This is a genomic window from Xylanibacter ruminicola, from assembly GCF_900142525.1.
GTDB classification, from domain to species: domain Bacteria; phylum Bacteroidota; class Bacteroidia; order Bacteroidales; family Bacteroidaceae; genus Prevotella; species Prevotella ruminicola_A.
On record NZ_FRBD01000018.1, the window covers coordinates 1 to 57,671 of the forward strand.

General features: G+C 47.8%; 50 protein-coding genes, 3 tRNA genes and 2 pseudogenes (1 of these 55 running past the window's edge). 32 read left to right on the top strand and 23 right to left on the bottom strand.

Features of this window, described 5'->3' with window-relative positions; genetic code table 11:
• A pseudogene (locus tag BUB86_RS17685) lies at positions 1-201 on the bottom strand (addiction module toxin RelE); the annotation flags it as partial.
• Positions 202-481: 280 nt separating this feature from the next.
• On the opposite strand from BUB86_RS17685, the gene BUB86_RS11850 reads away from it, so the two are divergent.
• The gene (locus tag BUB86_RS11850) at positions 482-766 is read left to right on the top strand and encodes a helix-turn-helix domain-containing protein (RefSeq protein WP_073209787.1); all 285 of its coding nucleotides are present in this window, start codon (positions 482-484) and stop codon (positions 764-766) included.
• 313 nt (positions 767-1,079) lie between these two features.
• Here BUB86_RS11850 and BUB86_RS11855 read toward each other — a convergent pair whose 3' ends face one another.
• From BUB86_RS11855 to BUB86_RS17270, 3 genes are all read right to left on the bottom strand, one after another.
• Positions 1,080-1,307, bottom strand: coding sequence for a hypothetical protein (locus BUB86_RS11855; protein WP_073209789.1), 228 nt, complete (start codon positions 1,305-1,307; stop codon positions 1,080-1,082).
• A gap of 81 nt (positions 1,308-1,388) precedes the next feature.
• Positions 1,389-1,601, bottom strand: coding sequence for a hypothetical protein (locus BUB86_RS11860; protein ID WP_073209791.1), 213 nt, complete (start codon positions 1,599-1,601; stop codon positions 1,389-1,391).
• Positions 1,602-1,662: 61 nt separating this feature from the next.
• A complete protein-coding gene (locus BUB86_RS17270; RefSeq protein WP_139261585.1) occupies positions 1,663-1,773 on the bottom strand; it encodes a bacteriocin in 111 nt (36 codons plus the stop codon).
• A gap of 158 nt (positions 1,774-1,931) precedes the next feature.
• Between BUB86_RS17270 and BUB86_RS17690 the strand changes: the two genes are divergently transcribed.
• Positions 1,932-2,078: a hypothetical protein gene (locus tag BUB86_RS17690; RefSeq protein WP_175549496.1), complete on the top strand. Its 147-nt coding sequence runs from the start codon at positions 1,932-1,934 to the stop codon at positions 2,076-2,078.
• Positions 2,079-2,100: 22 nt separating this feature from the next.
• The gene (locus BUB86_RS11865; protein ID WP_073209792.1) at positions 2,101-2,727 is read left to right on the top strand and encodes a hypothetical protein; all 627 of its coding nucleotides are present in this window, start codon (positions 2,101-2,103) and stop codon (positions 2,725-2,727) included.
• 112 nt (positions 2,728-2,839) lie between these two features.
• Here BUB86_RS11865 and BUB86_RS11870 read toward each other — a convergent pair whose 3' ends face one another.
• Positions 2,840-3,925 carry a hypothetical protein gene (locus BUB86_RS11870; protein WP_073209794.1) on the bottom strand — a complete coding sequence of 362 codons (1,086 nt, stop codon included), beginning with the start codon at positions 3,923-3,925 and terminating at the stop codon, positions 2,840-2,842.
• 18 nt (positions 3,926-3,943) lie between these two features.
• Positions 3,944-4,225, bottom strand: a complete 282-nt coding sequence (locus BUB86_RS11875) for a hypothetical protein (protein ID WP_139261587.1) — start codon at positions 4,223-4,225, stop codon at positions 3,944-3,946.
• A gap of 119 nt (positions 4,226-4,344) precedes the next feature.
• Here BUB86_RS11875 and BUB86_RS11880 point away from each other — a divergent pair, with 119 nt between their 5' ends.
• From BUB86_RS11880 to BUB86_RS11930, 10 genes and pseudogenes are all read left to right on the top strand, one after another.
• Complete coding sequence (locus tag BUB86_RS11880; RefSeq protein ID WP_073209797.1) at positions 4,345-5,724, top strand: alanine/glycine:cation symporter family protein; 1,380 nt, start codon at positions 4,345-4,347, stop codon at positions 5,722-5,724.
• 32 nt (positions 5,725-5,756) lie between these two features.
• The gene (locus BUB86_RS11885; RefSeq protein ID WP_073209799.1) at positions 5,757-6,926 is read left to right on the top strand and encodes a glycoside hydrolase family 5 protein; all 1,170 of its coding nucleotides are present in this window, start codon (positions 5,757-5,759) and stop codon (positions 6,924-6,926) included.
• A gap of 3 nt (positions 6,927-6,929) precedes the next feature.
• Positions 6,930-7,286 carry a hypothetical protein gene (locus tag BUB86_RS11890; RefSeq protein WP_073209801.1) on the top strand — a complete coding sequence of 119 codons (357 nt, stop codon included), beginning with the start codon at positions 6,930-6,932 and terminating at the stop codon, positions 7,284-7,286.
• A 125-nt stretch (positions 7,287-7,411) separates the two neighbouring features.
• The gene (locus BUB86_RS11895; protein WP_073209802.1) at positions 7,412-7,960 is read left to right on the top strand and encodes a DUF1599 domain-containing protein; all 549 of its coding nucleotides are present in this window, start codon (positions 7,412-7,414) and stop codon (positions 7,958-7,960) included.
• Between the two features lie 17 nt (positions 7,961-7,977).
• Positions 7,978-9,959: pseudogene (gene tpiA, locus BUB86_RS18035) on the top strand (triose-phosphate isomerase).
• A gap of 4 nt (positions 9,960-9,963) precedes the next feature.
• Positions 9,964-10,587 carry an SPOR domain-containing protein gene (locus tag BUB86_RS11910; RefSeq protein ID WP_073209806.1) on the top strand — a complete coding sequence of 208 codons (624 nt, stop codon included), beginning with the start codon at positions 9,964-9,966 and terminating at the stop codon, positions 10,585-10,587.
• Positions 10,584-11,189, top strand: a complete 606-nt coding sequence (gene folE / locus BUB86_RS11915) for a GTP cyclohydrolase I FolE (protein WP_073209808.1) — start codon at positions 10,584-10,586, stop codon at positions 11,187-11,189. The genes BUB86_RS11910 and folE overlap by 4 nt, the downstream gene beginning before the upstream one ends.
• Positions 11,190-11,201: 12 nt before the next feature.
• Entirely contained in the window at positions 11,202-11,777 is a 576-nt protein-coding gene (locus BUB86_RS11920) for a hypothetical protein (RefSeq protein ID WP_073209810.1), read from the top strand.
• Positions 11,778-11,792: 15 nt separating this feature from the next.
• Complete coding sequence (locus BUB86_RS11925) at positions 11,793-13,427, top strand: glycoside hydrolase 43 family protein (protein ID WP_073209812.1); 1,635 nt, start codon at positions 11,793-11,795, stop codon at positions 13,425-13,427.
• 2 nt (positions 13,428-13,429) lie between these two features.
• The gene (locus BUB86_RS11930) at positions 13,430-15,796 is read left to right on the top strand and encodes a TIM-barrel domain-containing protein (RefSeq protein ID WP_073209814.1); all 2,367 of its coding nucleotides are present in this window, start codon (positions 13,430-13,432) and stop codon (positions 15,794-15,796) included.
• Positions 15,797-15,865: 69 nt separating this feature from the next.
• Here the strand turns inward: BUB86_RS11930 and BUB86_RS11935 are convergent.
• From BUB86_RS11935 to BUB86_RS11945, 3 genes are all read right to left on the bottom strand, one after another.
• Positions 15,866-15,938: transfer RNA gene (locus tag BUB86_RS11935), tRNA-Lys, on the bottom strand.
• A 67-nt stretch (positions 15,939-16,005) separates the two neighbouring features.
• Positions 16,006-17,106 (bottom strand): AI-2E family transporter, encoded by a 1,101-nt coding sequence (locus BUB86_RS11940; protein WP_073209816.1) that lies wholly within the window; start codon positions 17,104-17,106, stop codon positions 16,006-16,008.
• Positions 17,081-17,683 carry a thymidine kinase gene (locus BUB86_RS11945; protein WP_073209818.1) on the bottom strand — a complete coding sequence of 201 codons (603 nt, stop codon included), beginning with the start codon at positions 17,681-17,683 and terminating at the stop codon, positions 17,081-17,083. Before BUB86_RS11945 ends, BUB86_RS11940 begins: the two co-directional genes overlap by 26 nt.
• Positions 17,684-17,779: 96 nt before the next feature.
• Here BUB86_RS11945 and rsmI point away from each other — a divergent pair, with 96 nt between their 5' ends.
• The 7 genes from rsmI (at position 17,780) to BUB86_RS11980 (ending at position 30,401) form a co-directional block, all read left to right on the top strand.
• Positions 17,780-18,478 (top strand): 16S rRNA (cytidine(1402)-2'-O)-methyltransferase, encoded by a 699-nt coding sequence (gene rsmI, locus BUB86_RS11950; RefSeq protein WP_073209820.1) that lies wholly within the window; start codon positions 17,780-17,782, stop codon positions 18,476-18,478.
• A 2-nt stretch (positions 18,479-18,480) separates the two neighbouring features.
• Positions 18,481-19,347 (top strand): hypothetical protein, encoded by an 867-nt coding sequence (locus BUB86_RS11955; protein ID WP_073209822.1) that lies wholly within the window; start codon positions 18,481-18,483, stop codon positions 19,345-19,347.
• A 367-nt stretch (positions 19,348-19,714) separates the two neighbouring features.
• Entirely contained in the window at positions 19,715-22,861 is a 3,147-nt protein-coding gene (locus BUB86_RS11960) for a SusC/RagA family TonB-linked outer membrane protein (protein WP_081373231.1), read from the top strand.
• Positions 22,862-22,884: 23 nt separating this feature from the next.
• A complete protein-coding gene (locus BUB86_RS11965; RefSeq protein ID WP_073209824.1) occupies positions 22,885-24,423 on the top strand; it encodes a RagB/SusD family nutrient uptake outer membrane protein in 1,539 nt (512 codons plus the stop codon).
• 26 nt (positions 24,424-24,449) lie between these two features.
• On the top strand, positions 24,450-25,244 hold the full coding sequence (locus BUB86_RS11970) for a hypothetical protein (protein ID WP_139261589.1): 795 nt from the start codon (positions 24,450-24,452) through the stop codon (positions 25,242-25,244).
• A 361-nt stretch (positions 25,245-25,605) separates the two neighbouring features.
• Positions 25,606-28,788, top strand: a complete 3,183-nt coding sequence (locus tag BUB86_RS11975; protein WP_073209829.1) for a SusC/RagA family TonB-linked outer membrane protein — start codon at positions 25,606-25,608, stop codon at positions 28,786-28,788.
• A 20-nt stretch (positions 28,789-28,808) separates the two neighbouring features.
• Positions 28,809-30,401 (top strand): SusD/RagB family nutrient-binding outer membrane lipoprotein, encoded by a 1,593-nt coding sequence (locus BUB86_RS11980; protein ID WP_073209832.1) that lies wholly within the window; start codon positions 28,809-28,811, stop codon positions 30,399-30,401.
• A 58-nt stretch (positions 30,402-30,459) separates the two neighbouring features.
• Here the strand turns inward: BUB86_RS11980 and BUB86_RS11985 are convergent, their stop codons facing one another.
• Positions 30,460-30,912 carry a nucleoside deaminase gene (locus BUB86_RS11985; RefSeq protein ID WP_073209834.1) on the bottom strand — a complete coding sequence of 151 codons (453 nt, stop codon included), beginning with the start codon at positions 30,910-30,912 and terminating at the stop codon, positions 30,460-30,462.
• Between the two features lie 40 nt (positions 30,913-30,952).
• On the opposite strand from BUB86_RS11985, the gene BUB86_RS11990 reads away from it, so the two are divergent.
• Positions 30,953-31,666, top strand: coding sequence for a biotin--[acetyl-CoA-carboxylase] ligase (locus tag BUB86_RS11990; protein ID WP_073209836.1), 714 nt, complete (start codon positions 30,953-30,955; stop codon positions 31,664-31,666).
• A gap of 28 nt (positions 31,667-31,694) precedes the next feature.
• On the top strand, positions 31,695-32,405 hold the full coding sequence (gene pyrH, locus BUB86_RS11995) for a UMP kinase (RefSeq protein ID WP_028903820.1): 711 nt from the start codon (positions 31,695-31,697) through the stop codon (positions 32,403-32,405).
• Between the two features lie 18 nt (positions 32,406-32,423).
• Here the strand turns inward: pyrH and BUB86_RS12000 are convergent, their stop codons facing one another.
• Genes BUB86_RS12000 through BUB86_RS12010 form a run of 3 tightly spaced genes read right to left on the bottom strand, consistent with a single transcriptional unit; the run spans position 32,424 to position 34,218 of the window.
• Entirely contained in the window at positions 32,424-32,801 is a 378-nt protein-coding gene (locus BUB86_RS12000) for a DUF4834 family protein (RefSeq protein ID WP_073209838.1), read from the bottom strand.
• Positions 32,802-32,814: 13 nt separating this feature from the next.
• Positions 32,815-33,501, bottom strand: a complete 687-nt coding sequence (locus tag BUB86_RS12005; RefSeq protein ID WP_073209840.1) for a CDP-alcohol phosphatidyltransferase family protein — start codon at positions 33,499-33,501, stop codon at positions 32,815-32,817.
• Between the two features lie 27 nt (positions 33,502-33,528).
• Positions 33,529-34,218 carry a phosphatidylserine decarboxylase family protein gene (locus BUB86_RS12010; protein ID WP_073209842.1) on the bottom strand — a complete coding sequence of 230 codons (690 nt, stop codon included), beginning with the start codon at positions 34,216-34,218 and terminating at the stop codon, positions 33,529-33,531.
• Positions 34,219-34,362: 144 nt separating this feature from the next.
• On the opposite strand from BUB86_RS12010, the gene dnaE reads away from it, so the two are divergent.
• Both dnaE and trxA read left to right on the top strand, forming a co-directional pair.
• Entirely contained in the window at positions 34,363-38,100 is a 3,738-nt protein-coding gene (gene dnaE, locus BUB86_RS12015; RefSeq protein ID WP_073209843.1) for a DNA polymerase III subunit alpha, read from the top strand.
• A gap of 64 nt (positions 38,101-38,164) precedes the next feature.
• Positions 38,165-38,479 carry a thioredoxin gene (trxA, locus tag BUB86_RS12020; protein ID WP_073209845.1) on the top strand — a complete coding sequence of 105 codons (315 nt, stop codon included), beginning with the start codon at positions 38,165-38,167 and terminating at the stop codon, positions 38,477-38,479.
• 174 nt (positions 38,480-38,653) lie between these two features.
• Here trxA and tsaE read toward each other — a convergent pair whose 3' ends face one another.
• From tsaE to BUB86_RS12045, 5 genes are read right to left on the bottom strand one after another with little or no spacing between them, the layout of a single operon-like run.
• Positions 38,654-39,073, bottom strand: coding sequence for a tRNA (adenosine(37)-N6)-threonylcarbamoyltransferase complex ATPase subunit type 1 TsaE (tsaE, locus tag BUB86_RS12025; RefSeq protein ID WP_073209847.1), 420 nt, complete (start codon positions 39,071-39,073; stop codon positions 38,654-38,656).
• A 7-nt stretch (positions 39,074-39,080) separates the two neighbouring features.
• On the bottom strand, positions 39,081-40,676 hold the full coding sequence (locus BUB86_RS12030) for a bifunctional response regulator/alkaline phosphatase family protein (RefSeq protein WP_073209849.1): 1,596 nt from the start codon (positions 40,674-40,676) through the stop codon (positions 39,081-39,083).
• Positions 40,677-40,693: 17 nt separating this feature from the next.
• On the bottom strand, positions 40,694-43,552 hold the full coding sequence (locus BUB86_RS12035; RefSeq protein WP_139261591.1) for a tetratricopeptide repeat protein: 2,859 nt from the start codon (positions 43,550-43,552) through the stop codon (positions 40,694-40,696).
• Positions 43,549-43,800, bottom strand: a complete 252-nt coding sequence (locus BUB86_RS12040) for a hypothetical protein (RefSeq protein WP_139261593.1) — start codon at positions 43,798-43,800, stop codon at positions 43,549-43,551. Before BUB86_RS12040 ends, BUB86_RS12035 begins: the two co-directional genes overlap by 4 nt.
• Positions 43,801-43,833: 33 nt before the next feature.
• A complete protein-coding gene (locus BUB86_RS12045) occupies positions 43,834-45,087 on the bottom strand; it encodes a 3-phosphoshikimate 1-carboxyvinyltransferase (RefSeq protein WP_073209853.1) in 1,254 nt (417 codons plus the stop codon).
• Between the two features lie 164 nt (positions 45,088-45,251).
• Between BUB86_RS12045 and pelA the strand changes: the two genes are divergently transcribed.
• Positions 45,252-46,331, top strand: a complete 1,080-nt coding sequence (gene pelA / locus BUB86_RS12050; protein WP_254795160.1) for a pectate lyase — start codon at positions 45,252-45,254, stop codon at positions 46,329-46,331.
• Positions 46,332-46,424: 93 nt separating this feature from the next.
• A tRNA-Pro gene (locus BUB86_RS12055) sits at positions 46,425-46,497 on the top strand.
• 69 nt (positions 46,498-46,566) lie between these two features.
• On the opposite strand, the gene BUB86_RS12060 is transcribed toward BUB86_RS12055, so the two are convergent.
• The 3 genes from BUB86_RS12060 to BUB86_RS12065 all read right to left on the bottom strand — a co-directional run bounded on the left by BUB86_RS12060 (position 46,567) and on the right by BUB86_RS12065 (position 48,154).
• Positions 46,567-47,292 (bottom strand): hypothetical protein, encoded by a 726-nt coding sequence (locus BUB86_RS12060; protein ID WP_073209854.1) that lies wholly within the window; start codon positions 47,290-47,292, stop codon positions 46,567-46,569.
• 132 nt (positions 47,293-47,424) lie between these two features.
• Positions 47,425-47,586, bottom strand: a complete 162-nt coding sequence (locus BUB86_RS17695) for a hypothetical protein (protein WP_175549497.1) — start codon at positions 47,584-47,586, stop codon at positions 47,425-47,427.
• Positions 47,567-48,154, bottom strand: a complete 588-nt coding sequence (locus tag BUB86_RS12065; protein WP_073209856.1) for a zeta toxin family protein — start codon at positions 48,152-48,154, stop codon at positions 47,567-47,569. Before BUB86_RS12065 ends, BUB86_RS17695 begins: the two co-directional genes overlap by 20 nt.
• 623 nt (positions 48,155-48,777) lie before the next feature.
• Here BUB86_RS12065 and BUB86_RS12070 point away from each other — a divergent pair.
• The 4 genes from BUB86_RS12070 to BUB86_RS12085 all read left to right on the top strand — a co-directional run bounded on the left by BUB86_RS12070 (position 48,778) and on the right by BUB86_RS12085 (position 53,760).
• Positions 48,778-49,440, top strand: coding sequence for a hypothetical protein (locus tag BUB86_RS12070; RefSeq protein ID WP_073209858.1), 663 nt, complete (start codon positions 48,778-48,780; stop codon positions 49,438-49,440).
• A gap of 22 nt (positions 49,441-49,462) precedes the next feature.
• On the top strand, positions 49,463-50,035 hold the full coding sequence (locus BUB86_RS12075) for a hypothetical protein (RefSeq protein WP_073209860.1): 573 nt from the start codon (positions 49,463-49,465) through the stop codon (positions 50,033-50,035).
• Positions 50,036-50,230: 195 nt separating this feature from the next.
• A complete protein-coding gene (locus BUB86_RS12080) occupies positions 50,231-52,570 on the top strand; it encodes a hypothetical protein (RefSeq protein ID WP_073209861.1) in 2,340 nt (779 codons plus the stop codon).
• Positions 52,571-52,749: 179 nt separating this feature from the next.
• A complete protein-coding gene (locus tag BUB86_RS12085; RefSeq protein WP_073209863.1) occupies positions 52,750-53,760 on the top strand; it encodes an SEL1-like repeat protein in 1,011 nt (336 codons plus the stop codon).
• Here BUB86_RS12085 and BUB86_RS12090 read toward each other — a convergent pair whose 3' ends face one another.
• Positions 53,761-55,305: a sugar-binding domain-containing protein gene (locus tag BUB86_RS12090; protein WP_073209865.1), complete on the bottom strand. Its 1,545-nt coding sequence runs from the start codon at positions 55,303-55,305 to the stop codon at positions 53,761-53,763.
• Positions 55,306-55,447: 142 nt separating this feature from the next.
• Positions 55,448-55,521: transfer RNA gene (locus tag BUB86_RS12095), tRNA-Met, on the bottom strand.
• A 145-nt stretch (positions 55,522-55,666) separates the two neighbouring features.
• Here BUB86_RS12095 and BUB86_RS12100 point away from each other — a divergent pair.
• The gene (locus BUB86_RS12100) at positions 55,667-56,071 is read left to right on the top strand and encodes an START-like domain-containing protein (protein ID WP_073209868.1); all 405 of its coding nucleotides are present in this window, start codon (positions 55,667-55,669) and stop codon (positions 56,069-56,071) included.
• Positions 56,072-56,214: 143 nt separating this feature from the next.
• Positions 56,215-57,671, top strand: the 5' portion of a protein-coding gene (locus BUB86_RS12105) for an LptF/LptG family permease (RefSeq protein WP_073209870.1). The gene runs 532 nt beyond the window's last position; 1,457 of the gene's 1,989 nt are visible here — the first part of the coding sequence; it begins with the start codon at positions 56,215-56,217; its stop codon lies off the right edge, out of view.

Consider the following 57,671-nt stretch of genomic DNA (forward strand, 5'->3'; position numbering starts at 1 on the left):
CGCTTCGTAAAACTCAGTCCCTTCCAGCTTCTTTACGAACTTCAAGTTAACCACTTGTTGAGTTTTGATAATCAACTCTACGTAGTCATACTTTTCTTTAATCTTTTCGTCCAAAGTGGCGTAATACTCATCGTATTCCTCCGAATGGAACGTTTCTCTTACATCCTGATTCATGCCGCAAAAGTAATAAATAACTTCCATATCTCCAAGAAAAATGGAAGAAAATTGTTAATAATTAATTAAATTCTACATTTCTCATCCCCCTCTCTACTTATATAGTATAGAAAACGCAAAATTGTTACACCCCAAAAGTGTTAAATAGAACAAATTAGCGCCTACAAACTTAATTTTTAAGTTAATTTCTTGTTTGTTCCAAAATAACATTGTATATTTGCAGCCAGATAACTTAAAAGTTAAGTAACAAGATGTACGTTGGTTCTGGTAGATAAAGAAATTGTTGGCAATTTGCACTTTACCCGAAATGAGGAGAAGTAGTATTTTAGAAAATCGTCGCAAGCAGGTGAATCCAGAGATTCGCGAGGCTGTCGACTTGTCGTTTCAGATTGTTGACCGAATCCACGAGATTCTGACAGAGAAAGGTCTGAAACAAAAAGATTTGGCTATGCTTTTAGGAAAGAAAGAAGCCGAGATTAGTAAATGGATGCGAGGCACCCATAACTTCACTATTGATACACTTGTAGCTATAGAACATGCGCTTCAGGCCCCTATTCTTCAAGTGATTCATCAAGAAGAAGTCGTTGCATAATCACCCTGTGTCAAAACTGAGACATCAAAATTGGGGCGGAATATCACAGATTTGAGCGACAAGAGAATAAAACAGTAAGTTTAACAATTAAAAATTCTTAGATTATGGTAAAGAAGAATGAAAAAGAGAGTAAACGCGCTCTGAACGAGGAAGAGTTGGAGTCTGTAAACGGCGGTAGTGGTGGTGGTGGCAACCGTAAAAGAAAAAAGCATGAAAGCTAATCAACGCACAGAACTTCAGTCTTTTTCAAATAGAAACTCACGGGAGTTTTCCCGTGAGTTCATACTAGAGGGTGTGTCCCTTGGCAGCTTAATCAGTATAAACTCAAGTTACCAGTATCCGTGGTTTCTTTGGCAGCTTTTTTCGCTCGTTCCTTTACCTTGTCCCAGTAAGATCCACCATTGATTTCATTGAGTTGCTCATCGGAGAGCTCAATGGCGCCAACGGCTACGAGTTCGTCGTAGATAGCCTTCATCTCTCTAGTTTTCTCTATGAGCAATTGCTTCTTCTGCTCAATTTGCGCCGCTGTAAGTGTTGCCATAATTGTAATGCTTAAAAATTAATGATCGAACTTATTTCTGCTGCAAAAGCGAATGCCAGGAACCAGACACTTGGCAGGTCATTAACCACCTGCACCAGAGAAGTCATCAGGCCAGTCCATAAAAAGACTAAAAAACACTCCTCCCGCTCCTCCCGACACATTGTCGAGTTCACCGTCGCTTAGTGGCCATGCACCGGCTTCCACGAGTTCGTCCCTCAACTTTTTTGCTTCTGCATCCAGTTTCTTCAACTGCTGCTTCTTCTGCTTAATCTGTTCTGCTGTAAGCGTTGCCATAATTATAATGTTTAAAAATTAAAGTATGCCACGAACCAGACACTTGGCAGGCGTAGTTCCTTCACCTCGGGCGATCAGATTCATCGTATTTTGTAAACTCTCCACCTCCCGACACGTTGTCAAGCTGCTCGTCGGTGAGCTCCTGTTGCTTCTTATTCTCTTCTGTTTTCATAATCGTAATGTTTAAAAATAATTCTACATCTACTTTATAACTTTTTTGCTTACTTTGCCTGCTTTGCCTCCACCTGCTACGTTGTCAAGCTGCTCGTCGGTGAGCTCCTGTTGCTTCTTATTCTCTTCTGTTTTCATAATCGTAATGTTTAAAAATTAATGATTGAATTGATTTCTGCTGCAAAAGTAGGAAAAAAAATCGAAATAGATGTATCACTGCTGGAAAAAGTTGTATCAAATCAGGAAAAAATAATTAAAAATCTTGCAATTATCATATATTCTTTTTATCTTTGCCCTCAAAATTAATCATTATCAACAAACTATCATTATGAAACAAAAAGAATTTATGAATGTGAAGCAGCACGTTGCTACGCTGGCTATAGCCATCTGCTGCGTAATGACTTCAACAGTGTTTACGGCTTGTTCAAACGATGACGATCCTGTGACGTATCAACTTCAGACGGATCTAGTACTCCATTTTGGCGATATCACTGTTCAGCCATACCTCGCTTTCGGCACGTCGCTTGCTCAAGCAGAGAACTATTTTAAGGCCGAGTTCAGCGATTATTCACAGTGGGAAACTGACGGCGTGGAGCGTCATGATATTAGTGATGGATTTTACTACTCTAAAGATTTTTACAACGACGAATGCGCAATAAGTTTCGACTTCAGCGATGCCGACTGTAAATACTTATGCCTAGTGGGGTATAACTTCTACTCACCTATGTCGCCAGAGACTGTAATGGACGAGCTAGAGCGCAATGGATTCAAGAATATGGGCTTAATAAGTTTTCCCGAAGACGATGAAGGCGACATTACCTATCTCTATCTTTCGGCCGACGGCACGCTAGAGGTGCAGATCGTATTCTGGAAGTCAGACGAGAGTAATGAAGACTGCTGGGCTATCAGTTTCCAACCGCTAGACGAGAACGACTTTAAATACCTTGTAAAATAGTAATATGAGATGCCAGATGTCAGTCCACATGGCAGGTACCAAGAAAAAGGCCAGCAGTGAATGCTAGCCTCTTTTCTTATTGTATGCCAGGACCCTGTCCCTTGGCAGCCTTTTATTGAAACAGCCTCTTCATGGCATCTGTAGCCTCGGAGTCGCTAAGTTTAAAAGAATCAACCAACAATATGTGGGCGAACTCACGCCAGGCAAAATTCTTGATGCCTAAACGAGCGGCTATCTGACGAGCTGTAGAAACAAGTTCATTGATACTTACGGAATTCCTACCATCTTCTATGCAAAGATCAAGTAAATAGCCAATAGCCTCGTGACTAACCTTGTGGTATCTCTCCCAAAACTCAATATCGAAAAGGGTGGCGATGCCCATCTTCATAAAGGTAGTACTTATAATTAAACTATAATTCAAGCCATTTTCTTGACGAAATGTATCGAGACCCAAAGCATGCATCTTGTCCATCTTGTCGTTAAAAGCCTGAATAGGATTGGCACAACACGCCAACTTGCGTTGTACTATTTCTTCGGGTTCATACTCCATCACTTCGCGCAAATTACGAACGCGCTCAGTCCGGGCTGTTTGAGCCTTAGACAGTTGAGCATCCGTGAGGATGGTGCGGACTTCATAGACGTTTTTATCGCCCGAGCGACGAATGCCATGACCGGTCCAATCATTTGACGTACGGACTACTATCTTTTCCAGTCCGTTATCATCGGTATCCAAAGGACTGATGGTATACGAACAGGATGAGGTGACAAACTTAAGCAGAAGTTGCATCTTGTCGCCCTCAATACCCATTCGTTCAGCATAACGCTGAAAGAAATGCGGGGTAATAATCAACACACAATTCATTTCGCTCTGAGCATTAAAGCCAGGCATAAATATGCCCAAAGAACTGGCTGTTTCGTAGAAGCAGAAACAGGTAGGCATAGAGTTGGATGCGAAAGTATCTGGATAAAAAGTGACATTTTCGAAACATATCCAGCGATTACCTGAGCGAGAGGTGTAATAAACGACATCGGAGGTCAAAGAACACTGTTTATAAACACAACGACTCAACAATTTGTCGCGCATAGCCTCGTAACGTTTTTCGCCACCAAACTGTTTTATCATCCAATACTTTGCCTTTTCGTGTTCCTCGGAGAGTGTATTCCACAACTCGTCGGATGGTGTATTCAAATTGATCATATCTATTATCCTGTTATTTTAATGAGCACGCAAATTATGCGTTTGCGAGTAGTTGTAGATATTTGATTCGATCTCGGGATAGAGCGGATCGAGTTTTGCGCGGGGATTGAGCATGGTGTAGCCCAGAAAATCGACAATGAAACGACTGGCACTATCGGCAGGCATGGCTCCAAGACCTACTGACTCCTGATAGTACGTTTGCATCTGTGAACTTGAGGGTTGCTCTAGCAGGGGCTTCCAACCGTAGAAAGCCAGACACGTCAACAAGACGGCGGAAATAGTCAGAATAGTTTTCTTCATCTTTTTATTGGTTACGTTTATGATCACCGGTGCAAAGATAAGACATTTTTTGGAAAAACATCATGTTTTTGAAACTTTTTTTGTAATTTTGCACGCAAAGTGTCAAATTTAAGGCGAAAATGGAACCAATTAACGACTTTTTCTCACTTCTAAGTTCCTTTTTGTGGGGATGGCCCATGATCATACTACTGCTGGGTACACACGTGTTTCTGACATTCAGACTGCGCATACCACAGCGAAAGCTGATTACGGGCATACGACTATCCATTAAAAAGGATGCTAAGGCCGATGGTGACGTGAGTCAGTTTGGAGCACTGGCCACCGCACTGGCTGCCACCATAGGTACAGGAAACATAGTGGGCGTGGCAACGGCTGTGGCCCTGGGTGGTCCAGGCGCCGTGCTGTGGTGCTGGCTGACGGGACTATTCGGCATGTCGACCAAGTATGCCGAGGGACTGCTGGCGGTGAAATATCGCGTAAAATCGGATGATGGCAAGTGGTACGGAGGCCCCATGTACGCCCTGGAGCGCGGACTGAACATGCGATGGCTGGGCATACTGTTTGCCGTGTTTACCGCCCTGGCATCGTTCGGCATAGGATGCACCGTGCAGGCCAACTCGATAGCTCTGCTGGCCAAAGAGACCTTTGGCATACCCACATGGATAATAGGTGTGATGATATGTGTGCTGACAGCGCTGGTGATACTGGGCGGCGTGAAGGCCATAGCCAAGGTGTGCACCGTGCTGGTGCCCTTTATGGCGGCACTCTACGTGGTGGGATGCGTGGTGATACTGTGCTTCAACAGCAGCTACGTGTGGCCTGCCATAGAGCTGATAGCAGACTCGGCATTCAACCCCTCGGCAGCTGGAGGCGGATTTGTGGGGGCCACGGTGATGATGGCAGCCAGATATGGTATCGCCCGCGGACTGTTTAGCAACGAGAGTGGTATGGGTAGCGCCCCGATAGTGGCAGCTGCGGCCCAGACGCGCAACCCCGTGCGACAGGCTCTGGTATCGAGCACCGGCACATTCTGGGATACGGTAATTATCTGCGCGCTGACAGGACTGGTGCTGGTGAGCAGTATCCTGGCCTACCCCGACATTACCTATGCCGACGGGGCTGCACTGACCAAGGTGGCCTTCTCGAAGATACCATACGTAGGTGCGCCACTGCTTACATTCGGCATTCTGACGTTTGCATTCAGCACGATTATAGGCTGGAGCTACTATGGCGAGAGTGCCGTGAACTACTTAGAGGGCCGACGCGCTAACAGATTCTACAGGATCATGTACATCGTGCTGCTGTTCTTCGGATCGATCATCAACCTTGACATCATCTGGAACATAGCCGACTGTATGAATGCGCTGATGGCGATACCAAACCTGATAGCGCTACTGTTGTTAAGCGGCGTAGCGGCGAGGGAGACAAAGAAGTATCTGTGGAGCAATCGTCTTGACGACGATATGGAAAGGAATGGAAAGGAATGGAAAGCCCTTTAACTTCATAATATATAACCAATAATAAAAAAGGTATGAGAAAAAACATTTTGGCAATGGCCGTGATGATGGCGGCATTGGTGGTAGGAACAACATCGTGTGGCAACAAAGCCCAGAAACAGGAGCAAGAGCAGGCTCAAAGCGGAGTGAACGACTTCCGCATTAAGCGTGGCACCAACGTAAGCCACTGGCTCTCGCAGAGCGAGCAGAGGGGTGAGGCCAGACGCCTGCACATTCAGGAGGACGACTTTGCACGCCTGGAGGAACTGGGATTCGACTTTGTACGCATTCCCATCGATGAGGTACAGTTCTGGGACGAGCAGGGCAAGCAACTGCCAGAGGCGTGGCGACTGCTGAACAACGCTCTGGACTGGGCACGCAAGCACAACCTGCGCGCCATAGTTGACCTGCACATCATTCGCAGCCACTACTTTAATGCAGTAAACGAGAATGAGAAAAATGCCAACACACTGTTTACATCGGAAGAAGCACAAGAGGGATTGCTGAACCTGTGGCGCCAGCTGTCGGACACACTAAAAAACCGCAGCAACGACTGGGTGGCCTACGAGTTTATGAACGAACCTGTGGCTCCTGAGCATGAGCAGTGGAACCAGCTAGTGGCAAAGGTGCACAAGGCACTGCGCGAACTGGAACCACAGCGCACACTGGTCATCGGATCGAACATGTGGCAGGGACACGAAACCATCAAGTATCTGAAGGTGCCCGAGGGCGACAAGAACATCATTCTGAGTTTCCACTATTACAACCCAATGATTTTGACACACTACGGTGCATGGTGGACACCTCTGGGCAAGTATAAGGGCAAGGTGAACTATCCTGGCGTGCTGGTATCGAAGGAGGACTACGAAGCTGCTCCTGCCGAGATTAAAGACCAGCTGAAGCAGTATACCGAAGAGGTGTGGGACATCAACAAGATTCGCGAGCAGTTTAAGGATGCCATCGAGGCTGCCAAGAAGTACGACCTGCAGCTGTTCTGCGGCGAGTGGGGCGTGTATGAGCCAGTTGACCGTGAGCTGGCCTACAACTGGACACGCGACATGCTGACCGTGTTCGACGAGTTTAACATCGCCTGGACCACCTGGTGCTACGATGCCGACTTCGGATTCTGGGATCAGCAGCGCCATACATATAAGGACCGACCACTGGTAGAACTGCTGATGAGTGGTAAAAAATTAGGAGAATAGAGCATGAAGAAAATGACACTGGCCACAATGATGATGGCCTTACTGATAACGGCTTGCGGCGAGACTAAGACCCAAAAGGAGATTAGCAGCCGCAAGGCCGCTCTTGCGGAGCATCAGAAAACAGAGCTGAAAAAGGCTCAGGATGAGTTGTGGAAAACCGACAGTATGCTACAGCTAGCCAACAAGCAGCTGGAAGCCATGACGCAGGAGGTAGAAGCGCACAAAAAGGAGCTGAAAGCCACCCCCGAAGAGTTGACGGCACTAACCAAACTCCGCGTAAAACGCGATTCGATACGTACACAGTACGAAGCCTTAGGGCTTAAGATACGTTATATCCACAAGAAACAGAGTGAAGAGTAATATGCTCTTCGTGTTCAATTACATCAATCGAACAACACCACATTGTTAATAAATGTAGAAGAAAGGGTAACTTTTCACTATTCACTATTCGTTATTCACTAAAAATTAGTACCTTTGCACCCGATATGACGCAATTTGAAAAGACAAACGCTCAGTTTGAGCAGGCTCTGGCCGAATGCAGGGCACTGTTTGAGAAGAAGCTTCACGATTATAAAGCCTCTTGGCGCATTCTGCGACCAACAGCACTTACCGACCAGTTGTTTATTAAAGCCAAGCGCATTCGCAGCCTGGAAATCAAGAAGGAATCGCTGGTGGGCGAAGGCATACGTCCGGAGTTTGTGGCACTGATCAACTACGGCATCGTAGGACTGATTCAGCTCAGCAAGGGATTTGCCGACACCGTTGACATCAGCAACGAGGAGGCCATGGCGCTCTATGATGAGCATGCCAAAGAGGCACTGGAGCTGATGAAGCGTAAGAACCACGACTACGACGAAGCGTGGAGAGGAATGAGGGTGAGTAGCTATACCGACCTGATTCTGACAAAAATAGAACGTATCAAGGAAATCGAGAACCTGCAGGGCGAGACACTCGTATCAGAGGGGATCGATGCCAACTATATGGATATCATCAACTACGCGATCTTTGGAGTGATTAAGTTATCCGAGGAGTGAGGAGTGAGAAGTGAGGAGTGAGGAAGGTTGCTGTAAACATCTGTAGACTGCTGCTGGCACTGACATTTATCTTTTCAGGATTTGTCAAGGCCGTTGACCCACTGGGGACGCAGTATAAGATACACGACTACCTGACGGCTTGGGGCATAGGAAAGATGGTGCCCGACTTCACAACACTGGCCTCATCGGTACTGCTGGCTGCCACAGAGTTCTTTCTGGGCATCTGTCTGCTGTTTGCCATCAGGCGACGCATTGTATCGAAGCTGGTACTGGCCATCATGATGGTGATGACACCACTCACACTGTGGCTGGCCTTGAGCGACCCCATCAGCGACTGCGGATGCTTTGGCGACGCACTGGTGCTGAGCAACTGGCAGACCTTCTGGAAAAACATGATCCTACTGGGTGCTGCCATCGTGGTGTGGAAGTGGGCGCTGGACATGCCCAGACTGATAAGCAGGGCCAACCAATGGATAGTGATGAACTACTCGCTGGTGTTTATACTGCTGTTCATCTCGGTGAAGAGTCTGTACACCCTACCCCAGTTCGACTTCCGTCCCTACCACATCGGGGCCGACATTCGCACCGGATGGCAGAAGATGATGGAAGGTGAGGAATCGCCCTACCAAGAGCTGTTTATAGAGCAGCTGGAGGATGGGGAGGATCTGACCGAACAGATACTGACAGACAAGGGATACACCTTCTTGCTGATAGCCCCACATCTGGAACAGGCCGACGACTCACGACTGGACGAGATTAACCAGATGTATGAGTACAGTTTGGACAACGGATACCCCTTCTACTGTCTGACAGCCAGCGGCGAGAAAGCCATTGCCAAATGGCGCGACCTGACGGGAGCTGAATATCCCTTCTGCCAGACAGACGACATCACACTGAAGACCATCATACGGTCGAACCCAGGACTGGTGCTGATGAAAGACGGAAAGGTGATACGCAAGTGGAGCCACAACAACCTGCCCGAAGAGGAAGAGCTGAACACCAAACTGGAAGACAGTGAGCTGGGACAGCTGCCCACCGAGACAGTGACCACCAAGATACTATGGGTGCTGACGTGGTTTGTGCTGCCACTGGTGCTGCTTACCATCGCCGACAGGCTCTGGGCTTGGACGAAGTGGGTGAGGAAACATTGAACATTGAACATTGAACATTGAACATTGAACATTGAACATTGAACATTGAACATTGAACATTTTACAATATATAAATTATTTTTAGAATTATGAGAAAGAAAATTGTAGCAGGAAACTGGAAGATGAACATGAATCTCCAGGACGGTATTGCTCTTGCAAAGGAGCTGAACGAGACTTTGAAGGCTGAAAAGCCAAACTGTGGTGTAGTTATCTGCACTCCATTCATCCACCTTGCATCTATCGCACAGTTCCTCGACCAGGACATCATCGGTCTGGGTGCTGAGAACTGCGCCGACAAGGAGAAGGGTGCCTTCACTGGTGAGGTATCTGCCGAGATGGTAAAGAGCACTGGTGCTCAGTACGTAATCCTGGGTCACTCAGAGCGTCGTGAGTACTACAAGGAGACTCCAGAGATCCTGAAGGAGAAGGTGCTGCTGGCTCAGAAGAACGATCTGAAGGTTATCTTCTGTATCGGTGAGAGCCTGGAGGAGCGTGAGGCTGGCAAGCAGAACGAGGTAGTAAAGGCCGAGCTCGAGGGTTCAGTATTCAACCTCGCCGAGGAGGACTTCCGCAAGATCGTTATCGCCTATGAGCCAATCTGGGCTATCGGTACTGGTAAGACTGCAACTGCAGAGCAGGCTGAGGAGATTCACGCTTACATCCGTTCAATCATTGCTGAGAAGTACGGTCAGGCAGTAGCCGACGACACTACTATCCTCTACGGTGGTAGCTGCAAGGCTAGCAACGCTCCTGAGCTGTTTGCTAAGCCCGACATCGACGGTGGTCTGATTGGTGGTGCATCACTGAAGGCTGCTGACTTCAAGGGTATTATCGACGCATTCAAATAAGAACGTGAAACGATTTATCATCATAATGACGCTTTGCATCGGCTGCATTACGGCAGCTGATGCTCAGTCGTCGTTTACACAAAGGCTCCAACAGAGCAAAAACGGTGAAGGAAAGATTACCGTAACACAAGACAAGGCCATAGAAGAGCTGGTGAACGGACCAGCCGTAACAGCCCCCACACGACAGAAAACAACCGCAACACAGCAGAAACCTGCTGAAAAGAAAAAAGAAAAAGAAAACAATACTGCTACAAATACAAATCAAGAAAAACATCAGGAGCCCAAGACTGTTGTTGTAGAACATCAGGATACTACCACCATCGATAGCCCAGAGGAAATTCAGAAGAAGATCATGAAGGGCGTAAAGGTGCCTGGATACAGAGTACAGGTGTTTGCCGGAGGCAATACCCGCAACGACCGATTGAAGGCTGAGCGCATAGGCAGCGAAATAAAGAGTCTGTTCCCTGGAGTACCTGTCTACGTGCATTTCTACTCACCACGATGGATATGTCGCATTGGTAACTACCGTACTTACGAAGAAGCACACGCCGTGCTGGAACGCGTAAAAAACAACGGATACCAAAGCGCCATCATCGTAAAAGGAAAAGTTACCGTGCAATATCAATGAACATAGAAATCAAGGAATACGACAACGAGCGATATCGCGAAGGAATAGAAGAACTGGCGGATCACTACAAGGAGGTACTCAAGCTGCTGGGTGAAGACCCTGAGCGCGAGGGACTGCAGAAGACACCTATGCGAGTGGCCAAGGCCATGCAGACGCTGACCAAGGGCTACCAGATGGATGCCCACAAGATTCTGACAGACGCCCTGTTCAAGGAAGACTACAACCAGATGGTTATCGTCAAGGATATCGACTTCTTCTCGTTGTGCGAACATCATATGCTGCCATTCTACGGCAAGGCACATGTGGCTTACATACCCAACGGCTACATCACTGGTCTGTCGAAGATTGCCCGTGTAGTCGACATCTTCTCTCACCGCCTGCAGGTACAGGAGCGAATGACACAGCAAATCAAGGACTGTATCGAGGAGACACTGCATCCACTCGGCGTGATGGTGGTAATAGAGGCCAAGCACATGTGCATGCAGATGAGAGGCGTAGAGAAACAAAACAGCGTAACTACTACCAGCGACTTCAGTGGCGCCTTTAATCAGGCCAAAACCCGTCAGGAGTTTATGAACCTCATACACAATAATCAAATCTAAAACTACTTTAATATGTATCAAGCAGACAACACTAATTACAGAACCAATGAGTCGTTCATTCAGGAGTTTACACGCAGCTGTCTGGGACGAATCATCATTGCAACCGTTATCATCCTGGCAGCATTGCTGATGGCTTACTTCACGGCTCCAAAAGAGAGTGATATGGACGCAGAGATGAACGACAACCTCATGCAGTGCCTGGAGGTGAACGATGGCGTTAAAGGCGATGTGGTGGACGACTATGTACACAATCTCACCTTTATCTTCACGACTGCTGATACAACCGTGATTGATAGAGACAAACTGGAGACATACGAAAAGCATAACCGACTGGAGTCGTATCGCCATACGTTCTATTCGACTTCGTATATCTACAACAATATGCATCCAGAGGGAACACGAGTGGGTGTTGGCATCTTCGGTATTATCATACCAACAGTGTTCTATGAGGATATTCTGCTGGATGTAGGCCCTGTGCACAAAGGCTACGAGCAGAAGCTGAACCAGGCACCCATAATGGATGATACTGACCTGGGTGAGACTCCGAACATCACGGAGTTCCACTACAAGGGCGACCTAGAGAACTAATTGTCTATCAACTATATGAAAGCAAAAACAATTCTAAGCATCGCACTGATGCTTTGTGTCTCAGCAGGTGTGCAGGCACAGAACAAAAACGAGAACATGATTGACAACCCCATGTTGTGGGCTGATGTACCCGACCCCGACATCATTCGCGTGGGCGACACTTTCTATCTGGTATCTACCACCATGCACCTGATGCCTGGAGCACCTGTCATGGCGTCGAAGGACCTGAAGAACTGGGAAACGGTGGGATACATCTTCGACAAACTGACCGACTCGCCCAAGTACGACCTCTCAGCTACTGAAGGTACGGTATACGGACGCGGACAGTGGGCTACATCGCTCAAGTATCATAAAGGAAAATTCTATGCGCTGCTGGCCCCCAACGAGCAGGGAGCCATGGGCGACACCTATATCTTTACGGCCGACAAGGCTGAAGGCCCCTGGAAGATTGTATCGCGCATGCAACACTTCCACGACTGCTCACTGTTCTTCGACGACGACGATCGTGTGTACGTGATCTATGGTACAGGCGAGATGATGGAACTGAAGAAGGACCTGAGCGACGTGATTGAGGGTACACACCAGAAGATTTTTGAGCGTGAGGCCGACGAGACAGGATTGCTGGAGGGTTCACGCGTGATTAAGCATAACGGCAAGTACTATCTGCTGATGATTTCGCAGGCTTATGGTCCTGGCCGTCATCGTCGTGAGGTATGCTACCGTGCCGACGACATACACGGACCTTACGAGAAGAACGTGATTCTGGAAAGCGACTTTGGCGGATTCCCCTACGTGGGACAAGGTACCATCGTGGATACTGAGGATGGCGACTGGTACGGCATCATCTTCCAGGATCGTGGCGGTGTAGGTCGCGTGCTTACCATCTCGCCATGCCGCTGGATTGACGGATGGCCACAGATAGGCGATGAGGAAGGCAAAGTGCCTACCCGCGTACGTGCGCTGAAGAGCGGACAGCCAGAGACAGCCATCGTGAAGGCTGATGATTTCGGCAGCGAGAAACTGGGTCTGCACTGGCAGTGGAACCACAATCCCGTTGACAAGGCTTGGAGCCTGACCGAACGCCCAGGTTATCTGCGCCTTAAGACCAGTCGTGTAGTACCCAACCTGTATCTGGCGCCTAACACACTGACTCAGCGTATGGAGGGTCCTGGCTGCAGTGGCTACATCGTGATGGATCTATCGAAGATGAAAGATGGCGACTGCGCAGGATTGGCTGCATTCAACAGCGACTCAGGTGTGCTGACCATCAAGAAGAAGGGCAAGAAGCTGACCCTCGAGATGAGTGAGCAGAAGATTGCACTGACCGATAAGGACAAGGTGGCACAGAACTACGAAGAGAAGGTGATTGAAAGCATCGAACTGAAGCAGAACAAGATATGGCTGCGACTGGACGGTGACTTCCGTGCAGCAGAAGGCAACAAGAAGGGCTTTATGCCTGGAAAAGATATGGCCACCTTCTACTACAGTCTTGATGGAAAGGACTGGAAGAAGATTGGTAGCGACTATCGCATGGGATTCGACTGGCGTCGTTTCTTCATGGGACAGAAATTCGGTATCTTTAACTATGCCACCAAGAAGGTTGGCGGATATGTAGATGTTGATGAGTTTGCATACAACAAAATAAAATAATTATGAACAGAACGTCAATAGCCATTCTTGCCTTGCTGGCACCAATAGCTATATGGGCACAAGGTGTTAAGATTGAGTTCTTTACACCTTCTGTAGTCCATGTGGTGAAGTATCAGGGACAAGCAGTAAACCCAGAGAGCAAGGTAATCATTGCCAAACCACAGGAGGTGGCACTTACCACAAAAGGTAACACCACATCGAGCGAAGAACTGAGTGTGAAACTCGACCAAAAGACTGGTTGCATCACCTTTATGGATGCTAAGGGTAAGGTACTGCTGCGTGAGAAGAAGCACAGTTTCTCGCCACTGAACCAGACCTTTACGCTCGATAAGGGCGAAGCTATCTACGGACTGGGCACCATCCAGAACGGCAAGATGAATCGCCGCGGTGAGCACAAGCGCATGGAGCAGTCGAATCTGGAAGACTTTCAGAGTGTGATTCAGAGCATCAAAGGCTGGGGCATCTACTGGGACAACTACGCCCCCACCCAGTTCGACGATGACCAGAACGGCATGTCGCTCACATCAGAGGCTGGCGACTATATCGACTACTACTTTATGTATGGCAAGAGTGCCGACGGCGTGATTGCTCTGATGCGACATCTGAGTGGCGATGTGCCTATGTTCCCACTATGGACATACGGTTTCTGGCAGTCGAAAGAACGTTATAAGACAGCTGCTGAGACTGAGAGTATCGTCGACAAGCATCGTGAACTGCAGGTGCCTCTGGATGGTATCATCCAAGACTGGCAGTACTGGGGGTCAAACTACCTGTGGAATGCCATGGACTTCCTCTCGGAAGACTTCCAGAATGGTGCACAGTTGATTAAGAACGTACACCAGAAGCATGCTCACTTCATGATCAGCATCTGGGCCAGCTTTGGTCCACAGACACAGCAGTTCCGTGAGTTGAACGAGAAGGGACTACTGCTGCCCATCGAGACCTGGCCACAGAGCGGTATCTCGCACATCTGGCCTCCTGTGATGGAGTATCCTTCGGGCGTAAAAGTGTACGATGCCTTCAGCCCTGTGGCACGTGACATCTATTGGAAATATCTGAAGAAGCTATACGACTATGGCACAGATGCCTGGTGGATGGACTCAACCGACCCCGACTTCTTCAATCCCAAGGAGAGCGACTATGAGCACAAGGTTACTGGTGGCACCTGGCGTTCATTGCGTAATGCCTTCCCCCTGGAAACAGTTCGCGGCATATATGAGAAGCAACGTGCACTTCAATCGTCAAATAGTGAAAGGGGCAAATCGTCAGATAAACGCGTCTTCATCATGACGCGCAGCAGCTTTGCCGGTCAGCAGCACTACGGATCGAACATGTGGAGCGGCGACGTTAACTCGTCGTGGGACATGTTGCGCAAGCAGGTGCCTGCAGGATTGAGTTTCTCGCTCACAGGTAATCCTAACTTCAATACCGATATAGGCGGTTTCTTCTGTGGTTCTTACAATACCAAGGGCAGTGGTTCAGCCCCCAAGAATCCACAGTTCCAGGAGCTCTACGTGCGCTGGATGCAGTACGGACTGTTCTGTCCTGTTTTCCGCAGTCATGGTGCTGATGCCCCACGTGAGATATGGCAATTTGGTAAGAAAGGTGAACCCGTTTATGATGCTATCGAAAAGCAGATTCGCCTGCGCTATCGCCTGATACCTTATTTATATAGTACTGCTTGGCAGGTTACCAGCAACAACCAGAGCTACATTCGCCCACTGTTCAGCGACTTTGCAGCTGATAAGAAGGTGTGGGATATGACCGATGAGTTTATGTTCGGACAGAGCATCCTGGCTGCACCTATCGTTGATCCACAGTACACCGAGGAGAAGATCATCCGCACTGATGCCATGACAGGATGGAACAAGCAAGAAGTGAATAGTGAAAAGGGAATAGTGAATAGTGATTGGACGGAGCCCAAAAAAGCCACTAAGTACCTGCCTAAGGGGGCTAACTGGTACGACTTCTGGACTGGTAAGCTGTACAAGGGCGGACAGAACGTGGTGCTCACCACATCGTTTGACAAGGTGCCTATGTTTGTTCGCGCTGGTAGCATCGTGCCACTGGGCCCAGAGATGCAGTACGTTGGCGAGAAGAAGTGGGACAATCTGGAAATCCGCATCTATCCTGGTGCCAATGGTGAGTTTACCCTTTATGAAGATGAGGGCGACAACTACAACTATGAGAAGGGCGTCTACTCTACTATCAAGTTTGAGTGGAACGATCGCACCCGCACCCTCACCATCAACAATCGCCAAGGCCAATACCCAGGTATGTTGCTGAATCGCAAGTTTACCATCGCCCTCCCCGATGGCACATCAAGAACCATCGATTACAACGGCAATCAAATAGAAGTAAAACTCTAACCCCCACGTACTCCCCTCCTCTGGAGGAGGGGAACAAAAAAAAAGAGGCTAAATTAGCCTCTTTTTTCGTGATCCGTTTGGGGCTCGAACCCAAGACCCCAACATTAAAAGTGTTGTGCTCTACCGACTGAGCTAACGGATCAACCTTAATTCGCATTCTATTCTGAAAGCGGCTGCAAAGGTACGCACTTTTTTTGAAACTGCCAAATTTATTCGGAAGAATTTTCTTCTAACCCCTCAATTTCCTTCTCTTTTGTCACATATTGCTGGTAATATGCTATCAAAAGGGTGGTTAAAGGCAGTGCAATGATCAGTCCGATGAACCCAAGCAGTGCACCCCAAACAGACAGTGATAACAGCAGGATGGCAGGGTTCAGACCCATGGCCTTACCCATCACCTTAGGCGTCACTATCATGTCACAAATCAACTGTACTATGATAAACACGGCCATGGCCATCGCCAATATCACCCAGAAGTTCTGTCCTGTATCAGCCGACTTGAGCAGAGCCAGCAGCACAGTTGGTATCAGGGCAAAGGTATGCAGATAAGGCACCAGGTCCATAATACCAATCATGATACCCAGACCAATGGCCATGGGGAAATCGATAATAGTAAATCCTATGCAGAACAGGATACCCATAATCAGCGCCACCAATCCCTGTCCACGCACATAATTGTTCAAGGCATTCTCTACATCCTTGGCCAACGAATGCCAGAACGGACGACTCTTCTTGGGGAAGACGCGGATCCAGTTGTCAGTAAGATACTCGTAATCCAGCAGAATGAAGAACATATATAATAAGGTGATAAACGATGCAATGACACTGATAATAACCTTGGTAGTCTCGTTAAGTACATTAAACAGGCCTGGCATCACCGTCTTCAGACTCTCGGTAAAGGTGTCGCTCTTAAAGAACTTCTCTATCTCCCTATTGTTGCTCTCAATCCATAGCTGTATGGCACCAGGAATATCCCTGATGTGGGCCGACTTCTGGATATAATCGGTGGCCAGGCTGCCCAGTTTTTCAAACTGTTCGAGCATAGGCGGGATAATAAGATAGATGATGCCAGCCAAGATGCTCACCACCACAATCAAGGTAATCAGAATGCTCAATGCCCTACTCTTAACATGCAGCTTATACTGCACAAACTTCACCATGGGGTAAAGCAGATAGGCAAAGAACCATGCAATGACGAATGGCAGCAGCACACTGCTCAGGTAATTAATCAGGCCCAGAATGGCAATCACCAGCAGGCCTGCGCCAACCCAACGAACCAGTTGGTCAAGTGTTATTGTCTTTTCTTTCATTTTCTTCCTTTATTGCTTTTTGATAACACTCACGGCATAACGGTTCATACTCAGTAGTCTCGCCCAGCAGCACACGCTGATCTGATGCCACCTTACGATGACTCACATAAGCCAGATTACCACACTTTACACAGATGGCATGAACTTTAGTCACATCGTCGGCAATAGCACACAAGGCAGGCATGGGGCCAAAGGGTATCCCCTTAAAGTCCATATCCAGACCTGCTACTATCACCCGCACACCACGGTTGGCCAGCTGGTTACACACGTCGACAATCCCAGCATCAAAGAACTGGGCCTCATCGATACCCACCACATCAATGTCGCTCGCCAACAGCAGGATGCTTGCCGACGAGTCGATGGGGGTAGACTGGATGTGCTTCTGGTCGTGACTCACCACATCCTCCTCAGAGTATCGCACGTCGATGGCTGGCTTGAATATCTCCACCTTCTGGCGCGCAAACTGAGCACGGCGCATTCGTCTGATCAGCTCCTCAGTCTTGCCCGAAAACATCGAACCGCACACTACTTCTATTCTTCCAGGTCTGTGTGCCTCACCTGTTAAATTCTCTGTCATATCTAGGTGCAAAGGTACGAATACTTTTAATAATTGCAAAGATTTTGCCGATTTTTTTGTCTATTCTGATAATTTGCTTTATATTTGCCACTTGTAATGGGTATATTATATATAGTACCGACTCCAGTTGGGAATATGGAAGACATGACATTCCGTGCCATCCGCATTCTGAAAGAAGTGGATCTGGTGCTGGCAGAAGACACTCGAACATCGAGCAAACTGCTAAAGCACTACGACATCCACAATCAACTCATGTCGCACCACAAGTTCAACGAACACGGAACATCGGCATCCGTAGTAAACCGAATACTGGCAGGCGAAAACGTAGCATTGATCAGCGATGCAGGAACACCAGGCATCAGCGACCCAGGATTCTTTCTGGTTCGCGAAGCCGTTCGTGCAGGTATCGAAGTGCAGTGCCTGCCAGGCGCCACAGCATTTGTACCAGCACTCGTATCGAGCGCATTGCCCTGCGACCGCTTTGCTTTCGAGGGTTTTCTGCCTCAGAAGAAGGGGCGCCAGACCAAACTCGAATCGCTGCGCGACGAACAACGTACCATGATATTCTATGAGTCGCCCTATCGCGTAGTAAAGACACTACAGCAGTTTGCCGATACCTACGGCCCCGAGCGCCAGGTAAGCGTATGTCGCGAAATCAGCAAGATTCATGAAGAGAGCGTTCGTGGTACACTGGCCGAGGTTATAGCCCACTTCAAGGAACATGAGCCCAAGGGTGAAATAGTAATCATCCTGGCTGGGAACGACAATAAAGAACAAATTAATAAACAAAAGTAATTATGAAAAAGTTATTTATCTTTGCAATGTGTGCCATAGCTATGGCAAGTTGTAATGAGGGTGCCAAGAAGGCCGAGAATCAGGCACGTGCAGAACGTGACTCACTGAACCAGGTAATCGCCCAGAAAGATGACGAGATTAATGACATGATGACTACTCTGATTGACATCGAGGATGGATTCCGCGAGATTACAGAGGCACAGAATCGTGTAACCTTAGCCAAAGCAGGTGAAGGCACCAACACCAAGCAGCGCATCGAAGAGAACTTCCAGTTCATCCAGTCGATGATGCAGCAGAACAAAGACCTGATTAACAAACTGAAGCAGCAGGTTCGCGAGAGTTCAATCAAGGGCGACAAGCTGAAGAAGATAATTGCCAGCCTCCAGGAGACCATGGAGAAGAAGGATCAGCAGATTGCCGACCTCACCGAGCAGCTGGAGCTTAAGAATATCCATATCGGCGAACTGAAGTATGCCGTTAACAGTCTGAGAGAAGATGCACGCTCACTTCAGGACGAGAACGAAGCACAGTCTAAGCGCATCAAGGCTCAAGAGAAGGAGCTTAACAGTGCCTGGTTTGCCTATGGCACCAAAGACGAGTTGAAGAAGCAGCAGATTATGACCAAGGATGGCATGTTCAGCAAGAACAAGATTCTGCAGGGCGACTTCAACAAGGAGTACTTCACCAAGATCGACATCCGTGTTGACAAGGAGATCAAGCTCTACAGCAAGTCGGCCAAGCTGCTCACCACCCACCCTGCCAACTCTTACACTCTGCAGCAGGATGCCAACAAGCAGTATGTGCTCCGCATTACCGACCCACAGACATTCTGGTCAACCAGCAAATATCTGGTAGTTCTGGTAAAGTAAAAACACAGAAAAATATACTAAACCTCATCAATAAGGTGCTCAGTTTTGAGCACCTTTTTTGTTGTATTGTCAAGTTTCAATTTTTCACCAAAAGTGTAGGTTTAACATCAAACTGTAAGTTAATCAAATCATCTGCTTTCACATTGATTTTTATCAATTATAAAGGTCAATTTGTTAAAAAATGACGCCGAATTGTGTTTTTTTTATAATTTTATTCGTTTTTTAGAATAATATACGCTATTTTTGCAACCTGAAAGTGACAAAAGGGCGCAATATGTGATATATCAGCCCTTATTATATATATAAATATGTACGCGAACAATACAGTTTTAAACATTTAATAATTTACAAAAAGAGAGAGAATTTTATGAAAAAAAGACTAACGTTGTTTTTTGTCAGCCTTTTCCTTTGTGTAGGAACAGCGCTGGCTCAGACGAAAGTTTCCGGTACAGTACTCTCACAAGAAGACGGCCAGCCCATTATTGGTGCTGCTGTTAAGGTGGTAGGTACAAGCACTGGTATGTTAACTGACGTAAATGGCCGTTTCTCTGTAGCCCTTCCTGCTGGCAAGGATCAGCTGGAGATTACTTATCTGGGCTTTGAGGGCAAGACTGTTAAGGCCAAGAATGGTATGAGAATTTTCCTGAAGGCTGACGCACAGTTGGTTGACGAGGTTGTAGTTGTAGCTTATGGTACAGCCAAGAAGTCGTCATTCACAGGTTCGGCCCAGAGCGTAAACAGTGAGGCACTGGAGTTGCGCCCTGTATCTTCAGCTACAAAGGCTCTTGAGGGTCATGTATCTGGTATTCAGATGACTTCTTCATCTGGTCAGCCTGGTTCATCACCTTCTATCCGCATTCGTGGTTTCGGATCTATCAATGCATCTAACGACCCTCTTTACGTAGTTGACGGTATTCCTTACGCTGGTTCGCTGGCTTCTATCAACCCTGCAGATATCGAGTCGATGACTATCCTGAAGGATGCATCAGCTGGTGCCCTGTATGGTGCACGTGGAGCTAACGGTGTAGTAATGATTACTACCAAGAAGGGTAAGGAAGGTAAGGCAAACGTATCTTGGCGTTCAAACATTGGTTGGTCTAACCGTGCTACCAAGCGCTACAGCCACGTAAGTCAGAAGGAGTACGTACAGCTGGTATATGAGGCTTTGCGTAACGAGGCATATGTTAAGGACGGTATGTCGTGGACTGATGCAGAGGCTGCAGGTAGAGCTGGTTTGAGCAGCAACCTGGGTGGTGAGCTGTACAACCCATTCAAGAACTATACTTGGGACACTATCATCGATCCTACTACTGGTCAGGTACAGGCTGATGCAGAGGCTGCATGGAATGAGGACTGGCTGGATGCTGTTACTCGCAAGAATGCCATCCGTCATGAGCACCAGTTCTCTGTAAACGGTGGTACCGAGAAGACAAAGTATGCCCTTTCACTGGGTTACCTGAACGAGGATGGTACACTGAAGACTACTGCTTATCAGCGTTACAATGCACGTGTAAATGTTGACACTAAGATTAACGAGTGGTTCAAGGCAAACGTTGGTTTGAACGTAGCACACTCTATCTCTAACTTCAGTAACTATAGCGGAAGTTCTACTTCAAACGTATGGTACACTGCACAGTTCATCAACCCTCTGTTCCCTGTTTACCTGAAGGATGAGAACGGACAGAGCATCTACAAGAACGGACAGATTGAGTACGACTGGGGTGAGCAGCGTGAAAACGGCGACAAGCGTCCTGGTTCTATGAGCGACCACAGCTCACTGGGTATGCTGATGCTCGATAAGGCTGAGACACTGCGCGACGTAGCTGGTATGCGCTCTGGATTGGTATTCGGTAGCGACAATGACAACATGGGTTGGGCCAAGGGTATTAAGCTGGCTATCAACTTCGGTTTCGACTACGATAACGCTAACCAGATGAACTACATGAATATGGAGCACGGTAACCAGGCTGCTCAGGGTGGTTATCTCACCAAGGACAACTACCGCACTCAGAGCTACACCTTCAACCAGCTGCTTACATGGAACCGCGGCTTTGGCAAGCACGAGTTTGACGTACTGGCTGGTCATGAGTTCTATGCTTACAAGTACAACTATCTGGAGGCCGGTCGCTCTGGTTTGATGAGTGGTCTGCTTGAGCTCCGTCCAGGTGCAACTCTGAAAGATGCCGACTCTTACAGCATCGACTATCGTATCAATTCATGGTTGAGCCGATTCAACTATACATTCGATAACAAGTACTATCTTTCTGCTTCACTCCGTGCTGATGCTTCTTCACGTTTCAAGAAGGGCAACCGCACAGGTACATTCTGGTCGCTGGGTGCCAACTGGCGAATCAGCAACGAAAAGTTCATGAAGGATATTAAGTGGATTGACAACCTGTCGTTCAAGGCCAGCTATGGTGAGCAGGGTAACGATAACGTTGGTTCTTACTATGCTTGGCAGGGACTTTCGAGCGTTGCTTATCCAAATGCTAACACTGTAGGTGCAGTACTTTCAACTCTTGAGAATGCCGACCTGTCGTGGGAGAAGAACGGCAACCTGAACATTGGTCTCGAGGGTTCTGCACTTAACCGTCGCATCCGCTTCAGCGCAGAGTACTACCATCGTAAGACTACCGACATGTTGCTTGATTACCCAATGGCTGTTTCTACTGGTTTCAGCGGCTACTCTGCAAACGTTGGTAACATGAAGAACTACGGTTTCGAATTCGAAGTATCAGGTACTCCTGTTCGCACTAAGGACTTTGAGTGGAATCTGACTTGGATGGGATCTACCGTTAAGAACGAGGTAACCAAGCTGACCAACGAGTCGCCTGAAATCCTCTCAGGTAACTACATCATCAAGGAAGGTCTGCCTATCAATACATTCTATCTGCGCAAGAGCGCTGGTGTTGATCCTGCTACAGGTTCACAGCTCTACTGGATCTATGATACCGATGAAAACGGCAACAAGATCAATGAGCGCATCACAGACAGCTATAACGAAGCTGCATCAAGCCGCTACGAGATGGGTTCACGTATACCCGACCTCTATGGTAGCATCAGTACCGACCTGAGCTACAAAGGATTCAGTCTCTCAGTGCTGACAACCTACTCTATCGGTGGTAAGATTCTCGACGGTAACTACTACAGCGATATGAATCTGACTTATCTGAACGGAACATGGAACACTAACGTACTGCGTCGTTGGCAGAAGCCTGGTGACGTGACCGACGTTCCACGTATGGGAATCAAGGAGGATGTTTATATTACAGACCGTTATCTGATTGACGCTTCTTACTTCGCAATTAAGAACATCACTCTGTCGTACACTCTGCCTAAGAACCTGGTTAACAAGTGTGGTCTGAATGGCGTTAAGGTTTACGGTTCATATGATAACGTAGCTTTGTTCAGCCATCTCGATGGTATGGATCCTCAGTACAGCTTCAGTGGTGGTACCTCTACCTCTTATGCTCCAAACAAGACTCTTACTGTAGGTCTTGAAGTTAATTTCTAATCATAAAGAAAGAACAATAAAATATGAAAGCAATTTTTAAATATACACTCATAAGTCTTCTTGGAGCAGCAACATTCACTTCTTGCTCAGAAGATCTCCTTGAGACAAGCCCTTCAACCGCTGTTGCTACTGGCGAGATGACTGCTTCTGCTAGCAGTGCTATTGCAGCCGTCGATGGTATCTACCGTATGATGTATACCACTGGTTGTACCACAGCATGGCAACATGAGGAGTTTGGTCTTCAGGCATTTACCTTGGCAGCCGACCTGATGGGTGAGGATCATATCCAGGCTAAGTCAGGTAGTGGTTGGTTCTACTACGATTATCTGTATCAGGTAAAAGGTGACTATACAAATACAGCAGGTCGCCCTTACGGTGTATGGAACTTCTTCTATACAAACATTGCCAATGCTAACTATGTAATTGCTGCCGAGAGCACCATGGAAGGTGATCCTTCGGATGTAAAATACGTAGTTGGTCAGGCTTATGCTCTCCGTGCATTCAGCTACTTCATGCTGGCTCAGTGGTATGCCCGTACTTATGTAGGCCACGAGGATGAGCCTTGTGTTCCTCTCTATACAGAGCCTACAACTAAGGAGACTCAGGGTAAGCCACGTGAGACTGTAGCCGCAGTTTACAAGCTGATTGACAGTGATATTGCTAAGGCAGAGGAACTGCTCGATGCTACTGAGCACAGCCGCAACAGCATTTCTCATATCGACGCCTCTGTTGCATACGGTATCCATGCTCGTATTGCATCGGTTGAGGAGAACTGGACTCTGGCTAAGGAGTGTGCTGATAAGGCAATCAAGCTCTCTACAGCTAAGATTGCAGAAGTTAATCAGTTTGCAGGCGTTAACAACGTTAATGCTGCAAACGTAATGTGGGGTGCAAAGATTATTGCCGACCAGGTTACTTCGTATGCCAGCTTCTTCTGTCACATGGATGCCGACATGGGTAAATATGGTCAGAGTGCACCTCAGCAGATTACTCGCGACCTCTATGCCAAGATGGGAGCTAATGACGCACGTCGCGCATGGTGGAACCCAAGCGATAAAGCCAATGGTTCTAATGGTTATCAGCAGGAAAAGTTCAAGTTCTTGAACTATGCTACTTGGGAAGGTGATTACATCTACATGCGAATTGAGGAGATGTACCTTACAAAGGCCGAGGCTGAATGCATGCTGGGCGACGATGCTGCTGCACAGCAGACACTAGCCACACTCATGAAGTATCGTGACTCTGACTACACCTGCGCTAAGACAGGTAAGGAGTTGGGTACAACCTCTGAGGCTATTAACGAAACAGGATCACTGCGTGAGGAAATTATCCTTCAGCGTCGTATCGAGTTGTGGGGTGAGTTCGGACGCATCTACGACTTGCGCCGTCTGCATCAGGGCTTTACACGTTCTACCGACCAGGGACATCCTTCGGCTGCTACACGTACAAACAAAGCTACTGTTAATCCAGAAAGCTACAAGTGGGTGATGGTTATCCCTCAGTCTGAGTTTGATGGAAATGCTAGCATGGATGCTGAGAAAGATCAGAATTCATTTGAGTAATATTAATATAAAAAATGATATTGAATATGAAGAAATATATTTTAGGTCTGGCCGTACTTGCAGGAATGATGTTTACTGCCTGTGATACAGACAACGTGGGTACCATCTACACCACGACAGCCCAGAACATCTCGTTCGAGAATGCTAAGCCAGCTAAGATTGTGACAAAGGCTTCAAGCATAACAGTTCCAGTCAGTATCGTTCGCACAAATACCAATGGCGAATATACAGTTCATTATACACTGTCTTCTGAAGAGGATGGCATATTTTCTGATAGCAACAATGGAGCTGTTACATTCGCAGCTGGCGAATGGTCAAAGACTTTCAACATTGATGTAACTAACATGAAGGGTGGTACACTATATACCGCCACACTGACTCTCAGTGAAGAAGACGCTCAGTCTGCAGACGCTGTTCTGAACACACAAACAAACACTACGACAACCATCAGCGTAATGTGTGACTATAACTGGGTGGCAGTAGGTACTGGATTCTATAGTTCACCTGACTGGTGGGAAGCTGAGTATGAGGTTGATATTGAAAAGGCAGAGGGAACCAACCTCTACCGTATCAAGAACCTCTTCGCAGATGGCTATGACATCGAGTTCACTATTGGCGACGACAATGTTGTAACCGTTCTGCCTCAGGAGTCTTGGATTTACACAGGTTATGGTGCGGTAGTACTGGAAGGAGCTTACGAAAACTATGTGGCTGGTACATATGATCCAGCAACTAAGCAGATTTCACTAGCTCTTAATCAAACACTTCCTGCTATTAGCTATGTCTTCGGTGTCTTCGTCGATACACTGACCATGCCCTAATAGGAATATTTCGTAAGAATAGACTAATAACATCAAAAAAGATAGGGTGCTCAATGGTGAGCACCCTATCTTTTTGTTTAGTAGTATGCTCATCTGCCGCTATGAAAATAACACGCCAACAAGAAATACAAAATAAACAAAAGAAAGCAAAACAGAAGTTTAAGTATCAAAGTGAAAGCAAAGGTTAATATTTACTATCTAATTGATACATATCAAGGCCATATGAGTAAAAATGCAAAAAATGCAGCAAAAACACCATTTTCTTTTAAAAATATTTTTTAAATAGGAAAATATACACTAATTTTGCAGTGATTAAAATCTTTAATAACACAACTATAATTAAACAAAAGAGAGTGAATTTATGAAAAAAGGACTAACGTTGTTTATGATGAGTCTCTTCCTTTGTGTAGGAAGTGCTCTTGCACAAACGAAAGTTTCTGGTACTGTACTCTCACAAGAAGACGGCCAGCCAATTATTGGAGCAGCCGTTAAGGTAGTGGGAACCAGTACTGGTATGTTGACAAACGTAAATGGTCGATTCGACCTGACTATTCCAGCAGGCAAAACCGATCTAGAGATTAGTTATTTGGGATACGAAAGCAAGACTGTTAAGGCCAAGAACGGCATGAAGGTTTTCCTGAAGGCTGATGCCCAAGCCCTCGACGAGGTGGTAGTTACTGCCATGGGTATCTCGCGTGAGAAGAAGGCGCTGGGATATGCCGTATCTGAGGTGAATGGCGATGAGCTTATTAAGAGCCGTGGTGGACTGAGCAACCCTGTTAATGCTCTACAGGGAAAGGTTGCAGGTCTGCAAATCAGTTCTGGTGCCGGTTCTATGGGTGGATCATCAAAGGTACTTATCCGTGGTAACAACTCACTGAGCGGATCAAACCAGCCTCTGTTTGTGGTTGACGGTGTACCCTTGGAAGGTAAGGACTTCAACTCTACCGACACCCAGCGTGGTGGTGGTGGTTACGACTATGGTAACCTGATTCAGGACCTGAACCCCGACGATATTGAGAGCGTTTCAGTACTTAAAGGTGCTGCTGCATCGGCTCTGTATGGTAGTCGTGCCTCAAATGGTGTGATTATGATTACAACCAAGAAGGCTAAGAAGCAGCAGGGGCTGGGTGTTGAGTTCAGCTCTACTCTAGGCATTGAGCGCGTTAGCAAGCTGCCTAAGCTGCAGAAGGAATACGGCGGTGGCTATGGCTACATGGCTCTTGACGGATATGATGACTTTGCAGAGGTAGAAATCAATGGTATCACCTATACTGTACCTGATTACGGTATGGACGAGAGTTGGGGTCCAAAGCTTGACGGACGTCAGGTTCTGTCATGGTACGACCTGGCTAAGTGGGAGGCTAACGGAAAAGTAGGCAACCCAACCACATCGGCATGGAGCGCTCCAAAGCACGATTACGACGACTTCTTTGAGACGGGCGTATCTTACACCAACAACGTTGCCATCTCGCAGGTTTACGACAATAGCGCTTTCCGTATCAGCTATACAAACACCAGCCTTGACGGATATCTGCCCAACAGTTCGATGTATAAGAACATCTTCAATGTAAATGGCAACATTATGAGCCCCGACAAGAAGCTGAACGTGTTTACAAGCGTCAACTTCTTCAACAGCCGTGCCAAGGGACGTCAGGATACTGGTTATGGCGACAACAACATCATGGTGAAGTTTGTACAGTGGGGTCAGCGCCAGCTGGATATGAACGAACTGAAGGATATGTATAAATATCCCGATGGAACACAGGCAACTTGGAACCGTAACGCTGTTGACGATCCAACACCTGCATACCACAACAACCAGTACTGGAGCCGCTATATGAACTACGAGAATGATACTCGTAACCGTATCTATGGTAACGCAGGCTTCAGCTATCAAATTCTGCCTCAGTTGAAGGCTCAGTACAAGGTAAACCTCGACTTCTTTGTTGACAAGCAGTACGAGCGCAATGCAGTAGGTTCGCAGGAGGAGTCACGCTATAAGGAGATTTCACGTCAGCAGTACGAAATCAACCATGAGTTTATGCTGATGTACAACCAGACATTCAACGACTTTACACTGAATGCAAACTTCGGTGCAAACATCATGATGAACCACTATGAGTATGTGTATGGTGAGACACAGGGCGGACTGGCTATCCCTGAGTTCTACGACCTGTCAAACTCACTGACACAGGCTGCTGGTTACAACTACCGTCGCGAAAAGTCGATCAACTCACTCTTTGGCGACGTAACCCTGGGCTGGAAGAACATGCTCTATCTGGAAGGAACCATCCGTGGTGATAGATCATCTACCCTGCCAAAGGGTAACAACACCTACGTATATCCTTCAATCACTGGTAGCTGGATTTTCTCTGAGCTGCTGAAGGAGAAGACACCTTGGCTGAGTTTCGGTAAGGTTCGTCTCGGCTTTGCAAAGGTAGGTAACGACACTGACCCATATCAACTGTACAACACCTTCTCGCAGTACACCAATATCGACTCAACTACTCCTGGTTACCGTCTGCCTAACACCATGCAGAACCCTGACCTGAAGCCTGAGTCAACATCATCGTTCGAGGCTGGTTTGGAGATGAGCTTCTTCAACAACCGTCTGGGATTCGACGTCACATACTATCGTACCAATACCAAGGACGAGATTCTGCCTCTGTCGGTATCTGGAACAACAGGTTATATATATAAATATGTGAACTCTGGTGAGATTGAGAACAAGGGTATCGAGGTAGGTATCCACGCTACTCCTGTTAAGACTCACGACTTTGAGTGGACTACCAACCTGACTCTGGCTTCGAACAAGAACAAGGTTAAGTCGCTGGCCGACGGTGTAGACTACTATCGTATCTCAAGCGCTCCATTCCTTGTTGAAATCGGAGCTATGGTAGGTGAGGAATACGGCGTTATCATGGGTACCGACTTTGTTTACGACGAGAATGGCAACAAGCTTGTTGACGAAGATGGTCTCTATATGGCTACCGATGGCAACAAGGTTATCGGACATATCTTCCCAGACTTTACCGGTGGTTGGACCAACTCATTCCGTTACAAGAATCTCGACCTGAGCTTCCAGCTCGACTTCTCAAAGGGTGGTCAGTACTTCTCTACCACATATCTGTGGGGTATGTACTGCGGTATGTTCGAGGAGACAGCTGCCAACAATGTACGTGAAACAGGTATCATCTCTGAGGGATATACTATAGACGGCAAGCCTAACACTACTGTTGTTGCCGCTCGCGACTACTATGAGAACTTCTACTCTGGCCCTGCTGCTCAGAGCCTGTTGAAGAGCGATTACATCAAACTGCGTGAGGTGAGCGTTGGCTACACATTCAAACTGAATCCAGCTTGGTTTGTAAAGAGTCTGCGACTCTCTGCCTATGGCCGTAACCTGGGTGTATGGGGTCCTGACACTAAACACTTCGACCCAGAAATGATTGTAACCGGTTCTGGTAACATTCAGGGTGTTGAAGGTGGTGCTACTCCAATGGTTTCTACCTATGGTTTCACAGTTAATATGAAATTCTAAAACGAAGGAGGAAACAAAATATGAAAAATATAATCAAATATACACTGGTAGGTTCACTTTGCTTCACAGCCGCAGCTTGCTCTGACCAAGAGGCATTGAACGTTAATCCCAATGTTGCTTCGAACGTTCCATCAAACATGATCATGAACGCTGCTGAGAAGTGGACAGTGGACAATATCTACGACAACTGGTTCAGCGGACGTCAGTGTCTGGTTTACTCACAGCAGTGGAGCCAGCGCAACTATACTGAAGAAGACCGATACCAGATTCGTGAGTCGGTAAACAACAGCTACTTCAAGTACATGTACATGGGTCTGAACAACTTCCAGAAAGTGATCAGCATGAATACCGACGAGGCAACCAAGAACGCCAGTTCGGCCTATGGCGCAAACGCCAACCAGATAGCAGCAGCAATGATCATGAAGGTATGGCTGGCTGACTTGATGACCGACACATGGGGAAGCATCCCATATTCTGAGGCTCTGAAACTGGAGAGCGACAACGTGCTCTATGCAAAGTATGACGACCAGAAGGATCTGTATGCCCAGCTGATGAAGGAACTGACAGAAGCTGTTGAAATGATCGACGAGTCGGAGGTTGCCTTCACCAGTGGTGATGTAATCTACGATGGCGACGCCTCAAAGTGGAAGAAATTCGGCAACTCACTAAAGTGCCGTCTGGCAGTACACATGTCGAAGGTAGACAGCAACTGGAAGAGCTACATCCAGCAGGCTCTGCAGAGCGGTGTGTTCGAGAGCAACGACGATGCAGCCAAGTTCCAGTACAGCGCATCTGGTACTGAGTACTGTAAGTTCTACGAAGGTTTCTTTGTTGACCGTCGTAACGACTTTGCTATCAACAAGACACTTGCCGACCTGCTGAAGGGTCAGCGTGATACGCTGAATGCAAAGAGTCATCCTTGGGAGGGTGTTATCGACCCACGTATCCATGTCTACACTGTTGACGATGGTAAGTGGAACGGTATGGCTGTAGCTACTCAGACAGGTATCCAGGCGCGTCTGTTCACACAGGATGGTGTAAAGAGTTGGTATGCTGATCAGCCACCAGTACTGAGCAAGACTTATGCAGTGCCCCTGATGACATACGCTGAGTTGAAGTTCATTATCGGTGAGTATAATGATTTCAGCGTTGACGACTACAAAGAAGGCGTTGAGGCAAGTATCGATTACTGGTATAACGTAATGGGTGCTACACCTGATGCTGATGAGGTAGCTGCATACGTTGAGGCAGTTTGCAAGAACGTGAATGCTGAGGCCTATGCCATCCAAAAGTATATCGACCTCTACACCAACGGTACTGAGGCTTGGACAGAGATTCGTCGTACTGGTTATCCTGAGCAGATAGTACGTCCTGGAGAAATCTGTGCAGTATACAAAACAGACAGTGGTCAGGTTCCTTATGAATTTACGCCACTATCTGAAGTTAAGGGCGACATCATTTCACGTGTAAAATATCCTACTGACGAGAGTACACTGAACAGCGAGAGTTGGAAAGCTGCTGTAGCCAAGCTGCAGGACGGTACCAACAACTACTATTCAAAGATGTTCTGGGATGTACGTACATCAACATACGATCACCCTGCAAATAAGTAAATTTGCAATCATCTATTATAATAATAGGAGAACTCAAAAGGGTTCTCCTATTTTTATTTCAGCGCTTGGATTTGAAGAAGTCCTGCATCAGTTGACGACATTCTTCTTCAAGTACACCTGTGGTAACAGTGGCTTTTGGGTGGAAGGCACGAGGAGCCAGTAGATGGTAACCACGTTTATCGTCAGGGGTACCATAGACAATACGTGGAATCTGAGCCCACCCTATCGCTCCTGCACACATAGTACAGGGTTCTACCGTTACGTAGAGGGTACAGTCAGTGAGGTACTTGCCGCCAAGGGTGTTGGCAGCAGCAGTAATGGCTTGCATCTCGGCATGAGCAGTTACATCGCAGAGAGTCTCAGTAAGGTTGTGAGCGCGGGATATAACACGGTCTTTACAAACCACAACTGCCCCTATGGGAATCTCACCCGCCTTCATCGCTTCATGGGCCTCTTCAAGGGCCATTTGCATAAAGCGCTCATCTTTTTTTTGTTGTTCTTCGCTAATCATGTTGCAAAGTTAAGAAAAAAATCGTAACTTTGCACTCAGAATGATGAAATTTGAGGTTGTACATATCGAAGAAACGGATTCTACCAACCTTTGGATGAAGGAAAACGGGGTAGGCGACCAAGTGGTAGTGGCTGATTACCAGACTGCTGGCAAGGGTTGCGGTTCGAACTCATGGGAGGCCGAACGTGGACAGAATCTGTTGTTCTCGGTAATGATACATCCTAAGAGTCTTCAGGCTAAAAATCAGTTTATCATTACGCAGGTGGTATCTGTGGCTTTATGCAAGACACTAGATAGTTATTTGCAAAAACCAATATCAATCAAGTGGCCTAATGATATTTATGTGGGTGATAAGAAAATATGTGGAGTGCTGATAGAGAACCGACTGCAAGGTCGCATGATAAAAGACACAATCATAGGCATTGGACTGAATGTCAACCAGACTGTGTTTAAAAGTGATGCGCCAAACCCAGTATCCATCAAACAACTGACAGGAAAGGATACTGATCGCGAGGAGTTGCTTACAGCATTTCTGAAACAACTGAACAAGACGGCCAAAAGTGCCACCATCATAGCCGACTACAAAGCAAGGCTGTACAGACGCGAAGGCAAGCATCTGTTCATGACAAACAATACCACCTTCGAAGCCAGTATCGTGGACGTGAAGGATGATGGACGGCTGATGCTGGAAGACGAAAAGGGCGTAGCGCACTTGTTTAGATTTAAGGAGGTGCAATTTGTAATTCACAATTGACAATTCATAATTGATAATTTACAATTATATGGCAAGATTTAAGAGAATTCTGTTGAAACTCTCGGGTGAGAGTTTGATGGGTAAGCAGGGCTACGGCATCGACCCTGAGAGACTGAGCGACTATGCTAACCAGATTAAGGAGATAGCAGGAATGGGCGTTCAGATTGGTATCGTAATTGGTGGTGGAAACATTTTCCGTGGTCTGTCGGGCTCACAGAAAGGTTTCGATCGTGTAAAGGGCGACCAGATGGGTATGTGCGCCACAGTCATCAACTCGCTGGCACTGAGCTCAGCTCTTGGTGCAGTTGGTGTAAAGAACAAGGTACTGACTGCCATCCGCATGGAGCCTATTGGCGAGTTCTACACCAAGTGGAAGGCTATCGAGGCTATGGAGGCAGGATATGTGTGCATCTTCTCAGCAGGTACAGGTTCACCCTACTTCACTACTGATACAGGTTCAAGTCTGCGTGGCATAGAGATTGAGGCCGACGTAATGCTGAAGGGCACTCGCGTTGACGGCATCTATACCGCTGACCCAGAAAAGGATCCAACAGCCACCAAGTTTGATGACATTACTTATAAAGAGGTATTGGCACGTGGATTGAAGGTAATGGACCTGACGGCTATCTGCATGTGTCAGGACAACAATCTGCCTATCTACGTATTCAATATGGACGTAGTGGGAAATCTGAAGAAAGTAATGGACGGCGAACAGATAGGAACGCTAGTGCACAATTGAACATTGAAGATTGAAGATTCAAACCTCTTCAAACTCAACGTATTCATCGTCGCCCTTCTCGAAGATTTTCTTCTCTTCTTCCTGGCGTTGATCGATGATAGTTACACCACCGCTTGTAGTTGTTCTACGAGCGGTTTTTCGTTCTGCAGACTCAGATGAAGTGCGCGAACCACTAGACTTAGTACCTTGAGCACCAGGTTTGCGACTACTCTTGAAGTAATCCTCACCAAAGGGATTACGATCTTTCTGTTCACGGCGTTTTCCCTGGCGATAAAGAAATTCCTCGGCGTCTTCACGTAAGCGCTTTACATTGTGATACATGAAATTAATCACTATCATCACGATAATAGCAATGGCTATAACCCCAAACACAATAATGCCCAAAATAACCTGCATAGGCTACAGATTTTTACTTATTAGATTTGTTAGTAATTACAGACAGTAATACATACCATGCAATGATGGCCGCAAAGCCACTTACCCCCAAAAGGAGTAACAATGGGATGCACGACAAGACGAAGATATACTTCACCTCGTTACCCTTCCACCCCCAATGCTTAAATTTGAGTGCAAACATGGGTATCTCAGCTATCAGCAGATAACAGCTGATGAAAACGCCAGTAATAATAACCAGCGAAAGGTTAGAACCGATGAATGGCGCCGTCTTCATCCAATCGCCAGCACCAGCAATCAACGCCCCCCAGAACAGCGCATTAGCAGGAGTTGGGAGACCTATGAAACCCAAAGCCTGACGCTCGTCGAGGTTAAACTTTGCCAAGCGCAAAGCAGAAAAAGCCGCCATCACAAAAACAAGGAAAGGCAGCAGTTCTGTCTCTGGTCTGAGATATTCGAATACAATAGCCGATGGTGCGAAGCCAAAGGTAACATCATCAGCCAACGAGTCAAGCTCCTTGCCTATGGGCGATGAAACGCCCAGCAGACGAGCGCTCATGCCATCGAAGAAGTCGAACACGGCTCCGATGATGATAAAGAGCAATGCCATCTCGAAATCGCCCAAGAAGGCGAAGTAAGTAGCGATACAACCAGAAACAAGGTTGCAGCATGTTATCGTATTGGGAATATGCTTTTTAAACATTGACCATTGAACATTGAACATTGAACATTACGCCAGCTTGGCGATGACCGTCTGGTCGCCTGTGGTAGGCTGATTCATAGTAACACAAGCCTTAGCGCTAAGAGGAAGGAATACGTCTACGCGCGAACCTAACTTAATAAAGCCCAGGTGCTCATCGATATAGCACTCCTCTCCATCCTTGGCGTAGGTAACGATGCGACGAGCCAATGCACCAGCTATCTGACGAACCAGGATATCTTCACCTTCTGGAGTGGTAATCATAATGTCTGCATGCTCGTTCTCTTCGCTGGCCTTAGGCAACCAAGCCTTGTGGTAGTTTCCGTTAAAGTGCTTCACAAACTTAACTTTACCATCAACGGGATACCAGTTGGCATGCACGTTGAGCGGACTCATAAAGATGGATATCATCAATCGCTTGTCGTGGAAATAGGTATTTTCCTCGGTCTCTTCTACCACAACAATTTTACCATCAGCTGGTGCTACCACCAACTTATCGGTATCGCCATTAAAATAGCGAATAGGGCAACGATAGAAGTTGAGTGCGATGAACCATGCAGTAACGAAAATGGCCACAAATATCCAGAAAGGGATAGTTGTTTCAAGTCCGTACCACAATAATGAGCCTATACCAACGATAGCCATGGCACTGAGTGTCAACTCGTTAGTACCTTCACGATGAATTCTGATTTTCTTGAGTTTCTTTATTCTTTCTCCCATTAGTTACATTCCGATTGTTTCATTCTGGGTGCAAAGGTACATCTTTTTTTTGAGTATTACAAACTTTTCACTTTTTTCTTTTGGTTATCTCGAAAAATCAGCGTATCTTTGACGCTCCAAAATTAGCATTTTATACAATAAAAGATGGAAGATTTCGTACATCTGCACGTACATACATATTACTCGATACTCGATGGACAGTCGAGTATCAAAAAGCTTGTGGATAAGGCGCTGGCCGACGGCATGAAGGGCATGGCGATTACCGACCACGGCGACATGTTCGGTATTAAGGAATTTCACGACATCTGCAACGGTGTGAACAAACAACGTAAGAAAGACGGACTTGAACCATTCAAGCCAATCTTTGGTTGCGAGATGTATGTGGCACGTCGTGGCGACATGAGGTTGAAGGACACAAAAGAGGACCTTGGAGGATACCACCTGATAGTGTTGGCCAAGAATGCCCACGGCTACAAGAACCTGATTAAACTGGTTAGTAACTCGTGGGTGGATGGTTTCTACAACCGTCCACGTACCGACCACAAGGAGTTGGAGAAATATCATGAGGATCTGATAGTCTGCTCGGCCTGTATTGCAGGTGAGGTGCCAGCCAAGATTCTGAAAGGCGACATCGAGGGAGCACGCAAAGCCATCGAGTGGCACAAGAACCTGTGGGGCGACGACTACTATCTGGAACTGCAGCGCCACGAGGTTAAGAATCCCGACCCTAGCTACAGGGCCAATCGCGAGACCTTCCCCCTACAGCAGCAAGCCAACAAGGTACTAATAGAGCTGGCCAAGGAATACGGTGTAAAACTGGTTTGTACTAACGACTCGCACTTTGTTGACGAAGATAATGCCGAGGCGCACGACCACTTGTTGTGTTTGGCCACAGGTAAGGATCTGGACGACCCCACCCGCATGCTCTACTCAAAGCAGGAGTGGTTTAAGACTCAGCAGGAGATGAACGATATCTTCAGTGATGTGCCTGAGGCTATGGCCAACACCGTAGAGATATTAAATAAGGTGGAGACCTACAGTCTGGATGCCGACCCCATCATGCCCTTCTTCCCCATCCCAGAGAGTTTTGGTACTGAGGAGGAATGGCGACAGAAGTTCACAGAGCAGCAACTCTACGACGAGTTTACCAGCGATGAGAACGGCGAAAACCAACTGCCACCCGAAGATGGCGAAAAGAAAATCAAGAAACTGGGCGGATACGACAAGATATACCGTATTAAGTTCGAGGCCGACTATCTGGCCAAGCTGGCATACGAAGGAGCTACAAAACGCTATGGCGACCCACTATCGAAAGAGGTTGACGACCGCATACGATTTGAGCTACACATCATGAAGACGATGGGTTTCCCTGGTTACTTCTTGATTGTGCAGGACTTTATCAACTCGGCTCGCGATGAGCTAGGTGTGATGGTTGGTCCTGGTCGTGGATCGGCTGCTGGTAGTGTAGTAGCCTATTGCTTAGGTATTACTAAAATCGACCCATTGAAGTACGACCTGCTGTTTGAGCGTTTCCTTAATCCAGACCGTATCTCGCTGCCTGATATCGATACCGACTTTGATGATGACGGACGAGGCAAGGTGCTGAAATGGGTTATGGATAAGTATGGCCACGAGAATTGTGCACATATCATTACCTACGCATCGATGGCCACTAAGAACTCCATCAAGGACGTAGCACGAGTAGAGAATGTGCCCCTAGCTATATCGAACGCTCTGTGTAAGGCTATCCCTGACCGCCTGCCTGATGTAGATGGCAAGACACCAAAGATGAATCTGGTGAACGCCATCAAGGCTGTACCTGAACTACAGGAGGCCGAGACATCAACAGATATACATCTGGCAAACACCATTAAATATGCCAAGATGCTTGAGGGTACCGTTCGCGGAACGGGTATCCACGCTTGCGGATTTATTATCTGCCGCGACCCAATTAGCGACCACGTGCCTGTGTCGACAGCCGATGACCCTGACTTTAAGGGCACCAAGACCAACTGTACACAGTACGACGGACACGTGATTGAGTCGACAGGACTTATCAAGATGGACTTCCTGGGTCTGAAAACCCTGTCAGAGTTGAAGGAGGCCTGTGCCAACATCAAGCGTACACGCGGTATTGATGTTGACCTGGACACCATTCCTATCGACGATCCCAAGACCTACGAACTATACCAGCAGGGACGCACCATCGGTACGTTCCAGTTCGAGTCGGCCGGTATGCAGAAATACCTGCGCGAGCTGCACCCAACAGTGTTCGAAGACCTGATTGCGATGAATGCCCTTTATCGTCCAGGCCCTATGGACTACATCCCCGACTTTATTAAGCGTAAGAACGGACTGGAGCCCATTACCTACCCCATCGACTGCATGGAGAAGTACCTGAAGGACACCTACGGCATTACGGTTTATCAGGAGCAGGTGATGCTACTGAGCCGACAGCTGGCCGACTTCACCCGTGGTGAGAGTGACGCCCTGCGTAAAGCCATGGGTAAGAAGAAAAAAGATATTGTTGACGCCATGAAGCCTAAGTTCATCGAAGGCGGAAAGAAGAATGGTCACAATCCTGATATTCTTGAGAAGATATGGGCCGACTGGGAGAAGTTTGCATCGTATGCGTTCAACAAGTCGCATGCAGCCTGCTACTCATGGGTAGCATATCAGACAGCCTATCTGAAGGCGAACTACCCTGCTGAATACATGGCTGCCATCATGAGCCGACGTCGCGACCAGATAACAGAAATCACCAAGCTGATGGACGAGTGCAAGCAGATGGGCATTGCCACACTGGGCCCAGATGTTAACGAGTCGTACGAGAAGTTTGGTGTGAACCATCATGGTGAAATCCGATTCGGTCTGGGTGCCATCAAGGGTATGGGCGACTCAGCAGCACTATCGATTATCGAAGAGCGCGAGAAGAACGGACCCTATAAGGATATCTACGATTTTGCACAGCGTGTGAACTTCTCGTCAGTAAACCGTAAGGCTTTCGAATCGCTGGCGCTGAGTGGTGGTTTCGACTCGTTTGGCATCCGTCGCGAAGATTTCTTTGCCACCAATCAGAAAGGCGAGACATTTATCGAGACACTTTGTCGCTACGGACAGCTGTACCAGCAGGAGAAGGCCGAGATGCAGAACTCGCTGTTCGGCATGTTTGGCGAGGGTGTAGAGATAGCCCAGCCACAAGTGCCCAAGAACGATATCCGTTGGAGCGATATCGAGCGACTGAACAAGGAGCGCGAGCTGGTAGGTATCTATCTTTCGGCCCATCCTTTGGACGAATACAAGATTATTCTCGACAACCTCTGCAACACCAGATGTGTCGAATTGGCAGATATTGCTAAGTTGGCAGATCGCGAGGATGTCATACTCGGCGGCATCGTAACTGCCACCAAGACAGGCTTTACCAAGACAGGAAAGCCTTATGGTGTGGTAACCATCGAAGACTTCGACGGCTCAGGCGAGATCTTCATGATGGGCGAGGAATGGGGACAGCGTGCTGGTATGTTCTCAATAGGCGCTTCGGTGTATATCACAGGTAAGGTAAAGTCGCGATTCCAATATAACGAAAATGGTCCTAAAGACCTGAAGATTGGCGGTGTCGAGTTCCTACAGACCATCAAGGAGAGAGCTATCGATCGCATCACCATCTCTATGCTTACAGATAAGGTAGACGATGCATTGGTAAACGATCTGACAGAGATTATTAACGACAATCCTGGTAAGACCAAGCTCTTCTTCCAATTACGCGATTCAAGCGGCAGCTATCACGTATTACTGCGAAGCAAACGCGAAGGAATAGACGTTAAAAACCAGTTGATTAACTACATCGAGACTCACGACGGATTGGCATACTCAATAAATTGATGGCATGCATTTTGCTGGGAGTCAGATAGTTCACATAGTATTCACAATAAAAAAGGAAAAAACAATGGAAGTAACAATCACAAAAGAGAACTTTGCAAGTCTGAAGGCTGGCAACCTGCCTTTGGTAGTTGATTTCTGGGCCACATGGTGTGGACCATGCCGTATGGTGGCTCCCATTATCGAAGAGTTGGCCAAGCAGTACGATGGCAAAATCGTAGTTGGCAAGTGCGATGTTGAGGACAACGAGGATTTGGCTGCAGAGTTTGGTATCCGCAACATTCCTACCATCCTGTTCTTCAAGAATGGCGAGGTAGTTGATAAGCTTATCGGCGCCCAGTCGAAGGCTAAGTTTGAAGAGAAATTCGAAGCCCTGCTTTAAGTAAGCAGTAACTATTTCCCCTCCTAAGGTAGGAGGGGTTAGGGGTGGTCTGAACAAGGGGAAATTACAAGCCTATGATTCTTTCCTTTGTTCAGACCCCTTTGGTTTCTTGCGCCCCTTCGGTAGCAAGCGGCAGAGCCGAGCGCCCCCTACTTAGGGGGAATAATTGTATGCTTATGCTTTACCTAACGAGATTACTCTTTCTCCTTCTGGAGTTACATCAATCTTAACCTTTACGGCATCTTCAGGCAATACTTCTTCTATCAGTTCTGGCCATTCTATCAGACAGAGACATCCGCTATAGAAGTAGTCCTCATAGCCCATATCGTAAACCTCTTCCAGCTTTTTGATGCGGTAGAAATCAAAATGATAGATGCTCTCGCCCTCACCTGATGTGTACTCATTGATAATAGCGAATGTGGGTGATGTGATGACATCGTCTACACCCAAGGCCTCACAGATAGCCTTGATAAATGTGGTTTTTCCGGCTCCCATCTTTCCGTAGAAAGCAAACACACGACTCTCGCCCATATTGGCGATAAACTCTCGGGCTGCATCCCCGATTTGTTCCAAACTGCTAATACGTATTTCCATATCTATTTTATCTTTTCTTTCCTGTTAATGTAATGAGCGGCACTATCATCTCCTCCATCGAGATGCCTCCGTGCTGGAAGGTGTCACGATAATACGACACATAGTAATTGTAGTTGTTCGGATAGGCGAAGAACGAGTCGCCTGTGGCAAACACATAGCTTGTAGAGAGGTTGGGCGATGGCAGCAAGGCCTTGCGTGGATCCTTGATCACAAACAGGCTCTTATTCTCATCGTAGCCTAAGTTCTTGCCCAACTTATAGCGCAGATTGGTGTTAGTATTCCTATCGCCTACAATCTTCACGGGTTGGGTACAGCGGATACTACCATGATCGGTAGTCACTATGACCTTACAATCCATCTGGGCCAGCTGACGGAAGAAGTCGCTGATAACCGAATGACGGAACCACGACAAGGTGATGCTGCGATAGGCACTCTCATTATTGGCCAACTCACGCACCATCTTTGATTCTGTACGGGCGTGACTCAGCATATCGATAAAGTTGAACACCACCACGTTGAGTGGATTCTTGCTGATTTGCTGCATCTGTTGCATCAGCTTGTCGGCATCGGCCTGGGTGTTTATCTTGTGGTAAGTAAACGTCTCTTTACGGCGATAGCGCTCCAGCTGGGTGCGGATGAGGGGCTCTTCGTTCAGGTTCTTACCCTCTTCCTCGTCTTCATCTACCCAAAGATCTGGGAACATCTCCTGAATCTTATTGGGCATCAGTCCGCTGAAGATGGCATTGCGGGCATACTGGGTAGCGGTGGGCAGAATGCTGTAATACAGGTCTTCGTCGATATCGAAACTCGAACTCAACTCCTGCGATAGCACACGCCATTGATCGTAGCGGAAGTTATCGAGCACCACGAGGAATACCTTTTTGCCCTCGTTGAGCAGAGGGTAAACCTTGGTTTTAAAAATATCGGGCGAGAGCATCGGCTTGCTAGCAGGGCTAGCATTTCTTGCCTGGCTAGCAGAACTAGTACTGCTAGCATTATCTAGCCAATCCAAATAATTTTGCTTAATAAACTTCGCAAAGCCGTTATTGGCCTCTTCTTTCTGCATATGCAGCATCTCCATCATGCTGCTATCGGTGCTGCTCAGCTCCAGCTCCCAATGCACCAGGCGCTTGTATACATCCACCCAGTCTTGCCACGTGCGGCAATCCATAATCTGCATGGCTATCTGCTGGAAGTTCTGCTGATACTGACTTTGGGTAATCTCTGTTTCGATGGCCTTGCGATGAATGTTCTTCTTGAGCGTCAGGAGAATCTGGTTAGGGTTGACGGGCTTGATAAGATAGTCGGCTATCTTCTGTCCGATGGCCTGCTCCATAATGTTCTCCTCCTCGCTCTTAGTCACCATCACCACGGGTAGCGACGGATTGATTTCTTTGAGTACGCGCAAGGTTTCCAGACCACTTATTCCAGGCATCTGCTCATCGAGCAGCACGAGGTCGAAGTTACGCTGACGGCATTGGTCTATGGCATCGGTACCGTTGCTAACGGTCACGATTTCATAGCCTTTCTTCTCGAGGAACATGATGTGTGCCCTCAGTTGCTCAATCTCGTCGTCTACCCAGAGTAGTAATCCGTTTGTCATATATATCGTAGCATTAATTACCAAAAATCATCATCAAAGTCAAACTGCTTCTGCTGCTTTTTCGTCGTGGCAGGTGTCTGTGGCTCTGCAGGTTTTGCAGGAGCGATATCCTCGATATCAGGTGCATCGATAGTCTCTGGATTGATCAGCAGATTCTCGTTGCTCACCTTCATTGGAGCCAGCTCGCGCTCGTAGAACAGCTGATAGTCGTCGTAGCTCAAGCGGGTGCCCAAGCTTGGCAGATTCTTCTCGCTGATAATGAGGCGCATGGTGCCAGCGATGTGGGCGCGAAGCGTTTCGTTATCATAGAGCATACGGGCATATTGCAAGGCCTCGTCGTAGCTCTGGAAACCGCTTACCATCATGCGATTCAACTCGTGATCCTGATCTATCTGTATCTCAAAATTGCGCACCAGGAAGTTGGTAAAGTTGTAGCGAGCCAACTCGAACAGCATCTGATTCTGGTTCACCGAATCGGGGTTGTAGACCAGCATAAACAGATAGTGGTCGTCGCGCTCTATGCTCAGGGTATCGATGACGGTCGAATCGCCCGATAGCTCCACATCACGACGCGTCCATACGTCGCCTATATCAAACTTGCCTCCATGCAGTCGTCTGCCATCCTGCACACCCTTGATAATCATGCCGGCCAACTTGCTTACTTCGCTCTCAGGATACTTTTCTACCACTTGCTGCAGTTGCTCCATACAGCCATCGCCATCACCTTCGTTCAGCAGGTTCAAGCCGTTGATAAATAAGAATTTATCGCGATTAGCGCCTTGGGGAAAACGCGTGGCCGATAGCTCGGCATTCTGCTTCACCATCTCATACTGATTGGCCTTGAAAGCGTCGTAGGTAGCGCCATAGAGCGAATCCTCTATCTGCTCGCCAAAGCGGGCGTTCTCAGCATAAAGCGGGTCGGATATCAATATGGTCCACTCGCTCTCTGCGTAATTTTCCTGCATGTGGGCGAGGCATTCGACAGCCTTGGCTGTGAGGCCTTGGCGCGAATAGAGCAACCACAGGTGATACCACGCCTCGTCGTTATGCTCGTAATCAGGATAATCATTGGTGAGGCGACACAGATAACGCTCGCTGAGCGCCAAGCGCTCCATCTTATCCTTGAGGATGATGCCTGCATGTAACAAGCCATCCTTGATAATGTCATGACTGGCGGCTTGCTGCTCATCTGTAAATGGAATCTGTGCCAGATAGTACTCACGCTTATGCGGGTCGAAGACGGCTGAGTCTACAGGTTCTGCTGCGATGGAATCATTGGCGATGGAATCGCCCATAGCCAACTGATCAGAGGCGATGCTATCATTCGTATCTTCTTCCGCCCCTGGCATGCGAATCACCGTTTGGTTGCTGCGCCGCCAGTTGTCTATGTTCTCTCGCTTGCCCCACTCACGCTGGAAGGTGGTTTTACCCTGACTTACTGCCGTGGGATTATAGAAGTACCATGTGCCAGCATCCCCATTCTTAGCTGTAGGTACTTGGGGCGTTGAGGGGCGCATGGCAGTGGGCATATTGGCTTGATTGCGTGCCTGTTGGGCATTGGCCTCAGACTCCTGTTGGGCATCGCGCTCTTCTTTTTCTTTTTTCTTCAGGGCGTCAATCACACGGTCGATGGTCTGATTTCGCTCTGCCTCAGGCATCTGCGCCAAAGCCAGAAGCGAGTCTTGCAGATGGATGCCCTCAGTATAAGGCACCAGTTCGTCGAGTATCTTCGAACGCTGCGATAGCTGCTCGTAATCCTTGCGCTCCTTATCCAGCAGTCCGATGGCCTCACCATAACAGCGCTTGGCATCCGAGAACTGCTCGCGCTCCCAATAGATATTGCCCAAGGTGAGCAAGAGCACACCCTTTTCGATGCCGTTACGGGTGGCTTTCTTATTACCTTTCTCGTAGGCGTTGATGGCCTCTAGGGTGTCGCCTTGAGCCAGATAGATATTGCCGATGGCGTAGTACACCTGGTCGAGATATTCGGCATTGTTATCATCAGCGGCCATGCGTTTCAGCTTGCTTATCATCTGGCGGCCGTTGTTCTTAGCCAGCACCTCAGTCTGAGCGATGCGGGCATTAAACTCGAGCTCGTAAGGCGGACTGCATCGTATCACGTGCTTAAAGGCATCGTAAGCTTCCTGCTGATGGCCCAACTGATTTTCTATCTGCCCTAACAGAAACCACTCGCGCGCCCGTTGCACCTTGCGGCGCTCGTGCTTGATAGTCTTCTTCAAGTAGGGTATCGCCTTCTGGTAGTCGGCCTCGCGAATGTAGTAGTTGGCATAGGTATAATCCCAATCCTTCACAGCACGGAAATCCATCGAATCGCGACTCATATTGCGAATCACGTCCTCAGCATCGTATCGCCAACCCAATTCTGTGTAGCACTTGGCCAGCCAAGCACGAGCCAGTCCGCTCATCAAGGGCTCACCCTGATAGAGTTTAGCCATGTACGAGAAGGTGGCGGCGGCCTCTTCAAACTGGCCCATCTGGAACTGCGCTTTACCCATCATCAACCAAGCCTTCCAAAGGAAGGGATTCTGCTCCCTACCCTTTTCTTTGATGCTATGACGCTGGATGGCTTTCTCCATCTTTTCGATGGTTCGCTGGTAGTGCGACTTGCCTATGTCGCGGCTCTGCTTATTACCAACGGTATAAAGCGGAATCAGCTCGGTGTAGTTATCCTTGTTACCCTTTTCCTTCTCCAGATTGCCGTCGATAAAGGCCATCTGACCATTATAATAGGTATTATAACGGGCGTTGAAAGCATGCCAGAACCGTGAACTTGGGGTATTCTTTTGCGTAGAACAACTAACTATCGCACCCGCGATAGCCACAATCATCAATATGTTCTTCGCCTTGAATATCATATTTGTGTATCCTCGTCGGGATCATATAGCTCGTCGTAGGATTTTATGCGACTGCCTTCTTTCTTCTTCCGTTCTTCAAGTTCCTTTTTCAAACATTGAATCTTGCATTCGCCCTCGATATCAGCTGTACAGGTAGAGCAATCGTGCCCCTCCTGTATCACGTCTTCACCTTTGTCGAACCAGTTGGCTATCAGCGCCACAACTGCAAGACCCACTATCAACAATATGCAAACTATTACAAACTGCATAATTATCAAATCATAATTATCAATTATCAACTATCAATTATCAACTATAGTAAATCCTACGGATTCTAGGTCGTTCCAGTAGTTTGGATACGACTTGGTTACCACCTGTGGATTGTTGATGATAAGCCCGTCGTGCTTCAGCGCATATGGTGCGAAGGCCAGCGCCATACGATGGTCCTCGTAGGTATCGATGCCTAGCTCCATCTGTGGTTCGCAGCGCTCGCCATCCCAGTAGAGTTCACTGTCGTTGGCATCGTGAATCACATAGCCCAGCTTCTTCATCTCGCGCTTCAAGGCTTCTATGCGGTCAGTCTCCTTGATTTTCAGGGTGGCCAAACCTTTAAAGTGGAACGGGATATCGAGGGCGGCACAAGTCACCACGAATGTCTGAGCCAGATCGGGCGCATTCACAAAGTCGTACTCCAGTTTCGATACGCCGCGTCCGTTCTTCTTCAGCGTTACCATCTGCGGCACACCTTTCTGCTGAGTCTCGAAGCAGGTCTTCACGCCCAGCAGACTGAAGATGTAGCGGGTGGTCGAGTCGCCCTGCATCGAGCCGTCCATCAGGCCCGTCAATCGCACTTCGGCATCAGGATCGTTACTCAGCGCCACCATCTCGTACCAGTAGCTGGCTCCACTCCAGTCGCTCTCGATGTAATAATCGCGGCCCTTATAGGGCTTGTGAGCCACGGTGATGGTATCGGCCGAGCTCCATTTGGCATCAGCACCAAACTCGCCCATCATCCACAGAGTGAGGTCGATGTAGGGCCGACTGATAATCTCGCCCGTGAGTTGCAGGGTGAGCCCCTCCTTCAGCATCGGACCAATCATAAGCAGGGCCGAGATGTACTGCGAACTCACGTTGCCTGGTATCTCCAGTTGTCCGCCCTCCAGCTTCTTACCTGTAATCTTGAGCGGGGGGAATCCCTCTTCGCCCACGTATTCTATCTGTGCTCCAAGGCGGCGCAAGGCGTCGACCAGTATGGCTATGGGGCGATGCTTCATGCGGTCGGTACCTGTAATGATGTGGGTGCCACGCATCACGCTCAGGTAGGCGCTCATAAATCGCATGGCGGTACCTGCGGCCTTGATGTTTATCTCGTCGGGCAAGTATTTCAGTGCCTCGATTATTACCTCAGTATCATCGCAATCGCTCAGGTTTTCAGGCAGATTCCGCCCACCGCTAAGCGCATAGATGATTAACGCACGGTTTGATATGCTTTTTGATGCAGGCAGCTGAATGGTCTGGTTCAATCGCTCAGGTGCCGCTAGTCTATATTGCTTCATTTCTTGTAATTTCACGTTATATTTGCATGCAAAGATACGCATTTTCGGCCACAGAGCGCTCATTTTTACACATTTTATTACTTATTTCCTATTAATGTGTGTTAATCCGTGTGTTAGTTAGCAAAGTTTTTATACTTTTGCAGCCATAACATATAATTAGAACAATGATGAACTACATTAAGACTACTCTACTATCGGCCCTGTTCCTTGGGCTCCTGCCACTGGCACAAGCCAACGCGCAGGTAGATAAGGTATTACGCGAAAAAGATCCTGAGTTTTTCAAAACTGCCGAAGCACGCCGTATTGGCGACCAGCTATTGGTGTGGCAGCGCAACACGGGCGGATGGCCTAAGAATGTGGATATGGTAACACCGCTTACCAACCAGCAGCGCGAGGTTATTATGAAAGACAAGCACGTTACCGACGATTCTACCATCGATAACGGCGCCACAACTACACAGATGAATTTCCTGGCCCGACTGTATCAGCAGACCAAAGACGAGCACTATCGTGAGGCTTTCAAGAAGGGTGTGCACTACATTCTGGACGGACAGTATGAAAACGGCGGATGGCCTCAGTTCTGGCCCACCAAGCGCGACTATCAGGTGCAGATAACCTATAACGACGATGCGATGGTGAACATACTGAACATGATGCGCGACATACTGAATGGTAAGGAGCAGTATGCCGGATTGAGCGACGAGAAGCTGAACGCGCAGATCGATAAGTCGTTTAAGAAAGGTATAGAGTGCATCTTGAACACGCAGATTAGGGTTGACGACACGCTCACCGTATGGTGCCAGCAGCACGACCGCAAGACACTCTACCCTACTTATGCCCGCGCCTACGAACTGCCCTCATACTGCTCGCAGGAGAGTGCCGCCATCGTGCGATTTCTGATGACGCTGCCTAACCCCGACGAGCGCATACGCCGCTCTATCAACAGCGCTATGACGTGGTTCGAGAAGACCAAGATTACAGGCTATCGCTTGGAGAAGATTGGCAAGAAGGGCGAGCCAGGAGCCGACACCCGACTGGTGGCCGATCCTAACGCCGGACCACTGTGGGCCCGATTCTACGACCTACTGAACTGCGAGCCGTTTGTGTGCGACCGCGATGGCATGCCACGCAAGCACCTTTCGGATATTGGTCCTGAGCGCCGAAACGGCTACAGCTGGTACAACGACCGCCCTGCTACGCTGTATAAAAACTACGAGAAGTGGAAAAATAAGTGGGATAAATAGAAAAAACGCCCCGAAAATTTGGTTGTTTCAAAAAAACTCCGTACCTTTGCACCCGCATTCGACAAACAGGTCGGTGCTAAGCACTTAATTGATCGGGATTTAGCGCAGTTGGTAGCGCACACGTCTGGGGGGCGCGAGGTCGCTGGTTCGAGTCCAGTAATCCCGACAGAAGAGCGAGAGAATCGAAAGATTCCCTCGCTTTTTCTTTTTTGGCTGTTTGAAGTTGGCGGGCGGATTAATAATGCTTGTTGTTATCTATTAAGAAGTGGAAGTTCTCGCCGCCAACGGGTATGTCGAGAATGATGTACTGCGACTTGATGGGTTTGATGGCGATGAAACCCTCATGCTCCTCACCATCAAATATCGTGTTGGCACGCCAATACTGCTCCTTTATCCGCTTGATTTCCTGCTGGTGCTCGTTCGACATCTCCTGATACAGACGGTCGTCGTATTTGTCTTCAATCAAACGGTCGGCGGCACGTTCTTCGGGCGAGCGATTGTCATCGCCACGAAGAGCATTAGCCCCTACTTTCACAGCACCATTTACCACACCAACCAACAGCGTGGACCAAAAATTGGCTTTATTCTCAACCTTGATATATTTCTCGGGAGTATAGATTTTCAGTTGGTCTTTATCAAAGCCGAGCGTATCACCCTTAGCCAAGAAACGCTCCACCCGATAGCGGGCAGACTTCGAAGAGACGCCAGGAATGGCGAAGGCGCTGGCGGTTATCTTCTGAGGCTCGAAGATGAACTCACGACCACTCTCGTTGATGATGGAGATGTGAGGTTCGAAGATACCACCTTGCGTAGGATCAACAACAACGGTTACGCCGTTGTGCGAACAATAGAACACGTGATGATCGTTCTTCACGAAAACGCCATACTCTTTCGCGTCGATCTCGGCCATAGCCGTAGCGCATACAAATGCCATTAACAGGCTTGATATCAGTTTCTTCATAATCAATGTTAGTTTTTTAATTTTCTGGTGCAAAGTTAAGCCATTTATGGCAACAAGATACAAGAATTCCCCTACGCGATGGTAGGGGAATCCCTAAAGTTTTTCTATCTTTTGATGTGACGATACTATCTGCTACAAGAAATTCTTAGCAGGAATATGACGTATTACGTTGTCATCACCACAAACAATAACATTCTCATTGTTTCTGGCTTTTTCCTCCAACATCTCACGCTCAGCTATTTCTAAGCCGCGCGTAATCTTTTCTACCATTTGATTATGCTCTGCGCTTGACATATTCTTCTATCTTTTTAAATAAAACACTATTTCTAACTATTGTTTCCTGATTGTTTCCGCCAGAAGCAATTATACTTCTTGGGGTCTCACTATTATTGACCAAAAGCCAAGTATCAACAATTGGCATATAAATGTTGAAAAGATTGTCGATACCTTCATAGTATCTTCTTTCTATGATGTCTTTTGGAATATTATGTCCGCCTTTACTTACCCTTTCTGCAACACGTTCCATTGCCTGCTCTGGTGATTTCAGCCAGAAATAGAGTAAGGTTACCTCATATCCCTGCTTATGGGCATTCTCTATTAAGCGAAAATAAGAGCGAGTAGCAAGTGTGGTTTCAATAGAGAAACTCTCATTTCTTGATAAAAGGTCCTTTATTCGGCCAAGCATCAATCTGCCAGCTTCAATAGCCACCCCTTCAGGGTTAAAAGGAGAGAGACCACGTGCTATTTCGTCTGCATTTACAAACTCTTTACAATGCAGGATTTTAGGCAAGACACTGTATGAAGCAGTAGTCTTACCAGCACCATTAGGGCCACTAATTATATAGAGATGTTTGTCTGCCATATCGCCTGCAAAGATACGAACTTAATCCCTAAGTTCCAAACTTTTTATCTTTTTATTTGCTTCTTCACGCAAAATATGACACTGTCATTTGTCACTTTGTCACGTGTCATGATAGAGAGGGGGGCGCGAATCGCGACGGCCTTTGCGAGCTGACCCGACGAATCGTCGGGTCAGCCTTTTCGATTTTAGGCCCCAAATTGAGAAAAAGGCAGCTCAGGATGAACGAAACGTACTTCGCGAGGCACGAAACATAGCTTATCGGCCCGATATCCGTAATCTCGTTTTAGGCGTGCTGGCGAGCGGTTTTTGCGGCTACACGTAGAAAAAATTTTTCCCTAGTAGGGTAGCAAATTCTACATTTAGAACATGACAAATATGACAAATGACAGCGTCATAATCGGCATGAGAGAATCAAGGAAAAATTCTAGAATAACATCACTTATTATATAATATTATAATATTATATAATAAGTGGTTTATTTATCGACTAATCCAGTTTACGCTCTGTATAAAACATGACATTGTCATTTGTCATGTTTGTCACGATTGGTCGCAGCGATGTTTGGTGGTATCGAAAATAATGCGTATCTTTGCACCTAGAAAAGATTAAAACCAAGATAACGATGAACAATAATATTCTGAAACTAAAAGCGCCCTACAACATTATATATGCCGGGGGCCGCATAGGCAAGCACATTGCCACACTTACGGTATGGGATGACGACGACATGGACGTGTTTGGTGCACGTCAGTATCCGATGATAGACGAGGGCGGCGAACTGCCTGCTGGAGCGCTGGCTTGCGAAGCCGAACTGCAGGACTGCCGAGTGATTTGCAACGAGCGCGACCCACGCGTTACGCTACGCTGGCTGGCCAAGATCGTGGAGTACGACATGAAGCAGGAAGAGCCCGTAGAGTTTGGATACATGTGGGAGCGATTAGAGTTGCTCGGTGTTAAGCCCATTTGGGACAAAGCCAAGGACGAAGACGGCGAAGAATACAACCAGAACGTTTACAAGATAAGCCTATCGTTCGACGGAACTCACGACCATATGATCGCCCAAAGCTACACCATATCTGGATTCTATTTCTATGCTCGCGGCACGGTCGAGGAGGTTTATAAGGAGCTGCACTATCAGCACGGCATCTACGAATCGTGCTTTTATAACGACAACCTGGTGATAGAATTCAAAACTCCCGATGGATGGGAGCAGCGCATCGTTGACTTACTGAACAAGCGCAAAGAGAGCTACACGCCTGCCGAGAACGAAGAAGAACTAATATAAATAAGGAACGCGCGCGTACATTATGAATATTAAAGACATACAACTACCGGCTATACCCGTAGACTTTGTGTTGCAGCAGGGCGAGAAAGAGCACACCGAAGCCAAACGCCGTCCCTACTCCACACTTATACGCACATGGGCCGAGCACGAGGGCAAAGCAGAAGTGGGCGACATGATAGCCAACAAGCTGAACCTGGGCAAGGAGAGCGACAAGCTTAAGAACCTTCAGGACCTGCCAAACTCGGTTGCACCCAAATACCGCAAAGGCGCCAAGGCAGAAAAGCTGGTAAACACAGTGCGACTGATAAACGACCGAATACAGAACGACAGCAACTGGACTTGGGCACTTGTAATGAAGGTGATGCTGGACGAGGGATTGCTGATGGTTAACATTCCCAACAAATTCGACCGCCTGATATGCTCGATGATTCCAGACAAGAACAGAGATACGGTAAGAAAGAACGGCGACTATTCTGTTATAGACGACAGCCGCTCGTGGCACAACTGGATAACAAACCCGCACGACAACTGGCGAGAGGCCACAAACTACGAGGTTTGCCAGGAGATTTATAGTTATCTGGAGTCGATATTCTGACTGATTTTATCCGAAATTTTCCGAAGCCTTCCTAAACTTTCCAAGATTTTTCCAAAACCTTTCCGAAGTCTTTCCGAAATTTTCCAAAACCACAAATGTGTACAATAACCCAAGTAAAAAAGGGCTATTGTACATTTTTTATTTGTATCTTTGCATCGTTAAAATAATGTTTCACCAGAAAAAAAAGCAAAAAGCATGGAAAAGAGTATTGTAAAGAAAGTTGCAAAGACAACAATTTGTATGAATCAGACCCTGAACGCACCAAAGGCAAAGGGTCTGGTGATGGAACAGCCACTCGAAAATTACTTCGAGCTGACTAAGAGCGAAGAGCTGGCTAAGCTGATTGCAGCCATCCGCTTTGAGCAAGACCACGATGAGCGCCGCAATCTGAAGAGCAACCTGCCATTTCGCTGTCCTCACTACTTCCGCTTCAACGGCAATCGCCGTTCGCAGGCCAACATCATCCCTGAGGCATTTACATTCCAGACCTGCGTCGACATCGACAACAAGGAGCAGGTTGAGGGAGCACTAACTCGCGCGTACCTTATTAATAGCGAGGAGGGCCTGTGGAAAGACCATCTGCTACACGCCGAGTATTCAGCATCAGGCAAGCTGCATCTCGACATCCGCATCCCTGTGGGAATGACCATCAAGGAGGCACAAACGGCCTACTGCAAAGAGCTGGGCATAGATTTTGATGAAGACTGCTGTTCGCCCGAGCGCATGATCTACATCACCGACGAAAGTTCGCAGCTATTCACCGCCCCCGATTGGTATGCCGAGTTGCCCGAGGAAGAAGTGACCGAGCGTCGCAAAGCTTATCTCGACCGCGGATTGAGCATCGATGGACAATCGCTCGATCAGACCACCCCTAACCCCTCCCGCTCGGCTTTGCCGCTTGGCTTGTCCAAGAACTCAGGAGGGGAATACGCCAGCGACTACATGGGCATCCCTTACGAGTACATCACCGACGAATTGGCCGATCAGCTTGGAGGCATACCCGTTCACGGCTCTCGCAACTCGTTCATCTACACCATGGCTTGCCATCTGCGCCACATCTGCAACGACGACCCAGCGTGGATTAAGCAGGTGCTGCCAAACTACGGCGAAGACCAGCAGCGCGTTAACCAGACCATCGAGAGTGCATGCCATCGCCAGCAAACCAAGACTACACCGCAGAAGCTTCAGGCAGCCCTGCAGTTGGCCCGCAATCGCGTGAACATTGAGAAAGGCAACGACCCCGACTCGCTGATGCGTCAGCCCGAGATGCCATCTCGCCTGCCTGCCCCCATCCGCCTGTGCATATCGAAGGCACCCAAGGGTTATCAGCCATGTATTGCCAACTCCGTATTCCCAGCCTTTGCCACCTACACTGGCGGCGTGAAGGCCGAATACTGGAACAACACCCAGATGGAGCTCACTCTGATTTCAGGTCTTGTGGCAGGCATGTCAATAGGTAAATCGTGCATCAAGGAGCCTATCGACCACATCTTGAAGCCAATAGAAGAGCGCGACAAGCTGGCGCGTGCCAAAGAGAAGGATTGGGCCGAGGAAACCAACACTACAGGCGCTAACAACGACAAGCCTGAGCGCCCCAAAGACATCTGCGTGCAGATAGTGGATGCCGACATGACCAACGCCGCATTCTGTCAGCGAATGGAGGATGCCGAGCGTGCTGGCGACAAGGCCCTCTTCACCCGAATGGACGAGGTAGAGCAGCTGAGGAAGGTGGCTGGAGGCTCAACATCGGAGGTCACCCAGATTATCCGCCGCGACTTCGACAGCGATGTCTACGGTCAGGAGCGAGTAGGTTCGCAATCGGTGAAAGCCCGTTCTGTAATGCGCTGGAATCTGGTGTTCTCAACCACACCCGCCACGGCCGTCAAGACCTTCGGTGGCAACATCGACAACGGTACTTTTTCGCGACTCAACCTCTGCACCATCGTGAAGGAAGATGTGGAGCGTCGCCCCAAATTCGGGCATTACGATGGAACGTTCGACAAGAAACTGTCGCAGTATCTGGCGCGTCTCGAATCGGCCAAAGGTGTCATCGTGTGTCCTCAGGCCAAGAAACTAGCCGAAGCGCTGCTGGATCGTGCCGAAGAGCGTGCGCTGATGATGGGCAATGAGTCGTACACACAGCTGTCGTACCGTGCCACAGCCATCGCCTTTCGTAAGAGCATACTCCTCTACATCATGTGCGGCATGAAGTGGAGCAAGGAGATCGAGGATTTTATAACCTGGACATTCGATTACGACATGTGGTGCAAGATGTGCCTGATGGGCGACACCATCAAGCAGAAGCTGGAGCACGACAGCAAGATCATGAAGCCCGGTCTACCCTGCATGCTCGAACAGCTTGGCGACACATTCACCCGCGAGGAGTACAATGTGCTGGAGCGTGTAGAGTGCCCCAACGCCAAGCAGCGCGGCAATCTTCTGTCTCAGTGGAAACGTCGCGGCTGGGTAGAGCAGAACACCGAGCTGAACATCTTCGTGAAAACCCAAGAGTACTACCAAAAGCATGCGGCATAGCCCGCATGTTTTTTTTATGCCCGAATCATGACACCATGACAAACATGACAAATGACAGCGTCATAATTAGTGATGGCTTGGGGGTTTTTATTGAAGAAATCTTGATTATTATTTGGAGGCTATTGCTTTTTTGCTTATATTTGCAAGCGTATTACCAATAACATAAAAGAAGAGGCGACATGAAAAAGAATCTGTTTCTATTACTATTACTGATGATGCCTGTGCTGGCTCTGGCGCAAGATGATTACAAGAAAAATATCGAGGCGGCGATGAATGGCGATGCCAAGGCTCAAAACACTATCGGTATGTGTTATATTAATGGTGATGGTGTAGCTAAGGACTATACTCAGGCTGTATCTTGGTTCCGCAAAGCGGCTGAACAGGGCGATATGTACGGAATGTTCAATCTGGGCTGTTGCTATGATAACGGTCAAGGCGTTAACAAAGATGCGACTCAAGCTGTATTCTGGTATCGCAAGGCTGCTGATAAGGGACATATTACTGCCCAGTACAATCTTGGCTGTTACTATGAATCCGGAAATGGTGTAGAGAAAGATCTCTCTCAGGCGGTTTCTTGGTATCGCAAAGCTGCGGAACAGGGATATGCCAGTGCTCAAAACAACCTGGGAATATGCTATATCAATGGAAAAGGGGTTACTAAAGACTACGATCAGGCTGTTTTCTGGTTCCGCAAGGCTACCGAAAAGGGACATGCAAATTCGCAATATCTGTTAGGTCTGTGTTATATAGACGGCTTTGGTGTAGAAAAAGATTTTGCTAAAGCAGCCTCTTGGATTATGAAGGCAGCAGAACGAGGATATGCAAATGCGCAATTCAAAATGGGCGATTGCTACTATTATGGCCAAGGCGTAGAACAAGACTATGCTCAAGCTGTATTTTGGTATACCAAAGCGGCTGAGAAGGGGCACATAGGTGCCCAAACCAGCTTGGGCGTGTGCTATTATGACGGCAAGGGCGTTGCAAAAGATTTGGCGAAAGCCATCTTCTGGTATCGCAAGGCCGCTGATAAAGGACAGGTTAATGCCCAATACAACTTAGGAATCTGCTATGAATACGCTCAAGGAGTCGAGAAAGACATAGCCCAAGCCATCTTCTGGTATCGCAAGGCTGCCGCACAGGGACATCAGAAAGCACAAGATGCACTACAAAAACTAGAGGGCCAGCAATAATTACCTCACTTCAATCTCCCAGCTGTTGCGAACGGTGTTTGCACCAACCGTCAGGGTTAAGGTGAGTTTGCAGGGGGCCTTGATGCTGTCTAGGGGGAACACTATCTCGCCCACACGATTGCAAGGAGCCAAGGGGATTTGGCCCGAGGCAATCAGTCCGCCAGTAACCACCTGATTGCTATCGGTGTGCAGATAGTAATTGGTGCGCACGCCTTGCAGATGGCCATACATGGCATTATAAACCACCACGGGCACTCGCAGCGTGTCGCTAGTGGTATAGCTAGTTCTATCTAGCTGCACCAGCGGTATGATGGGGCGGCAGAACTGCTGGAAGTCGTCAGCCACAAAGCCAGCATCCTTATCAGTCCATCGTGCATGCAGCACTCCACTGAAGTCGCCACGGCGATCGCAGATGCCACCAAGCAAGAAGTGGCCACAGCTATCGGTAAGCAATCGCTGCTCAACACCTAGCTTGTATTGCATCAAATCGTTAGCATATATCACATCGCGATTAAGCTTAATAGGGGCGATATATCCATTGTTCCACACATAGCACGAATCGCCAACCGACATAAGCACCAGCGAGGGGTGATGGCCATAGACATCGGCTATGCGACCAAGCTCGTAATGACTGGCGGCCTCGGTCTGAAGATACATTCCAACCTTATCGGCAGCTACAAAAGCAGCCTCGGTAGGACAATAGCCATTAAAGCGCACGTGGTTAAGCCCCATAGACTCAAGTCGACGGAAAATGCGCTCCCACGTATGCTCATCGGTAGGCATGCGGCCCCATTCTGGGAAATAATCGTCGATTACAGCTCCACGCAGATAAACGGGGTGACGATTGATGAACAGCATGCCATCAACAACCGCAGCCTCGCGCATACCAAAGGTCATCTCCCGATAGTCATCAGCTACACTCAGCGCCATACGATACACATTTGGGGTAAACTCATCCCAGAAGCGGTCCTGCTCTGGAACAGCCACATCCACCTCCATGCGATTGGCCCATATATCCTCATTAGCAAGGAAGATGGCAGCAGAATCTTTGTTCTCGTGCTGAACCATAATCTGAATGCCATAGAAGCTGAAATCGGGCGACTGACCACGCAAATCTAAATCGACACCAACCGTAGCGCTATAAGGCTTAGGGTTAAGTGTTACCTTATTTATATATAGGTTACGCGGTTGAGCACGTAATTCTACCGAACCAAGAATGCCGCGAGCATCATGACCAGCCACCTTAATCTCGATGGTGTTACGTTGTCCGGCCTGGATATACTTGGTAACATTGAGCACATGCGGAACGAACTTAGCTGTATCGCCTCCAGCCTCGGAACCATTAACACGAACGCTGGTGGCACCAAGCGGGCGCTCGATGAAAAGCTGAATGTGTTTTTTAGACCACTTCTGAGGTACATAAACACTCTGACGATACACTGCAGCACTATCGGCATAGGCTGGTTCAAGCAGTTTCACTACATCCTGCGCCACAACGGGCAAACACGATACCAAGAATATTATGGTAGATATAATCTGTTTCATGGCTGCAAAAATAAGGCTTTTTTCTGTATCAGCAAAGAAAATAATAGAAAAAGACCGCAAACGCCACAGAAAACGTCACAGAAACGCCACAGAAAAACGCAAAACAAAAGAGACAGCTAGAAGTTTCTAACTGTCTCTGAAGTAGCGGGACCCAGGATTGAACTGGGGACCTCATGATTATGAATCATGCGCTCTAACCAGCTGAGCTATCCCGCCATATTGCTGATTTGCGGGTGCAAAGGTACACATTTTTTTGGAACCACCAAAATTTTTCGGCAAAAAGTTTTGTGTTTCGAGAAAAATTTGTAATTTTGCCACAGAAATCGTTGATATTAATCAATATAACTAGCCCCTAAAACATATGGGAAAACAAAAAATAGACATCGAATACCCTTTGGCAATTAAGTCGCCAGCAATCGTATGGGATCAGATAAGTACCGCTCACGGATTAGAGCGATGGTTTGCCGACCACGTAACCGAAGAAGACGGCATCTTCAAATTTACATGGGGCGAACCCTGGACTGAACAAGACATCAGGCAAGCCCACGTAGTAGAGGCTGTGAAATTTGACCATATCCGCCTGAAATGGGATTACGAAGACGAAGACGATGACGAATCGTACTGGGAAATGCGCATAGAACAGAGTGACCTTACCCACCATCTGAACCTGATGATAACTGATTTTGCTGAAGATGATGATGCCGACGGACTGAAGATTCTGTGGGAGAGTTGCCTAGACCGACTGCACAGAGCAAGCGGACTATGACAATTAAGAGTTAAGAGTTAAGAATTAAGAGTTAAGAGATAATAGTGTAGAGTTAAGAATTAAGAAAAAAAATCGCAAAGTGATAATTTCTTAATTCTTAATTCTTAATTCTTAATTAAAATGTGTACCTTTGCACGCTGATTATGTTCCGAATTAAGAAATTAGACATTTATATCGCCAAGCAGTTCGGCTTGCTGTTTGCAGGAACGTTCTTCATCTGCCAGTTTGTGCTGATGATGCAGTTCTTGTGGCGCTACGTCGACGAGCTGATTGGAAAAGGACTCTCGCTCGAGATTATGGCCCAGTTCTTCTGGTATATGGGACTGATGCTGATGCCTCAGGCATTCCCGCTGGCCATACTGCTGTCATCGCTTATCACATTCGGTAACCTGGGCGAAAACTCGGAGCTTACAGCTATCAAGGCCGCTGGCATATCGCTGATGCAGGCCTTCCGCTCATTGATAGTCATATCGATTATCATGGCGGGCATATCGTTCTACTTCCAGAATATAGTAGGTCCGCAGGCCAATCAGGACTTCTACCGACTGCTACTTGGCATGAAGCAGAAGAGCCCAGAGCTGGAAATACCCGAGGGACAGTTCTACTCAGGCATACCCAGCACCAACATCTATGTACAGAAGAAGGACCTGAACACCGGTATGCTCTATGGTATCATGATCTATCGCATGACGGGTAGTTATGAAGATCAGGCCATCATCCTGGCCGACTCGGGCATGATGCAGAGTACGGCCGAGAAAAAGCACCTGCTGCTTACATTATATAATGGTGTGTGGAACGAGAACATGCGCTCACAAGACCTAGCCGGAACAGCAGATGTGCCCTATCGCCGCGAGACATTCGTAACCAAGCAGATAGTGATGGACTTTGACGGCGGATTCAGCATGGCCGACATCGAAGACATATCGGGCGATGCCAGAGCCAAGAGTCTGGGCAAGATTCTGCACGACAAAGACTCGCTGCAAGAATATAACGACAGCGTAGGACGTGCATACTACGAAGAGTCGGCCAGATTCTTCTTCAAGCGCGCTGAAGTATCAAATCAGGATTCTGTGAAGATAGCATCGCAGCTGGCCAATGGTAACGCCAAGCTCGACTCGATGTTCCTGCAGCTGAGCGACCTGAAGAAGCAGGCTGCAGTAAGAACGGCAGTAAGCAACGCACAATCGTGCGCCACCGACCTGGAGATGAAGGGCACCTTTACAAAGAACATGCATCGCTATTATCGCACGCACGTCATCCAGGCCATCTACAAGTTTACGCTGGCATTTACCTGCATCATCTTCTTCTTTATCGGAGCTCCTCTGGGTGCCATCATCCGTAAGGGAGGACTAGGTGTGCCCGTCATCATATCAGTGCTGGTATTCATCGTGTACTACATTCTCGACAATACGGGCATGAAGATGGCGCGCGACGACCAATGGACTGTTTGGTACGGCATGACCATATCAACCATCGTGCTCACACCGATAGCCGCATTCTTTACCTACAAGTCGAACAACGACTCGGTGGTATTCAATATCGACATGTACAAGCAGCTGTTTATGCGCGTGCTGGGACTGAGATCGCACCGCCACATCTA

What these genes read in the sequence shown, in the direction of transcription:
- BUB86_RS11850 (WP_073209787.1), top strand. Translation starts at nt 482, where the DNA reads ATGAGGAGAAGTAGTATTTTAGAAAATCGTCGCAAGCAGGTGAATCCA.
- BUB86_RS11855 (WP_073209789.1), bottom strand. Translation starts at nt 1,307, where the DNA reads ATGGCAACACTTACAGCGGCGCAAATTGAGCAGAAGAAGCAATTGCTC.
- BUB86_RS11860 (WP_073209791.1), bottom strand. Translation starts at nt 1,601, where the DNA reads ATGGCAACGCTTACAGCAGAACAGATTAAGCAGAAGAAGCAGCAGTTG.
- BUB86_RS17270 (WP_139261585.1), bottom strand. Translation starts at nt 1,773, where the DNA reads ATGAAAACAGAAGAGAATAAGAAGCAACAGGAGCTCACCGACGAGCAG.
- BUB86_RS17690 (WP_175549496.1), top strand. Translation starts at nt 1,932, where the DNA reads ATGATTGAATTGATTTCTGCTGCAAAAGTAGGAAAAAAAATCGAAATA.
- BUB86_RS11865 (WP_073209792.1), top strand. Translation starts at nt 2,101, where the DNA reads ATGAAACAAAAAGAATTTATGAATGTGAAGCAGCACGTTGCTACGCTG.
- BUB86_RS11870 (WP_073209794.1), bottom strand. Translation starts at nt 3,925, where the DNA reads ATGATCAATTTGAATACACCATCCGACGAGTTGTGGAATACACTCTCC.
- BUB86_RS11875 (WP_139261587.1), bottom strand. Translation starts at nt 4,225, where the DNA reads ATGAAGAAAACTATTCTGACTATTTCCGCCGTCTTGTTGACGTGTCTG.
- BUB86_RS11880 (WP_073209797.1), top strand. Translation starts at nt 4,345, where the DNA reads ATGGAACCAATTAACGACTTTTTCTCACTTCTAAGTTCCTTTTTGTGG.
- BUB86_RS11885 (WP_073209799.1), top strand. Translation starts at nt 5,757, where the DNA reads ATGAGAAAAAACATTTTGGCAATGGCCGTGATGATGGCGGCATTGGTG.
- BUB86_RS11890 (WP_073209801.1), top strand. Translation starts at nt 6,930, where the DNA reads ATGAAGAAAATGACACTGGCCACAATGATGATGGCCTTACTGATAACG.
- BUB86_RS11895 (WP_073209802.1), top strand. Translation starts at nt 7,412, where the DNA reads ATGACGCAATTTGAAAAGACAAACGCTCAGTTTGAGCAGGCTCTGGCC.
- folE (WP_073209808.1), top strand. Translation starts at nt 10,584, where the DNA reads ATGAACATAGAAATCAAGGAATACGACAACGAGCGATATCGCGAAGGA.
- BUB86_RS11920 (WP_073209810.1), top strand. Translation starts at nt 11,202, where the DNA reads ATGTATCAAGCAGACAACACTAATTACAGAACCAATGAGTCGTTCATT.
- BUB86_RS11925 (WP_073209812.1), top strand. Translation starts at nt 11,793, where the DNA reads ATGAAAGCAAAAACAATTCTAAGCATCGCACTGATGCTTTGTGTCTCA.
- BUB86_RS11930 (WP_073209814.1), top strand. Translation starts at nt 13,430, where the DNA reads ATGAACAGAACGTCAATAGCCATTCTTGCCTTGCTGGCACCAATAGCT.
- BUB86_RS11940 (WP_073209816.1), bottom strand. Translation starts at nt 17,106, where the DNA reads ATGAAAGAAAAGACAATAACACTTGACCAACTGGTTCGTTGGGTTGGC.
- BUB86_RS11945 (WP_073209818.1), bottom strand. Translation starts at nt 17,683, where the DNA reads ATGACAGAGAATTTAACAGGTGAGGCACACAGACCTGGAAGAATAGAA.
- rsmI (WP_073209820.1), top strand. Translation starts at nt 17,780, where the DNA reads ATGGGTATATTATATATAGTACCGACTCCAGTTGGGAATATGGAAGAC.
- BUB86_RS11955 (WP_073209822.1), top strand. Translation starts at nt 18,481, where the DNA reads ATGAAAAAGTTATTTATCTTTGCAATGTGTGCCATAGCTATGGCAAGT.
- BUB86_RS11960 (WP_081373231.1), top strand. Translation starts at nt 19,715, where the DNA reads ATGAAAAAAAGACTAACGTTGTTTTTTGTCAGCCTTTTCCTTTGTGTA.
- BUB86_RS11965 (WP_073209824.1), top strand. Translation starts at nt 22,885, where the DNA reads ATGAAAGCAATTTTTAAATATACACTCATAAGTCTTCTTGGAGCAGCA.
- BUB86_RS11970 (WP_139261589.1), top strand. Translation starts at nt 24,450, where the DNA reads ATGAAGAAATATATTTTAGGTCTGGCCGTACTTGCAGGAATGATGTTT.
- BUB86_RS11975 (WP_073209829.1), top strand. Translation starts at nt 25,606, where the DNA reads ATGAAAAAAGGACTAACGTTGTTTATGATGAGTCTCTTCCTTTGTGTA.
- BUB86_RS11980 (WP_073209832.1), top strand. Translation starts at nt 28,809, where the DNA reads ATGAAAAATATAATCAAATATACACTGGTAGGTTCACTTTGCTTCACA.
- BUB86_RS11985 (WP_073209834.1), bottom strand. Translation starts at nt 30,912, where the DNA reads ATGATTAGCGAAGAACAACAAAAAAAAGATGAGCGCTTTATGCAAATG.
- BUB86_RS11990 (WP_073209836.1), top strand. Translation starts at nt 30,953, where the DNA reads ATGATGAAATTTGAGGTTGTACATATCGAAGAAACGGATTCTACCAAC.
- pyrH (WP_028903820.1), top strand. Translation starts at nt 31,695, where the DNA reads ATGGCAAGATTTAAGAGAATTCTGTTGAAACTCTCGGGTGAGAGTTTG.
- BUB86_RS12000 (WP_073209838.1), bottom strand. Translation starts at nt 32,801, where the DNA reads ATGCAGGTTATTTTGGGCATTATTGTGTTTGGGGTTATAGCCATTGCT.
- BUB86_RS12005 (WP_073209840.1), bottom strand. Translation starts at nt 33,501, where the DNA reads ATGTTTAAAAAGCATATTCCCAATACGATAACATGCTGCAACCTTGTT.
- BUB86_RS12010 (WP_073209842.1), bottom strand. Translation starts at nt 34,218, where the DNA reads ATGGGAGAAAGAATAAAGAAACTCAAGAAAATCAGAATTCATCGTGAA.
- dnaE (WP_073209843.1), top strand. Translation starts at nt 34,363, where the DNA reads ATGGAAGATTTCGTACATCTGCACGTACATACATATTACTCGATACTC.
- trxA (WP_073209845.1), top strand. Translation starts at nt 38,165, where the DNA reads ATGGAAGTAACAATCACAAAAGAGAACTTTGCAAGTCTGAAGGCTGGC.
- tsaE (WP_073209847.1), bottom strand. Translation starts at nt 39,073, where the DNA reads ATGGAAATACGTATTAGCAGTTTGGAACAAATCGGGGATGCAGCCCGA.
- BUB86_RS12030 (WP_073209849.1), bottom strand. Translation starts at nt 40,676, where the DNA reads ATGACAAACGGATTACTACTCTGGGTAGACGACGAGATTGAGCAACTG.
- BUB86_RS12035 (WP_139261591.1), bottom strand. Translation starts at nt 43,552, where the DNA reads ATGATATTCAAGGCGAAGAACATATTGATGATTGTGGCTATCGCGGGT.
- BUB86_RS12040 (WP_139261593.1), bottom strand. Translation starts at nt 43,800, where the DNA reads ATGCAGTTTGTAATAGTTTGCATATTGTTGATAGTGGGTCTTGCAGTT.
- BUB86_RS12045 (WP_073209853.1), bottom strand. Translation starts at nt 45,087, where the DNA reads ATGAAGCAATATAGACTAGCGGCACCTGAGCGATTGAACCAGACCATT.
- pelA (WP_254795160.1), top strand. Translation starts at nt 45,252, where the DNA reads ATGATGAACTACATTAAGACTACTCTACTATCGGCCCTGTTCCTTGGG.
- BUB86_RS12060 (WP_073209854.1), bottom strand. Translation starts at nt 47,292, where the DNA reads ATGAAGAAACTGATATCAAGCCTGTTAATGGCATTTGTATGCGCTACG.
- BUB86_RS17695 (WP_175549497.1), bottom strand. Translation starts at nt 47,586, where the DNA reads ATGTCAAGCGCAGAGCATAATCAAATGGTAGAAAAGATTACGCGCGGC.
- BUB86_RS12065 (WP_073209856.1), bottom strand. Translation starts at nt 48,154, where the DNA reads ATGGCAGACAAACATCTCTATATAATTAGTGGCCCTAATGGTGCTGGT.
- BUB86_RS12070 (WP_073209858.1), top strand. Translation starts at nt 48,778, where the DNA reads ATGAACAATAATATTCTGAAACTAAAAGCGCCCTACAACATTATATAT.
- BUB86_RS12075 (WP_073209860.1), top strand. Translation starts at nt 49,463, where the DNA reads ATGAATATTAAAGACATACAACTACCGGCTATACCCGTAGACTTTGTG.
- BUB86_RS12080 (WP_073209861.1), top strand. Translation starts at nt 50,231, where the DNA reads ATGGAAAAGAGTATTGTAAAGAAAGTTGCAAAGACAACAATTTGTATG.
- BUB86_RS12085 (WP_073209863.1), top strand. Translation starts at nt 52,750, where the DNA reads ATGAAAAAGAATCTGTTTCTATTACTATTACTGATGATGCCTGTGCTG.
- BUB86_RS12090 (WP_073209865.1), bottom strand. Translation starts at nt 55,305, where the DNA reads ATGAAACAGATTATATCTACCATAATATTCTTGGTATCGTGTTTGCCC.
- BUB86_RS12100 (WP_073209868.1), top strand. Translation starts at nt 55,667, where the DNA reads ATGGGAAAACAAAAAATAGACATCGAATACCCTTTGGCAATTAAGTCG.